Here is a 46,942-nt window from a genome sequence, read left to right on the forward strand (position 1 = left end):
TGCACAGCAGCGAGAATGAACACGGCTGAGGTAATTAGCATGATATTTTCGAGTGTCGACCATAGGTCGAGCACGGCATCAGCGTAAGGCATCTTGGTCTCCTCGTCGGTTTTCGTTGTAGCAACATTAGCGTGCCAGTGGCTTTGAAACCGCGAGCTAAATCGCAAAAATTCTTTATTTTCATATATATCAACATGTGACAGATTATGATCAACAGCCGCCTCATCGCTCTACTTCCTGACCTTGCCACCTTTATCCTGATCGTTAATCAAGGCAGTTTTACCGCTGCTGCGAAACAGCTTGATGTTACGCCCTCGGCGCTAAGCAAATTAATCACCCGCTTGGAAAAAGCGCTGTCAATAAAGCTATTTGAGCGCACTACCCGTAAATTGGTGATCACGCCTGCTGGGCAAAAGGTATATGACCAAGCATTGTTGATGGTTAATGCTGCGCAACAAGCGATTGAGCTATCAAGTAGTGATCATACTGAAGTTAGCGGTGCGATTACTGTGGCGGCGCCAGAGGCGTTTCTTAACTCAGTTCTGCAGCCGCTTGTATTGCCATTTCTTGAACAATACCCAGAAACTGAGCTTAAACTGCGCGTTGCCGATGGTGAAATGGATCTATTGCGCGATCGAATTGATATTGCTTTTAAGTTAACCGACAAACCCGACGAAAATCTGGTGCTTAAAGAAATTGGACAAACCCATCTTCGTTTGTGCGCCAGTCCTGAATACATCGCAAAGCACGGCATGCCCTCTCACCCTACCGAGTTAGTCGAACATCAATGCCTCTATTTGGCAGAAAGAGAGCGCGATAATGTGTGGGATTTCTTTAAAGATGATGAATACCACTCAGTTGCGGTGACGGGGCGATACGCGGTTAACCATTCGCAAATGCGCCTGACCGGAGTAAAAAATGGTTTAGGTATCGGTATTTTCCACGATTTCGTTATTGCCGATGCCCTGCAAGATGGCAGTGTCATTGAAGTGCTCAACGCTTGGACCATCAAGAGTAACTATCACGGCGCCATTGCGATGCAATATCCTCAAACCCAATATATGCCCGCACGTTTGCGAGCATTTATTGATTTTGCCGTCCATCATTTAGGTAAGAAGCTTAATAGCTAGCGCTACTCACTCTTGAGTGGCTGCTGTTTTGCCTTGGGCTGGGAGAGGTTAATCACGTTGCCACTGAGCATCAACATTGCGCCGACAAGTAGAGTCACATCGACTTGTTCGGCATAAAATAGCGCCCCTATCACAGCAATCGCAGGTAAGCGCAAAAAGTCCATCGTCACTACAACTGCAGCGTCAGCGTATTTCATCGCATTCGATAAACAGAAATGGGCACTCAATGCGGTGACGCCAATCACGGTAAGCCAAAGCCAATGGATTCCAACTGGCGTTTGCCAGTTTGGTAATGCAAACGCCATGGTGATGGGAAACTGAATAATGCACATATAAAACAGGATAGTAAGCGGCGCATCGGTGGCGGCAAGCGTGCGCGTACTGATATAGGCAAAGCTGTAACAGATTGCCGCAAGCAAAATGATCACCACGCCGATGTCGACCTGCTTAAAACCCGGCTGCACTATCAAAAGCACACCGATAAAACCCAGTACGATTGCACAAACTTTTTTAAACGTTAGTGATTCTTTAAGGAAAAGAAAAGCGAGTAAAGCGGTCCAAAATGGGACGGTAAACTCGAGAGCAAACACTTCAGCGAGAGGCAGCAAACCTATAGCAATAAACCAACCGTATTGACCAGCAAGGTGGCTTAAATTTCTTAAGCCATGCCAACCCAATCGCTTAGTTCGAAACAGCTGTTGTTTGCCAGTTGCAACAATCACAGCAATGATAATAGACAGGCTGATAGCACTACGAACAAACAGCACCTGAAAGGTATTTAACTCGCCACTTAACTCTTTGGCGCCGATTGCCATAAAACAAAAAGATGTTAGAGCGCCTAACATCCATACCGCTGACTTATAGATAACAAACTCCTTTTTGTTACTTATTGTGAGAGGTCTAGTAATAAGGGAAGCATTGCGCCTCCCTTCCCTTACTGAGAATTGAGATTAACCTTACTGCGCGAGAGCATACTCCACGGCAGCTTCTGCATGGATTTGAGTGGTGTCGTATAACTTAACATCGGTGTGCTGAGGTTCAACCAATAAAGCAATTTCCGTACAGCCCAAAATCACAGCTTCAGCACCTTGTGCAACAAGGTCATCAATGATTTGCAAATATTGCTCGCGAGAAGCTTGCTTGATTTCACCTTTGCACAGCTCTTGATAAATCACATCGTGCACTATCGTGCGCTGCGCTTCATTTGGCACAATGACATCTACAGCAAACAGATCAACCAATCGCTGCTTGTAGAAATCTTGTTCCATAGTAAAACGCGTGCCCAATAAGCCTACTTTTTTAACACCATCAGCCACGAGTCTTTGAGCCGTCGCGTCAGCGATATGCAAAATAGGCGTCGAGATGTGCGCTTCAATATCTGGCACCACTTTGTGCATCGTGTTGGTGCAAATTAAGATAAAATCAGCCCCACCAGCCTCGACTGAACATGCGGCGTTGGTCAAGATCTCCGCTGTTTCTGACCATTTTCCTTGATGCTGCAATTGTTCAATTTCGTGAAAATCAACACTGTATAAACAGATTTTTGCCGAGTGTAGCCCACCAAGCTGAGCTTTAACACCTTGGTTTAGCGCTTTGTAATAACTCGCTGTTGACTCCCAGCTCATGCCGCCAATTAATCCGATTGTTTTCATTTTTAGTTCTCTAATGGGTATAACTGACCACTAATTCGGTTGCCCGTAATTTCAACCATTCCCAATACAGGGTCGGTGGTTTCGGTAGCAAAACGAAGATTACCTTTGCCACTCCATACTGCGTTATTGCCTGCTGTTTGCCAACCACCAGTTTCACTGATATGGTTCGCAAGTAACACAGGAAAACGATGTTGCTTACCGATTCTCGCCAGTAGTTCTGCGTCTGCCTCGTAGCCGTTTGGCGACAATAGTGCACTAACCAAATAAACATCCGCTTCATCTTCAGCAGCTTCACTGCTATGAATCGGCTGAGTAAAATCCGCACAAATTGCTAGCGCTAGTTTGTAACCTTTTAATCGTATGGTGTAATTATGCTGGCCTTCAGAGCAATACTCATTTTCGCCGCTATGCAGATATTGCTTAGCATAGTAATCCAACTCTCCTGTCGGTTTACATATCACAGCACTAATTGATGGTTTCTTCTTCGCTTGTTTTAAAAAACAACCCGCAACAATTGTGATTTGCTGAGTCACCGCTAGTTCTGAAAGGTCACGTAAAATACTATGTTTTGAATCAAAACATAATTCTGCCGCCATTGGCAGTACATACCCCGTCAAAGAAAGCTCAGGGAATAAAATAAGATCCGCACCTTGTTCGGCTGCGGTTTTAGCCGCTTTAACATGTTGACGAAAGTTAGCTTCAGTATCACCATCAATAACGGGGATCTGAGCAAGTGCAACAACTAAACTGTTTTGATTCATAACAACACCTTCTACACGACACATTACAACTCTTGACCACGTCCAGTGGTAAGAAAATGGACCCAATCCAACCGCTCTCTTAAACGAGCTTGTTCAACTGCCTGCTCAACCGGGTAAGAAACTTTATGAAAAGAGACATTCCAGTCGCCTTGCTCTGACTGGTTTAAAACGGCATAACTTGCCTTGTTACTATAGTTTTCCATCGAATGAAGATGAGGCTCATCATCCGTATAAGCTGGCATACCTACACTTCCAGGATTCACCACCAATTGACCGTTTGATAACTCAACACAACGAGGTATATGAGTATGCCCGCACAGAATAACTGGTGCATCCTTACCAGCAAGCAGCTCAATGATTTCGCTATCACTGCGCATTTTGGGAAAACCTTGCTCGGTATTCTCTAAAAGATAAATCAAATCATTGCTTGGCGTGCCATGACAAGCATAGATATCAGCGGAAATATGTGTGTCAAATGGCAGGCTCTGCATCCAACTCAACGGCTCTTCGCCGAGATCTTGCAAGATAAATTGCATGGTTGGGTTGGCGCTTATCTCATCGCCAGATGCTTGAAAAATTTGTCGGTCTTGGTTGCCACAAATGGTTATGGCATCGAGGGATTGGAGGTAGTCATAGGTAGCACGAGGCGCAATAGGACCGTATAAGATATCGCCTAAATTAATAAACCGCTCAACACCCAGAGACTTGGCGTGGTTTACAACAGCATTGAGCGCATACACATTGCTGTGTATATCGGAAAGCACGGCATACTTTGACATTTCACTCATTCCTTGAGCAATAAACAACTTCGTCAATATAGCAGTGTTTTTATTTTTCAAACAACAAGTTATAGCAATCTAAATCAACATAATTTGATGCGCTGTGGAAAAGCTTGGCGGCGCACGAGGAATTGCAGGTTCAAACCGAGTGCTTAGAGCCAAAAAAGCATATTCAGTATCACCCGCAATGTTGCTTCGTTTGAAGTAAAGTGTGGGAGCAGTATTAAATTCAGGTAGAGCGGCAAAATAAGCAAAGGGACAGGGTTTACTGTGCTGGGTTGCGGGGCTGGCTTGTTCAACTTGAACGTATTCGAAACCATTGATAGTACATAATCGGCTCCAAACACCTGCACTCGCGCCATGAGCATTTATCACCGGCATTAACGCCACGAGCACCCAGCTCAGCGCACTGGCGATAAGCATCTGTTGGTGGAACGCGTTTCTGTGCGTTAGCGTTGGTGAATCCATCTTTGCCCTCTCGAGTCGAAGAACAAATATATAACCAACTAGAAACACATTCAGGAAAAGTGTTTAAAATTCACTCATAGATCATAAAATTATGACATGACAAAGTGATACGCATTAACTTGCCATTAGCTATGATGCCATTCCCCTGCCGCCAAACCTCTCGCCTATGCAGTAAATTGTCAAAAGCTCGCCACCACTCTCCATGCACGACTAACAATAGTTCGCGCTCTTCAGTGCACAGCTTGGTTATCAACTGCCGTGCCTTGTATAGCCGCTGCTCTAACTGCAATTCGCTCTCAGCTCCCTCAAGCAGCATTGGCTTACTATAGCGTTGATGATATTGCAGCCATTGCGGGCAAGTGGGCTCTAATTCGATCTTTTTCCCTTGCAGAACACCAAAGTGGCGCTCATTAAGCAATGACGATGTCAGCAATTGGCTATTGGGATGAGAGTCAGCGATTAGCTTGCCGCTTTGCACTGCCCGACCTAAAGTAGAGGTTAGAATGTTCAATGAGGTAACGTTGGGCAGTTTTAGCGCGGCAAGTTGCTGTTTTGCGCTGACGGTTAGCGCACTATCAAGCTGCCCCTGCAAACGCTGCTCTTGATTCCACAGCGTCTCACCGTGTCTCATCACCCAAATAGATTTCGTCATTTCTCACTATCACTCAACACGACACGTGACAGCGTCACTCAAGTTGTGCTTTTCAAGCTTATCGATGGCATATTGCAGAGCTTGTTGCATCTGAATCAGCGACTGCTTGTCGCCACACAGCCCCAAACGAATCGCATCCTTTTCATCGCAAAGACGCACTAGTAAAAGTTGTTCACAGCAATATTGGTACAAAGCCTCTGATTGAGGATGTTCAATACGAATAAACAAGCTCGCACTGCGCACCGAATCGGGCGAGAACAATTGCATCAAAATCGTTAACTGTTCATTCTTGAGTTCAGTCAGTCTGGTTGCCACTTGGTGCTGCCACTGTTGATCCAGCAATGCTTGGGTTGCCAAATAGCGGCTTGGACCTGAAAGCGTCCAAGGACCTAATTCTGCATTTAGCTTTGCTCGCCATGTTTCATTTGCGGCGACAAAGCCAACTCGAAGACCTGCCAGTCCAAAGAATTTTCCTAGCGAGCGAAGGACAAGCGTATTCGATCTTAGCTCTGACCTTAATCGCGAAGCGTCGTCGTCGCCATCCATAAATGCTTCATCGATGATCAGGATCTGCTTTGTAGTTAATTGCGACTCTAATTGCGCGATAGCTTGCCCGCTATGTTTCACCGTTGTGGGGTTGTTAGGATTAATCAGCACCACGACATCCGCACAGCTTAACTGAGCGTTAAGTGGTTTATGCTGATAAAATTCAATGCGCCAACCTGCTCGCTGCCAAGCGCCATGATGTTCTTGATAACCTATTTGTGGCAGCAAAACACAACCCTTATATCCAAGTTGCGTCTCAATCACACGAGGCAGCGCCATAATCGCAGCTTGTGAACCTGCAACTGGCAACAAATCAGGATAGCCATAATACTGCTGGGCCGCAGCTACCAAACCATCTTCCTCTTCAGGCAAACGATGCCAAGCTTGCTGAGGAATATCGATTGAAGGGTAGCTTATCGGGCTTATTCCCGTACTTAAATCTAACCACTCTTTAGGATCCGAATTGCGCTTTCGCGCTTCTTGGATCAGTTTTCCGCCATGATGAAGCACTTTAATATCCTACCCCGACCAACAACCAAACGATAACTAACCACATCACAACCACCCAAAGCAGCGTCGTTTTATTTAATAATGAGCAGGCTTTGGCGATATCTTTGCTGGTTGCGAAACAACCTACGCCCATAGGCGGCTTTTGCTGCCAGACACCGTGATAACACACTCGCCCACCTAATTGAATTTCTAGCGCGCCTGCCCCTGAGCACATAACAACGCCGCCATTTGGACTTGAGCAAAGCTTGGCTTGGCGAGAGATGCATTGAATAGCAAGATGGGCATTACCTAGCATCGCATAGCCAAAAGCCGTCATTCTGGCAGGCAAATAGCCGAGTAGATCATCCGCTTTTGCTGCGAAAAAGCCAAACTCTAGGTATTTTTCATTTTTGTAGCCCCACATCGCATCGAGGGTATTTACTAAGCGAAATAAAAGTGCACCAGGAGCGCCAAATAATAACGTCCAAAACAAAACACCTATCACCGCATCGTTGCCATTTTCCAACACCGATTCCACCGCAGCGATGGATATTTGCTCTTGATCCATTTCACTGGCATCACGGCTAACAATCATCTGCACCGCATTGCGCGCACCAGCAAGATCACCTTGATGAAGAGGATAATAGATTGCCATAGCATGCTGAACTAGACTTTTGCCTCCAAGGCATAAATAGACTAACAAAACATCGGCAGCCCATTTTAGTGGCGAGAATGAGATGGATATACTTATGAGCCAATAACCAAAAACCAAAGGCAAAACCGCGCAACACCAGGTGAAAAAACCTTTCATTTTAGTACTACTGCGACACTTCTCGCGATAAACGTTTTCTAAGTATTTTGCTAATCGTCCAAAGCCGACAAGAGGATGAAACACTCGAGGTTCCCCTAATACTTTGTCCAAAACTAACGCCGCGCTGAATAGCATGACAACGTAGAGTAAACTCTCACCTAACAGCACAGATTTCCCTCAATTCTGGCGTAAAAAAGCTAGCTTAGCGGGCAACCGTTAAAGAGCAAGCGCTTTAGGCAAAGAAACAATGATTAATAATCAATTAACTGGGCAAGCATACCGATGAGGGATCGTGGGGTTATTTTGGCCTTGAGAACACCACCGTAAATTAACAATACATTTACCCTTAGGTAAAAATAATTTTATTTACGGAACTATACACATATACTTACAACAAACTCATTAGTCTTATAAATCATTCAAGGAATCGATATGCGTAACTTGATTACCTTGCTGTTGTGCTGTTTTAGCACTTTGGTTTTAGCCTCGCCTCTTAAGATCCATCTTGCTGACGGTCGAACTGTTGATACCGATATGGCGAGCTTGTTGCAGGAATTTCCCACCACCAGCTTTGAAACGCGCTTACCTTGGTTTCCGGATCAGCGCTCGTTTTCCGGTATACCAGTGACAAAACTTATCGAGCGATACGGCGACAGCAACACGTTTGCCGTCACGTTCCTTGCGCTTAACGACTATGCGGCTACCAGCACTGTCGAAGATATCCGAAATTTTTCGCCAATTGTTGCGGTCAAGATGAATGGAGAGCCAATGAAAGTAAGGCACAAAGGACCTTATTGGCTTATTTTCAATCTAAACAAACACCCAGAAATTGATAACGTCGCCTACCATTCACAGATGGTATGGCAAATCGATGAGATTATTTTACACAACAAAGACAATGATTAATAAAAACAAAAATGCTTCATTTTCCAGTTTGTTATCTCGTGCAAAAGCGTTGCTGATTGTATTGTCGGTGGTGCTTATTTTAGCCAATTTTTACGTGCTATCTGAAACTCGCCAACTTGCACGCTCTTTTTCTGAGCAGCAGAACCAAGCTACTTGGTCTTTGTTTCAACTCACCAAAGAGTTTTCCGCTTTGATGGTACTCGCTCCACTGTCTGCCAGTAATAAAATACAACGCCAAAAAACTCAACTCGCTTACGAATTGACGTGGAGCCGCTTTGATATTTTGCTCACTGCAAAAGAAGCCGATAGTTTTATGAGTATTGAAGGCGCACGTCCCTTCTTCAGCCAACTCTTTGAACGATATAGCACATTAGAAGAACTGGTTTTCGCATTGCATAGCGAACAACAAGCCGTTGAACTCACTAAGCAGCTCGACGCCATTTATAAAGAGTTGCTCGGTTACATGAATCATAACTTTCGTATCAAGAATCCTTTCTATCAAGAGCAAACAGAGCAAGTAAAACTACTCGACCAAACCCAAATAGGTCTGATGTTGCTGCTGTTTTCTTGCGCTGCGCTTGTCGGTTACATTTTGCACTTGGAATCAGAAGCGAATAAACAGTTGGCGATGACTGACTCTCTCACCCAAATTCCAAATCGTTTGGCGATGGCGCAAGACCTAAATCAGCATATTGAGCAGCATCAGCCATTTACACTATGTTTGCTCGATCTCAACGGTTTTAAACAAATTAACGATCGTTATGGTCACCAGGCGGGGGATCGTGCTTTGCAGACTCTTGCGGCGAGATTTATGAGCAGTAACAACAGCCAATACTTTTCCTCGTACCGGATCGGCGGGGATGAATTTGCCCTTGTGCTGCGCCAACAAGACAGCAATCAAATGGAACACGCGCTTAATTGCGCCTTAGATTGTTTTAATCAAGAAATCGAAATTGCTGAGGGAACGTTTTACGGTCTTTCTGCTAGTGTCGGGCTCGCTACTTATCCGAATCAAGCTAACTGCTACAGCGATCTGATTAAGATTGCTGATAAAAACATGTATCAAATGAAGTTTGCCACCCGTACTCACAGCCGCCAAACCTAATTTGAGCCTGTTTAGGTACAAAAAAGCCCCTCACATGGAGGGGCAAAAGTTACCATCGCTTATAGTTATAGTGTAGTGCCAGTAAATTGTTATCAACCAAAGTCACCATTCACGTAACCTTGAGTGCGGTCATCACGTGGAGCGCTGAAGATCACGTCGGTTGCATCATGCTCAACCAGTTCACCCATTAGGAAGAATGCGGTGCGATCTGAGATACGACGTGCTTGTTGCATTGAGTGTGTCACGATAACAATCGTAAACTTCTTCTTCAGCTCTTCCATCAACTCTTCGATTTTGTGTGTTGCAATCGGGTCTAGAGCTGACGTTGGTTCATCCATTAGAATTACATCAGGTTCCATGGCAATTGTGCGCGCAATACATAGACGCTGTTGCTGACCACCAGAAAGACCAAATGCATGTGATTTAAGACGATCTTTTACTTCATCCCATAGAGCGGCGCCACGTAGTGAACGCTCAACCACTTCATCAATGTACTTTTTGTCTTTGATACCTTGAGCACGCAGACCGTAAGCGACGTTCTCATAGATGCTCATTGGGAACGGGTTTGGCTTTTGGAAAACCATACCAACTTTGATACGCAGGTCAGCGACATCGATGTTGCCATAGATATCTTCATCATCCATGGTCAACTTACCGGTAATTTTTACGCCTTCAATCAGGTCATTCATGCGGTTTAAACAGCGCAGCAGTGTTGATTTGCCACAGCCTGAAGGACCAATCAATGCCGTTACTTGACGCTCAGGGATTGGTAAGTTGATTGACTTAAGCGCTTGGTTTTCGCCGTAAAATAGATCTAGGTTTTCAATACTAAATTTGTTCATTTTGTTTATCTCTTAATTCTTAAATTCGTCTGTAATGTGCTTTAGCTTAGTAAGTAGCAGTATTAAAACGGCTTGCAATCAATTTGGTTACCATGTTGATAACCAGCACTACTACAATCAGCACTGTCGCTGTACCGTACGCTTGGTTCCATTCTTCAATGGTGAATAGCTCGGTAGTTAATTTGTAAAGGTGTACTGTCAGGGTTCGACCCGAATCCAGCAGCGAGTCTGGAATACGCGCTACCATACCTGCGGTTAAGAACACAGGCGCAGATTCACCAATTACACGACCAATACTCAGAATGACCGAAGTTAAGATACCTGGCATTGCACTTGGCAAAATTAGACGCCAGATGGTGTAGATTCTTGAAGAGCCTAGGGCATATGAGCCTTCGCGGTACGTTTGTGGTACTGCCATTAGCGCTTCTTCAGTGGTACGAATAATCACAGGTAGGATTAAGATACTCAGTGTTAGTGCGCCCGATAGAATCGAGAAGCCCAAACCAAGAATGCCTACAAAGAAAGTCATACCAAATAGACCAAAGATGATTGACGGGATACCGGCAAGAGATTCAGTACAGAAACGAATCACTTTAACTAGGCGGCTACCCACTTTCGCATACTCAGTCAGATAAATTGCAGTCATGATGCCCAGTGGCGCTGCAACTGCGATTGACGCAAATACCATGTAGATAGTTGAGACAATCATTGGGAAGATGCCGTGCTCATCCCCTGTTCTTGTGTAGTTGTCGGTAATAAAGTTCCAATCAACATGTTGTAAACCGTTAGATAGGATGTACCAAATAATCCAGAATAAAAACCCAACGGTCAACGCGGCTGCTGCCCAAATAAAACCATTTAGCACTTGGTCTTTCACTTGGCGAGCTTGTTTAAGTTTTGCAAAATCCATCGTCATCACCCGTCTTATTTCGCTTTTTGGCGGTTTAGGTATAGTAGCGCGGCGTTCAGTCCCATGATAAACACCAGTAGAACCACACCCGTTGCGTATAGTGCATTGGCGTGTACGCCACTTGCGTAAGACATTTCAATCGCAATGTTCGCGGTTAGTGTACGTGCTGAGTCTAAAATGCCCTGTGGCATCGCTGGCGCGTTACCCATTACCATGATGATTGCCATGGTTTCGCCCAAAGCACGACCGATACCCAAGATCACGCCAGTCATAATGCCTGAACGAGCAGCTGGAACAAGAAGCTTAAAGATGGTGTAGATTTTTGATGCGCCTAATGCCAACGAACCTTCTTTGTACGTACGTGGAACTGCGCGAATTGACGTTTCTGATACAGTAATAACTGTTGGCAGAATCATCACACCCAACACGATGATACCCGCTAAGATGGTGTTACCCGCTGGTACATTAAAAATGTCTTGGATAAGTGGAACGATGATTACCAAGCCAAAGAAGCCGTAAACCACAGAAGGAATACCCGCAAGCAGCTCAACTGCCGGGCGAATAATGTCTGCAACGCGTTTAGGCGCGATTTCAGCAATAAAGATGGCTGTCAGTACACCCACTGGTACACCCACGACGACAGCGCCAAAAGTTGACACCATAGAGGCGACAATCATGGTCGCAACACCGTATAAAGCTGGCGGTAACCAGTCTTGTCCAAATACGATGCCTGTTACACCTGCTTCTTGGAATGCAGGGATAGATTCTTTAACAATGAAATAGGCAATTACTGATAGAGATACAATCCCGATAACAGCACTGGTCAGAAATAAGCCATGGAAAATGCGCTCTTTCCAATCTACTCGCTTCTTGGCGCGTAGACCCGACTTAGCAATTTGAGTCGCTTCAGTGTTCATAAGCTTTTCACTATTTGTTGCGATGGTCATAAATAAATCTCACTAGACTGGCGTGATTAAGACAACCAGCTGTGAAAGAAAGAGCTCAGCCCAATGCGGGCTGAGCAAGGGTAATTCTATTAATTCAAATCTATCGCTAGATTAGTTAACTGAGATGTAGCCTTTTTGGTCTACTAGTGCTTGTGCGTCGTCAGATACCATCCAATCTAGGAATTTCTGAGCTTCTGCTGAAGGCTTGCCTTCTTTGTATAGCACTAGGAAAGGACGCGCGACTTCGTAAGATTTGTTCTTAACGTTGTCTACTGTTGGCTCTGTACCGTTGATTGCTAGCGCATTAACTGAGTTATCCACTGTACCTAGTGAGATGTAGCCAATTGCGTATGGGTTAGATGCAACCATAGTCTTAAGTGCACCGTTGCCGTTTGCTACTTGAGCGCGTTGAGAGATTGCCGATACTTTTACATCACCAATCTTTTTCTTAAGCTTCATGATGTCTTCAAATGCACCGCGCGTACCAGAAGCGGTATCACGAGTAATTGCGACGATAGGCTTATCCGCACCACCAACCTGTTTCCAGTTTGTTACTTCACCTTTGTAGATTGCTGTTACTTGCTCAGCAGTTAGACCTTGAAGGTCGTTTTTAGGGTTAACAACAACTGCGATACCGTCTAGAGCCACTGTTAGTTCTTTCAGTGCTGGCTCTTTTTCAGAATCTTTTAGGTTACGTGAAGACATACCTAAGTCTGCACTACCATTTTTTGCTGCTTTAACGCCTGCCGATGAGCCCGGTCCTTGGACTTCAATGAATACGCTTGGATTTGTCTTCATGTATGTTTCAGAGAAAACTTCCATCAGCGGAGTCACACTGCTAGAACCTACTGCTGAGATAGTTTCTTTCGCTAGAGCTGGAGTTACTGTCAGAGTACCTAGTAGTGCGATTGCACCGATAACTGTCTTTTTCATCACAATTTCCTTTAATGGCTTTATTGCCGTTGTGTTTCATTCAACGGTTGTCACTTTAGAATCCGAATATGACAGTTGTGTTTCACTTAATTGAAGCCTATATGACATTTCATCGCGTATTGAATCAATTCGTACAAATAGCATTCAGCTTGGTTATTTTTCATTCTTAGCCAAGATTGCGGAGTAGATTATCTTGTTACTTCACTGGGATTTAGATGCTAAAAAGCCAGCCGACAATGCCGACTGGCTCAAGCCCAACAACGTTGGTTTGCAGGAGCATAATTGTCTGGGTGAAAGACAAATATACTTGGGGGAACTGTAATATAGCGTTCACGCTATCTTCGCGTAGATTGTAATAATCCTGCTGCGTTGATCATTGCATCTTTGGTGCACACATCGATGATCTTGATATTGCTAAACCGCTCAGGGTCCTTAATTGCCACATCATGAGCGAAGATCACGCAACGCGCATTTCTAATGTCGGTACTGGTTATGCGGTTATTTATACCGTTGGCACCTTGGGTTTCCACCTTTATCTTAATACCCATGGTATGCGCCGCTTTCTCAAGCGACTTTGCCGCCAAGAAAGTATGTGCCACGCCTGATGGACAAGATGTTACTGCCAGCACATCAGCCACACCTTCACCTTCCACCGATGAGTAAGCTTGTCTTGTTGTCAGACTTTCCTCATCTTCAGCGACGGTTTTCTTTAGTAGTATCGCTATCGTTGCTGTCGTTAATGCGCCCGCTAACGTACCAACAATGTAGCCCAGCTTGCCATCAACCACTGGCAGTACTATCCAACCGCCCCACGGCGCGTGGTTAAGCACATGGAACATAAAGCCGACCACGTTACCGACAATACCGCCAGCAACAATCGCTGGCAGAACTCGAGCTGGGTCCGCCGCGGCAAACGGAATCGCACCTTCACTGATGCCAATCATACCCATGATACCCGCCGCCTTACCGGCTTCGCGTTCATCACGTTTAAATTTCTTTGGCGCTAATACTGTCGCTAACGCCATACCCAATGGCGGGGTACAAATTGCGATACCCACACCGCCCATCAGCCAGGGCTGGGTATTGACTTGGGTTTGCGCAAACAAAGTCGCCACTTTATTGATAGGTCCGCCCATATCAAAAGCCGTCATCGCGCCAAGCACTGTACCTAATAGCATCTTGCCTGAACCGGCTAGCCCAGCGAGCCAATCATTGAGCGATGCCATCGCACTGGCGATCGGCGCTCCAATAAGCCACATCACCGCGCCGCAAGTCACAAACGTGCCGATTAGCGGGTAAATGAAAATCGAACTCAGCGATGCCATGCTGTCAGGCAATTGAATTTTCTTTAACGCAGCAACGGTATAGCCCGCAATAAAACCGACAATAATAGCGCCTAAAAAACCTGTATTGTAATGACTCACTGCTATCCAAGAGCCAATCATGCCCGGCGCTAAACCCGGCTTATCCGCAATCGAGTAAGCAATGTAACCACCCAGCACAACGGTAAACAGGGTTAAGCCCGCGATACCCATCTGCGCCACATCCGCAAGGATGCCTTGCTCTGGCAATGCGCCGTGTCCTGACATCATCACCGACAAAGAGAGCAAGACCCCACCCGCGACGATAAACGGGATCATATGGGAAGTACCAAACAGCAAGTGTTCTTTTCCACGCGCTAACTGTTGCTTCCAAACACTTTGCGGCTCACTAATGGTTTCAAAACAGGTCGCATCATTGCTCTCTGACTGATTCGCTTCAATATCCGTGAGCAGCTCTAACGCTTGCTGCGATGATTCAGCAGCCTTTAACTTTGCGACAAAATCATCTTCAATTAACTTGGATGAAATCTGTGCCAGCACTTCAATATGGTGGTGATCATCACCATTAGGTGATGCCAACATAAAGAACACATCGGATAGCTCGCCATCTTCTGCGCCGTAATCAATCCCAGCTCGACTGATGCCGATCACCACACCGGGCTTAAGCACCGCATCACTTTTGGCATGCGGGATGGCAATGCCATCTTCAAATCCTGTATTGCCAATTTGCTCACGCTTCCAAATATCACGTAAAAATTGGTCTTTATCAGAGAGCCTACCGGTGCAATCGAGAATATCGACCAACTCAGCCAATACTTCCTCTTTAGTTTGCGCCTGAAGATCGAGGCAAATGGTGTTTGTATCTAATAGCGTGGTGATATCCATTTTGTCTTACCTAACCATTCATGCGCACCGATAGATTAACCAGAGCGATAGCGACACGATATAGTACGAATCAATCATTAACTGGAGTAATGTAACACAGCTTTTAAACTGTGATAGAGGTCTAACCTTTACTTAGCTTATATCAATGCTTTCCGTTACTGATGTGCTAGTATCCTGCAAAAATAAAAAGCCGAGAATTACCATGAAAATTGTAGCGGTGACAGCGTGCCCTACCGGCATTGCACATACATATATGGCTGCTGATGCGCTAGTGAAAGCAGCACCAAAATTTAATGTTCAAATCAAAGTTGAAACTCAAGGTGCGATGGGTATTGAAAACCAACTCACCCCCCATGATATCGCCCATGCTGATAAAGTATTAATTGTCTCTGATATTGATATCGAGCAAGCTGCGCGCTTTGAAGGCACCAATAAGGTACATATCTCTATTGAGGAAGTCCTGCTCAATGTCGACAAGGTTTTTCAAGTGCATTGCCGCTAAACTAGCCTAATGAACGAATATCAAATCACCTTTCTGGTCGATAATCCAAGTGGCAGCGCCTACGTCGCGCAGCCACTCAATCGCTTAGCGAAAAAATTCAAATCGTCACTGCATATCATCAATATCACTCAAGATCGCTGCGCTGACCTGTGTAAGCCTTCTGCGATGTTGCGTGCCGGTTTGCAGCAAGGCGATTTATGCCAAATTACCGCAATCGGTATTGATGCCGAGCTTGCCTGCTTTGTACTAAAAGATATTATCGCCGAACACTTTAGCTTGGTCGGCGCGCATATTAACTATCAGTTCTCAAGCCAACTTGCTGAGCGATTACCGCAAATCAGCCCACCATGTGAGATAAAATGGCACTACGCCAAAGCGCAAACTGAGCTCACCAAATTCGAGTGTCTCAAAGGTTTAGCGCAGTTGATTTATCCGAAACACCCTGATGAACTGATCTTAGCGTTTGTTAAACGCGAAGAGCGCTCATCGACGTGTGTCACGCCCGGTATTGCCCTTCCCCACGTGATGTTTGCGAATGTCAGCGAAATCTCGATTGCCGTCATCAGTAATGATCAGGCGATAGATTGGGCATCACAAATGGGCGAAGTACATATTGCAATTGCTCTGGTAATGCCACAAGCCCCTTCTCGTGAGCAAATTGTTGCTGCCACCAACCTCACGCGCAATCTGCTTTCCGGTCAAATGGCAGAACGCTTGCTACTGACTCGCTCAAGTGTCGACTTACAAGCACTGCTAATGTACGCCATGTCACGCCTACTGGCTTGACGCTATTGGTGGCATAACCCTCGAAACTTTAGAGCATGGATTAAATCGAGCCACGGTATTCTGAAGGGGTACGCCCGGTTTTGTTTTTAAATACACGACAAAAGTAGTTCACATCTTTAAATCCACAGCGCACAGCTACTTCATTGAGTTTGAAATTGTATTTCTTAAGCATAAATTTAGCGCGATCGACCCGTACCCACGTAATGTAATCCGCTAACGTCATATGTCCTTGTTGGCGGAACAAACGTGACAAATGGTTCGCTGAAATACTAAAACGGTCAGCGATACTGTCACGCGTAATTTGGCGATGAAAGTTCTCTTGGATATAAATGCAGATCCCTTGATAAAGATCTTGCACACGATTGTGTGATTGCTCGACCGGTTGCTCAAGCATGATTTTGCTGTACTGCAGCAATGCTTGCAGCAACAGCTCATCCATTGGCTTTTTATTGCTTTCTCGCGCAAGAGAACTCAATGCTTCAAGAATGTTGTCGATAGCAAAACCAGAGCGAGTTTGAATACTGTGCTTTTGAATATCATAAAAGCCGGCTTCACCTTTGCGTTTACTGACAAAGCTCAGACCCAGCTGCCTGCGACCAAATAGCATACTCAGCACGGAACAATCGCTATCCCAATTCGGCTTATTCCAACAGTTTGGCGGGATAAAAATTGCATCACCTGGCTTAGCGACGATTCTTTGCACTTTTCTTTCGTGATCTTCCATCTCATTGATGTATTCACCATCCAGCACCAACTCTAAACGCGGAAAGTTAACCTGATAACTGCACTCTGGCGGTGTGTGAAAATCTCCAGCAAACCAAATGTTATGGAAAGGTTCGCGTTCACTTAAAACGGTTGAAATCAGGTCATGGAAAATCATCTTGGCACTCTCAAAATGCACCTATGGTGCTATAAATCTAGGTATAAACCCTAAGTTTAAAAATCGCTATAGCGTCAAATCACAACTCCAGTTAGTGGTTACAATATTACAGAAAAAGCCTCTATTTTCCAGCACAACACCCACCAACCCAGTTCATAACCTTGAATTTACTGAACCAACATCGACATTACTTATTTCCCCCCAGCCTCAACCAGTTACATATTTCCAGATCACAGTTTGATTAGCGATCTAGTTCACACTCTGTTTTTAGTGATACAAAAATCCAGTCAATGCACTTTTTCTTCACTACCTAACTTTTATAAAACCTCACAAAATAGCCTCAATAGATAACGATAAAAAATAGGGGTGTGAGATGATCACAAAACTTATTAATCAAGATTTGATTTCGCTTGATCTTAAAGCGACAACTAAAGAAGAGGTTTTCCTAGAGCTGATTGACGTATTACATGCTCAAGGTCGAATTTCAGACAAAGCACAATTTCTAGCTGACATTAAAGCACGTGAAGAACTGGGTAACACTGGTTTTGAAGAAGGCGTTGCATTGCCGCACGCAAAAAGCGCTGCGGTTATTGAGCCAGCGGTTGTGATTGGTGTGAGCCGCACGGGTATTGAATACGGTGCAGAAGACGGCTTGCCATCAAAACTATTTTTCATGATTGCCTCTCCAGATGGCGGCGATAATCACCACATCGAAGTGCTTGCTGAACTCTCTTCAAAACTGATTGAAGATGGTTTCATTGAGCGTTTCTTTGCAGCTCAGAACAATCAAGAAGCACTTGCACTACTACTTGAAAAGCCTGAAGAACAAGCGGCTGTGCAAACTGACGTAAGCAAAGGCTTTGTTATCGGTGTAACCGGTTGTCCTGCTGGTGTAGCGCACACTTACCTTGCCGCAGAAGCGCTAGAAAAAGGTGCAGCCGAGCTAGGTTACGAAATCAAAGTAGAAACTAACGGCTCTATCGGCGTTAAAAACAGCCCGACTGACGAAGAAATTGCTCGTGCAGACGCAATCATCGTGGCTTGTGACAAACAAGTCGACATGGCGCGCTTTGCTGGTAAACGCTTAGTTGAAACCAACGTTAAAGCGCCAATCCGCGATGCAAAAGGTCTGATTAACCAAGCGCTGAGTGCGCCTGCTTACCAAGCATCGGCTTCAGCAAGCAAAGCGACAACCGCAGAGAAAGCGTCACAAACTCGCTCTGACCTATACCGCTACCTAATGAATGGCGTATCACACATGATCCCATTCGTAGTAACCGGTGGTCTATTGATCGCACTTGCATTGGCTATTGGTGGTAAACCAACCGAAGCGGGTATGGCAATTCCAGATGGCAGCATGTGGAACCAAATCCTCAACGTAGGTGTGGTTGCCTTTACGCTGATGATCCCAATTCTAGCGGGTTACATTGCTTACGCGATCGCTGACCGCCCTGCTCTAGCACCTGGTCTAATCGGTGGTTGGATTGCAAACAACGGTTCATTCTACGGTGCAGAAGCAGGTACTGGTTTTATCGGAGCTATCATTGCTGGTCTACTTGTTGGTTACTTTGTGAAGTTCATTACTTCAATCAACTACCACAAGTTCATCCAACCGCTTGTACCTATCATGATCGCGCCAATTACAGGTTCGCTATTTATCGCTGGTCTATTCATCTTTGTTATTGGCGCGCCAATCGCAAGCTTGATGGATGGTCTAACCGCAATGCTAACTAGCATGAGCACAGGTAACGTTGTTCTGCTAGGTATTGTTCTAGGTGGTATGGCTGGTTTTGACATGGGTGGTCCATTCAACAAAGTAGCGTTCCTATTCTCTGTAGGTATGATTGCAAGTGGTCAAACACAGTTCATGGGCGCAATGGCGTGTGCTATCCCTGTAGCACCACTTGGTATGGCGCTAGCGACAGTGCTTGGTCGTAAACTTGATCTATTCGAAGCTTCTGAAATCGAAGCAGGTAAAGCATCAGGTGCAATGGGTCTAGTGGGTATCTCAGAAGGTGCTATCCCATTTGCGGCGCAAGACCCAATGTCAGTAATTCCTGCTAACGTGCTTGGTTCAATGGTTGCAGCAGTAATGGCATTCTCATTTGGCATCACCAACAGCGTAGCGCACGGTGGTCCAGTGGTTGCTCTTCTAGGTGCAATGAACCTGCCAATCCTTGCTCTAGTATGTATGGCATCAGGCGCGGTAGTAACAGCACTGACCTGTGTAACACTTAAGAAAATCCGTAAGGCGAAACAAATTGCAGCTACTGCATAACTCGCTATAAACTCTCTAGGCCTAGGCAATTTTGCTTAGGCCTTGTTGCATTTCAAGCTTGCATATTTATGGTGACAATGATGTCTGATTTCCGTACTGATAATAACGCTAACCTACACCCTGTTTTCTTCCCGATGACTAACGTCATCCAAAACTACGCATGGGGTAGCACTACCTCGGTAAACCAACTGTTTGGTATTGAAAACCCATCAGCTGAACCACAAGCTGAAGTTTGGATGGGCGCGCACCCTAACGGCTGTTCTATGGTTGAAAGCCTAGGTACAACAACCAAACTTTCTGAGCTGATTGGCAGTGATATGAACGCTTTTCTAAGCGAAAAAGTTGCTAAGCGTTTTGGTGAACTGCCTTACCTGTTTAAGATCCTAGCGGCTGAAAAAGCACTTTCAATTCAAGTGCACCCAAATAAACAGCAAGCAGAAGCTGGTTTTGCTCGCGAAGAGCAACAAGGTATTGAGCTTTCTGCGGCTAACCGTAATTACAAAGATCCAAACCACAAACCTGAATTGGTTTACGCCCTGACCTCTTACCAAGCGATGAACGGCTTCCGCGCGACTGAAGAGATCATTGCGAACTTCACTCGTTTAGATATTCCAGAGCTCGCTACTCTGCTTGCAAGTCTTGTAGCAAACCAAACAGTGCAAGGTCTGAGTGACTTCTTCTCTGGCTTGCTTTCTCTGCAAGGTGAAGAGAAAGATAAAGCGCTGGCAGCATTACTTACTTATGCCAACAACTCTCAAGACCCATTAATGGCACTGATTGTTGAACTTGAGACACAATACCCTGGTGATATTGGTCTGTTTGTACCGCTAACACTGAACATCATCACGCTTGAGCCGGGTCAAGCGATGTTCCTAGATGCAGAAACGCCACACGCATACATTAAAGGCACTGGTCTTGAAATCATGGCAAACTCAGACAACGTACTACGTGCTGGTCTAACGCCGAAATACATGGACATTGAAGAGCTCGTTGCTTGTACAATTTTCAAAGAGAAGCCTTTCGATACACTGCTACTAGAGCCTAACGTAAATGACGAAGTGCTGGAGTACCCTATCCCAGTTGAAGACTTTAAGTTCGCGATTATCCCAAGCTCTACAGCGCGTACAATCGAGATCGACAGCGCCGAAATCCTTCTACCTCTAGATGGAACAATGACCCTAACTCACAGCAATGGTCAACGTTGCGTGATTGAGAAAGGTCAATCTGTGTTTATTCCTGCTTACGCCGAGCACTACACCCTAGAGTGTCAAGGTCGCGTAGCGCGCGCTTATAGTTAGTCTAAGTTCGCTTTCGATAAATAGACTAAGCCCTGCAATGCAGGGCTTTTGTTTTGGCAGGATAATAGCTGGGTCATGCTGAAACACGTTATTCTTATAGCTCTTACAAACACTTTAATTGTAAAAACACATCAAAAATCGCTTAGAAAGCCATTAGCTCTTATTCAAGATTTATCTCGTCATTTAATGGTTCTAAGCCGTCTCTGATTGCCCTTCTTTCTATTGAGCCAAGAATGTAGCTTTATTTTGATCCGAGTTAGCTACGTACAGAAAATAATGACCCTTATCACACTCAGATTCGCTTGATACAAAAGTATAGTGATTGGATTTTTTTTGCTATTTCGCCAAATAAGCAATTGATTTAATTTTAACTCAGAACAGGAATACTCAGAGTTAAAAAATGATTACTACACTAACCAACGTCAATTTAATCAAGCACCAACTTCAAGCTAACAATAAAAAAGAAGTCTTTGAAGAGTTGGCTCAAGCATTATTTGAAAACAACCGTATTAATAGCAAAGAAGCTTTTCTTTCTGATATCGAAGCACGTGAAGCGGTAAGTGTTACTTCAACTGAAGGCATCGCTTACCCACACGCGAAAAGCAAAGCGGTTATCGAGCCTGCTATCGCAGTAGGTGTAAAGCGTGAAGGTATCGAGTACGGCGACGAAGATGGCATCAAACCGACCGTGTTTTTTATGATTGCATCACCAGATAACGGTGCTGATCATCATATTTATGTACTACAAGAACTATTCGGAAAATTCAGCGATGAATTTATCGAAGAAATAAACAATGCACAAAACCAAGAACAAATTCTAAATATTTTAATCAATTCATAGGTGGAATAATTATGAGTACCCTAACAGCTCAAGCTACCAATAATAATAGTGATCTCAAAAAGACACTTAGCACTTTAAAGGGGCACCTACTTTTTGGTACCTCTCATATGTTACCTTTTATCGTTGCTGGTGGTGTTTTACTTGCTCTTGCGGTAATGGCGTCAGGTAAAGGTGCCGTTCCTGCAGACGGTCTACTAGCAGATATATCTAACATCGGTATTAAAGGTCTAGTTCTATTCCCAATCATCCTAGGTGGTTTCATCGGTTACTCAATCGCCGACAAACCTGCACTTGCTCCAGCAATGATCTCTTCAGGCATCATGGCTGATATGGGCGGCGGTTTCCTAGGCTGTATCGTAGCGGGTTTCATCGCGGGTGGCGTGGTTTTCCAACTTAAGAAAATCCCTCTATCACCAAACATGACGGCATTAGGCGCATACTTCATTTATCCTCTAATCGGTACACTAGTTTCTGCGGGTATCGTTCTATGGGGTATCGGTGAGCCAATCAAACTGTTCATGACTTCTATGAACGAGTTCCTAGCTTCGATGGCTGGCGCATCTAAAGTAGTTCTAGGTACTATCCTAGGTGGTATGACAGCATTCGACATGGGTGGTCCAATCAACAAAGTTGCAACGCTATTCGCTCAAACTCAAGTTGATACTCAACCTTGGCTAATGGGTGGTGTTGGTATCGCTATCTGTACACCGCCTCTAGGTATGGCTCTAGCGACTTTCCTATTCAAGAAGAAATTCACTAAAGAAGAGCAAGAAGCAGGTAAAGCAGCAGCAATCATGGGTTCAATTGGTATCTCTGAAGGTGCAATCCCATTCGCAGCAAACGACCCAATGCGAGTTCTTCCTTCAATCGTAGCGGGTGGTATCGTAGGTTGTGTATTCGGTTTCCTAACTGACATCCTATTGCACGCACCATGGGGCGGTCTAATCACGGCACCTGTTTCAAGCAACATCCCAATGTACGTAGTCGGTATCGCACTAGGCTCTCTAACTACCGCTCTTATCGTTGGTTTTTGGAAGCCAGTAGCAGAAGAGCAAGCTGAAGAAGAAACTGAGGTAGCAGCACCAGTTCAAGCAGCGGCAGCAGCGCCTGTAGCAGGCGAAGGCGAGTACGATGTAGTAGCAGTTACATGTTGCCCATCAGGCGTAGCACACACTTTCATGGCAGCGAAAGCGCTAGAAAAAGCAGGTGCAGCAGCAGGCATCAAGATTAAAGTTGAGACTCAAGGTCAAAACGGCATCCAAAACCGCATTACTGACCTAGACGTAGCAAACGCTAAACTAGTTATCCTTGCTCACGATATTCAAGTTAAAGATGCACACCGCTTCGCTAACGCTAAAGTGATTGAGTGTTCAACCAAAGAAGCAATGAAGCAAGCAGCAACCTTGATTCAATCATAAATTTTCATCTCTAGCTCCTAACGGTTAGATTGAAAAACAGAGCCGATACCTAGGTATCGGCTTTTTCTATTTCACTCCCCTATTCACATTACAAATTGTTGTAAACCATAGACGTGGCTTTCGACGCTAATCAATTATCCATACCCGTCGCAAAAAAACGGTAAATTCTGCAACTCTGTTTTACATACAAAAAGTAAAATCATAGATTCTTAAGATGTATTCACCACCTTAAGCTATCAATGAATCAATCACTTACGTTAAATATCATTGATTTAATCGAAGATAGCTTACCCAATCTGGTTGCTCTAGATGACCTCGCAGAGCAATGTGGTTACAGTCGGTCATATATTCAACATCAATTCAAAGCAGAGACTGGCTTTTCAATTTCCTATTATCAACGCGCAAGAAATCTTAGCTTAGCGGCTTTGCGTCTGGCAGAAGGGCAACAACGCGTTTTAGATGTCGCTATCGAATTCGGCTTTGAATCACAAGAAGCATTTGCTCGCGCCTTTCGTCAATTTGGCGCCACTCAACCATCTCGATTATTAGGTCAAGGAACATGGGCACAGCGGTTGCATTTAGAACGTCTTGATGCAGAAATGTTGGCACAACTCAAACACTGTCAGACACTACCAATTCGCGTTTCCGAGCAACAGGCTAGTCGTTGGGGATGTTATGTTTTTACTGTTGATACGTGTAAACGCGACGTTTCTGTTGTCATTCAATCTATCACTGATGCATTTAAGCGTTTACAGCGCGAAGCTTGCGGCAAAACATTAAATTATGCACAAGCACAACTGTTTGAGTTTCGTGAGCACAACCAAAATGCCACCAGCACTTATCCAATGTCGATTGCGTTCCCATTCACCAGTGACGAAACTATCCCAGACGCGCTGCTTGAAGTCCAACTATCAGCTTGCCAACTTGCCGAGATCTCTTTGCCAAGCCCAAACTATATACCGATTATTTTCCATCACTTTTATCAGCGAATTTTCGATGAGCAGCAAAGCTATTTCGGCGGATTACCCGCCTTTTGGCGCTTTGATGAAACAACAGGTCAACTGCACCATCGATGCCAAATTGAACCTTGCCACTTGGTAGAGGCAGACCCAATGTGGGGGCTATTTGATGAAAACCATTTTATTGAGCTAAAAGGTACTTATACTGCGCAAAGCCGCTACGCGATCCCGCATTCTAAACGCGCAGGCACACGCAGACTGTCTACGTTAATAGGTGTTCTTAAGGATAAAATCCACGACTCACTCGTTTGTGATATCGCTTTCCAAATGCCAGTTGAAAATACTGATCAGCAATATCACTACACCATTGGCAATTTCTGTTCACAGCAAGAGAGCTCAGAAATAGGCAAGTCTTCGTACCTAATCGAGGGTTACTACCTCATCACCCAATGGCAAGGTGACAATGTATATCAACTGGAGAATGAGCTGGAAAGGTTTTATATTCGCTTATCCCAATACTCTAAATATCAATATCGAGCGGCGCCCGAATTGTTTAAGCAATTAACCATCAACCAGGATTCAATATCATTTGAGCTGCTAACTCCGGTTGAAAAGCGGTCTGCTTCTAGACAAAAATCCGTTTGGACGGTCGACTTGTAACGCCATACTTGGAATAAACTACCCTCTGCCGCATAAAGAGCAGCAGAGAGCGAGTACTCATTCAAACCACATCAAAAATTCCAAAATTGAATCACTTGATGTGCTTTCTCTGGATGAGAGAATTTAATTTGATCCATGCTAGGAACACCTTGCAACGCTGGGTTGTTCGAATAGCCAAAGCCTTCACTTGGCATCCCACCCGGTCCCATGGTTAACTGTTGATTTCCATCATTATCTTGATAAGCAAAAATCGCATATTTGCCAACCGGAATATTGTCTAGCTGCACCCCGGCTGTAACCTGCGCGACTGAATACCCTTGTGCGTGAATACTTGGCATACCCATCAGATTATCCTTTTCACCATACACCAACACAATCACAGGACCATCGCCTTTAATGTTGGCCACTTTAACAGTGATCGGCGCAAGCCCTTTCTCATTCACGACAATCTCTGGCGCGGGCTCTGCTTGAAACCACACAGATAGCAATAGCCCAGCAGCTATAGCTCCACCGCCACCCAAGCTCCAACGTTTAATTTGTGAGAGAGTTGCTTTGGATTCTCGCATCCAAGCAGGTATCCAAATTGAGGCTAAACAGATAAGTATTAACCACTCATAGTGACTACTGAATCGCTGCGCAAAAAGCATCGGAGCCATTAAATAGATCATTACTGTATGCCAAGCGAAAACTTGCAAAGAGTGACGACCAATATAAGCAAGCGGTCTTGCCTCTAACCAAGTCGGTCTAAACTTAATAACCACGGCAATTAAATACGCCCATAAAGTTATATTGAGCAAGCGCAACCAGCCTAATTCGGGTTTATCAGCTAATCCATACAGTACGCCTTGATGAATACCTAAACTTAAGAAAGCGCCATGATGCGCCGCCAGTATCAGCAGTGCCAAAGACCCAACCAAAATCGTAGCCGGTTTAGAATACCAATTGAACGCAGGTTGATGACTAGCAAAACCGACAGCTGATGCACCGACAAATAACAGTTGCCATGCAAACGGGTCAAAATACCCTGTTTGTAATGCCACATCGGGTAGCAAACTTATAAGAATCGCTTCAGAGACATAAGCACTAGCCGCCCATATCAAAACGCTAACGAGCAACACCCAAACTACCCAACCTCGTCGATAAGCAGCGATAACAAAAGGCAGTAACGCCATATACATGATGTAAAGAGGAAGAATTTCTAAATAGCTGGGTTTGTTGATCAGAAATACACTTAACAGAATCGAAGACCAAGGCGATTCGGCAAAGCTACCCAAGTTCGGTTCGATCACCGAGGCAAAATCAGGAAGATAAGCCAAACAGTAGGCAAACCAAGCAAACACAATCACAAGGCATAACAAGTGATAGCGATAAATGCTTGCCACTCGACTCCAAGCTTTTTCACGTATTTCGAGATTTGAAAGTTTGGGTCGGCTATAAATTGCACCCGCCAAAAAACCAGAGACGAGTATAAAACCTTCGGCTGCACCAAACTGCCCAAGAGGCTGTAAACTAAATAATTGAATGACTGAGTTACCACCACTTATCCAGATTAAGTGATTAACCGTCATAATGACAAGTAATAGACCTCGGATCGAGTCCAAAGCGGGAATACGCTTCATAAATACAAAATCCTTTGCAAATTGACAAATGAGTTCCAACAGCGCGTGCTGTCATAAAGGTCATCATTGTGTCGGATTTTGTAATGGCTCTTCTGACCAATTGTGCTTTGAAGGTGATCTTGCTCGCTATGATAGAAATTTACTCAGAACAACAGCCAATATAATTAAAACTGCTACCCCGTCGGCAAATCAGAAGTTACTAATATGTAAAAAATTGCTCATAAATCAAATATCCCTTACCTTAATCACAAAGAACTTAAATCAATAACAACCAAATAGTTAGTTTGTGCAACATTTTGGCGGCCAGGGAAGAAATTTAATGCTTATTGAAGGATTCTCAAGTTTAGAACTTATCAATCAAGGGACTCAAACTTCTGTTTTCAAAGCAAAGAGAAACACAGATAAAAAAACCGTCGCACTCAAAGTGCCAAGCGATCCGTTTCCGACCTCAAGGCAAATCGCAGCGCTTAAACGGGAATACCAAGTACTATCTTCACTCAAAGGTAGAGACTTTCCGGTTGCGGTAGATTTTTTTGAGTTTAAAAACTCAGCTTGTACGGTAAGAGAGTGGGTAGATGGAATTACATTAGCTGAGTATCAAGCCAGCCATCAGATTTCGGTAGCAGAAACGCTAAATATCGGTATCGCGATAGCAAAATTACTCGGTCAATTGCATCAACAAAATTTTTGTCATCGTGACCTCTCACCAGCTAACGTATTAATCAATCCCATCACCCAACGCATTTCGTTAATTGATTATTGCTCGGCACTTGAGCTACCCAACCGTGCCCGCAATATAATAAAGCCAAAGTTCGTTGAAGGTTGCCGAGCTTATATGTCGCCAGAGCAAACTGGTCGTATGAATCGAGGGTTAGATTTTCGGACGGACTTCTACTCGTTTGGTGCGGTTATGTACCACCTTGTCTGTGGACAACGACCATTTGAAACGCAAGATATAAACGAAATCATTTTTAGCCACATAGCGCTAGAGCCCAAAACTCCGCACCTTGTAAATCCCGAGCTTCCCCACACCTTGTCGCGAATTATTCTAAAACTGATGAGTAAATCGCCTGATCACCGTTATCAGAGCGCACAAGGTATCGAAGCCGATCTAAGACGATGTTTACATGAACTGCAAGAATCCAAATCTATTAGTGACTTCTCGCTAGCTCAAAACGACTTGCACGACTGCTTTATCATTCCAGACAAAATATATGGGCGTGAACGAGAGAAAGCCTGGCTACTTGAAGCATTTAATCAAACCAGCAACAACAATGGTCAACTAGTTTTTATTGCCGGGCACTCGGGGATCGGCAAAACCTCGCTAATTAAAGAGCTATATCGCCCTTTAATTGAACGAGACGGCTATATTGCCAGTGGTAAATATGATCAAATACTGCGCCATCAACCTTATTCAGCTTTCTTGCAAGCTCTGAGTAGTTTTATTAAGCAAATCATTGCGGAAGAGCAATCAATAAAGGATATCTGGCGAAACGCGATTCTTGAAGCGATTGGTAATAATGGACGCGTGATCATCGATGTTTTGCCTGAGTTAGAAGCCTTGATTGGTCCCCAACCAGAAGTCAATGAGCTCGCATCAGAAGCAGCATCGACTCGCTTTAGCACCACTCTGTACAACTTTATTTATGCACTTAGCCATGCGCATACACCTCTGGTTTTGTTTATCGATGATCTGCAATGGATTGATACGCCAAGCTTAACGCTACTCGAAACATTAGCACCTTCAATTAGCGACTCTAAAATGCTAATCATTGGCGCCTATCGTGATAACGAAGTCGATCGTAACCACCCCCTAAAGTTAACTATGCCGAGTTTGCGACAGTCTTGCCACAACACATCGTCTGTAACCCTGTCCCCACTTGAAGAAACAGACCTATTAACAATGCTGGAGGAGACGATTGACCTTCCGCAAGCAGAACTAGAAAAATTAAACCAATTACTGATATCGCGCACCAACGGTATTCCTTTGATTTACCGCACCATGCTCACTACTTTCCACAATCAAGGGCATGTTTTTTTCGACTATGAGCACAAACAATGGCAGTGGGATGCATCTGCCGTTAGCGCGATGCCTGCGGCTGAAAACTCGGTCGAAATGCTCAAATCTAGTTTCAATGAACTCCCTGATAAAACTCTAGAGTTGCTTAAAATCGCTGCTTGTATTGGCAACTCTTTTAGATTGTCACTTCTTTCCTATCTCGCGCAATCATGCAAAGTAGACGTGGCGAAAGCTTTAATACCAGCGGTCTCAAAAGGGTATATCCAGCCTTTGGATGATGATTTTGAGCTTCACTCAACCTTCGAGCAAGATTCTGATGTGGTGATTAAATTCTCTCACGACCGAGTTCATCAAGCGCTCTATGATCTTGTCTGCGAAGCTGAGCAGAAACAGTACCACTGGCAAATCGGTCAGCAGTTATTGCTTGAGATGGAGAAAAATAAAAGCGACACCCTGCTTTTTGACTGTGTCGAGCATCTAAATCAAAGTGATGGCAAAGCCAATCTCGAAGAAATAGTGACGCTTGTTGAACTGAACTTACGAGCAGGTGTCAAAGCCAAACAATCCGCAGCCTACAGTATCGCTTACTCTTGCTTAAATGTTGCTAATCGACACATCACTCAGCACCAATTGCAACGCTATCGTGTTGAAGTATTGATCGAGTTTGCCCAAGCCTGCTATTTAGTCGGTAAGTTTGAGCAAGCCGAGGCAATCTATAGACAGGTGGGTGAATACGTCGAACATGACCGACAAAGGATCAGACTCGCTTGCATTCGAGCAAATCACTACCACCATCAAGGACGATATCAAGAATCCGTCGAACAAACTCTGCAAGTACTTGAACTACTTGGCATCGTCTTACCCGATAGTGACGAAGCGTTACTTGAGTTATTTGCTAAAGAGCAAGCAAGAATAAACGATTATCTTGAACACAACGATGTACACAGCCTCTATGCTCAACGTGAGATAGAAGACCTAGACCTTCACCTAGGTCAAGAGTTGCTCTTTGAGTTATTTGGTGATGCCTACTTGCTCGGACGCGCACCTCTACTCGCGGCAGCGGCGGCAACAAGTGTTCGCATCTCCATCGAAAACGGCAGTTGTCCTGCCGCCTCTGTAGGCTTAATTAACTACGCTACTGTACTTTGCTCGAGCGGAGACTATGTTAACGGCTACAAACTTGGCTCTGTTGCCATTCGATTGGCAGATAAATATCAAAACCCTACATTTAAGAACTATACCTATCACGTATATTCTCTTGGTATAAACCATTGGCAGCAGCCATTAAGCTCGAGCTATCACTACTGGCACGAAGCCTCAAAAATTTCCAAAGAATCAGGCTCTCCATATGCGGGTTGGGTTTTCTTACAACTCCCCCACCTATTGCTTGCCTCTGGAGCCAAGCTACAAGAAGTAGAAAAACAGATGTTGGATAGTGAAAATTACCTCAATACCAATCATCTGGGTGATATTTCTAAATTGCTTAACATCATTGTTGAGCAGCCATGGCGTCATTTAACCGGAAAAACTGACAGCTTTGCTAGTTTGGATGATGCCCAGTTCTCAACTCAAGCATTAATGGATGAATATCAAGACTCGCCATTTTTCTTGGGTCATACCATTTACGCTATGTTGCGAGCCACACTATTAGCGCGCAATATCCAACCTGTTGACCTAATCGAGCAATGGCTTCCAGTAATTGAAAACACAGTACAAGCTCAAATTATTTTGGTCGATAGCTTTTTTTATGCAGGTTTACACCTTACTGCGAATTGCAAACAGTTAATGGGCGATAAACAAGAACATCAGCTCAAACTGATTGATGACATAATTGCTAGGTTTGCGCAGTGGGCAGCGCTTTGCCCAATCAATTACCAACATAAATATGACCTGTTGCTAGCCGAGCGTTATCGCTTACAAGGCGAACCAATGCTAGCTCTTGATCACTATGAACGATCCCGCGAGTATGCGTTAGAGTCTCAGCAGTTAATGGATGCCGCTTTAAGCGATGAGCTCTGCACTTATTTTTGGCTCAACGAAAACAAAAACTATCAAGCAAAGATTTACTTTGAGCGAGCGATTAAAGGTTATGAGCAATGGGGCGCAACTGGCAAAGTAACTTGGCTTGAAAAGCAATTACCTCAGCTTAGCCAAGCAAAAGCAAGCCTTGAGCGCGACAAGCTAAATACCTCTCTTAACGCGACAGTGAATACCGAAAGTTTTTCAGCCAGCATTGACATGACATCTGTGGTTAAAGCTTCACAAGCCATATCGCAACACATTCAGCTAGACAGTTTGGTGGAGGAGCTGCTCAATCTCGCGGTGGAAAATGCAGGAGCAACACGAGGGATACTTCTACTCGAGAAGGATGGGACATTCTGCGTCTCGCACCATTTCCAAAAGAACTCACACCACATTGAACCACAACGGGTTAAATTTAGTGATTCAGCCGCGCTATCGCATGCCATTGTTCGTGCGGTAATCAATATCGGCAAGCCGGTTGTTTATTCAACGACAGATAACTTCGAGCAATTTAGTCGTTGTAACTACCTCTCTGACAAAAAGAACATTTCGGTACTGTGCCTACCGATCATTCGCCAAGAAAAAATGTCCGGGATCTTGTATCTTGAAAATACGCATGTTTCAGATGCATTCCAACCAGAGCGCATTCAAACCCTTGAAATCATTGCCTCTCAAGCCGCTATTTCGCTGGAAAATGCGCAAATGTATCGCGATTTGCAAGCGCTTAACAAAAACTTGGAAGAGAAGGTTCAAGAGCGAACGGAAAGCCTATCCAAACTTAACCACCAGCTAAGACAGACTAACAGTGATCTCTATACGCTTTCCACCACAGATCGACTCTCTGGCTTGTATAACCGTGGCTATATTGAAGAGAAGCTGGTTCAAACGCTCAATAATTGTATTCAATCGAACCAGTCATTCTCACTGTTGATGTTAGACATAGACCACTTTAAATCGATCAATGATAGATATGGTCACAACAAAGGTGACCGCGTTATCGTGAACGTTTCCCAAAAGATCCTCAAAGCGATAGAGCAAGAAGACTTAGCTGGTCGCTGGGGCGGAGAGGAGTTTCTCGTCCTTTGCACCACCGATATTGAAGGCGCTTGTGCTCGAGCAAACAGCATACGCACGGCGATCACTTCAATTGAATTGCCCGACTCAAGCCATGTAACCGCCAGTATTGGCGTTACTCAGTATGCGATCGGAGACACTGAAGACTCGATTTTAAATCGGGTTGACCTTGCTCTGTATGAAGCGAAAAACAGCGGGCGAAATCAAGTCATCATCAAACTCAAACAGTAGATACAGGACGTTTACTTTATGCAGTCAAACCTCGACAAAAATAATAGCCGAGATGTAAAACGTGCGCTTTTAGTTGTCACAAGTCACACAGAAATGGAAGGAACCGGGAAAAAAACAGGTTTTTGGTTCGATGAACTAGCCACACCCTATTGGCATTTTTACGATGCCGGATACGAAGTCACCATTGCTTCAATAAAAGGCGGCAAAGCGCTTCCAGATCCGCTAAGTATTGATGGTGAGTTTGCCACTCCTGAAGTACACCGATTTAAAAGTGACAAAAAAGCGTTAGAAAAACTTGCCCATACGCCTTGTGTCGATGATCTTGATGCCTCGGGCTTTACCTTTATATTTCTCTGCGGCGGTCATGGCACGCTATGGGATTTCAAACAAAGTAAAGGGCTTGCGCGCTTGGTAAGTCAGTTTTACGCCGCAGAAAAACTGATTGGTTCAGTATGCCACGGACCAACTGGCTTGTTATCAGCCAAAAAACCAGACGGTTCTCCGCTAGTAGAAGGCTTAAAACTGACTAGTTTCTCTGATGAAGAAGAAACCTTAACCCCAATCCAATACATCGAAGCGCTGCCGTATCACATCCAAGATGCACTTGTTGAGCAAGGGGCTCTCTATCAATGCGAGCAACCGAATGCACAGTTTACTGTCTGGGGACAAGGATTGATCACTGGGCAAAACCCTGCGTCTGTCGCGCTAGTCTCGAAGACAATTCTAGACACACTAGAGAAAAAACAAGTCTGGGTCGATACTGATATTTCGATTGGCGCAGCAAGTGAGTCAGGCTCACCTTGTGATGTTGATGACGCCTACGCCATGCTGCATTTATTTAACGCCACCAATATCAAAGTTCGTGGTATCAGTGCCGTTGCAGGAAATACCGATGTAAATACCGCGACCAATTTAGCCCGCATCCTAACTAACAAGTATGGACCGATTGGCTTGCCTGTCGTAAAGGGGGCGGCAACACCTTTAGACATAGAAAATGTGCAAGACAATGACGCAACAATCGCCTTAGCCAAGGAGTTACGCCAACGTTCCCTTACCATCGCAGCGCTTGGTCCGGCGACCAATATTGCGACACTGATTTTGCTTTACCCTGAACTGGCTAGCAACATCGAACAAATTGTTCTGGTAGCAGGTAGAAGTAGTACTCAGCAAAGCTTTATCGCAGGTCCCAAACAAGCGACGCCGTTCCATGATCTCAATTTCGACCTCGACCCAGATGCATTTCGCATCATTTTAGAGAGCGGCATTCCGGTGGTACTCGCACCTTTTGAACTTGCGCATAAAGTCTGGCTCACCGCTGAAGATATTGCAGAGCTAGGTGAGCACGCAGGGGTTGGTCAGTATCTCGCTCAGCATACGCAGCCATGGCTAGATATGTGGCAAACAGAATTTGGCACCGAAGGCTTCAATCCTTTTGATGCACTTGCGGCAGGGTTTATTGTTAATCCTAACCAATTTAAGTTCGAACAATTAAATGTAGAGTTTCGCATCGCCGCTGATGATGTACAAAGTGGCAAATATGCCAAAGCGACCCAGTTCAAACCCTATTTAGTCGCTAACAGCGAGTGTAAAAGTCCATATCGCGTATTGTACTGCTATGACGTGGAAAAAGAGTTTAGTAAGCAACTGCTTACCAACATTGCTACACCGAATGATCCATCTAAATACATCACATCGGTATCCCATCTCAATATAATCGTCGATGACGTAGAAAAAGCGACCGCCTTTTACAAACGTACGCTCGGCTTTGAGAATGCGTTTGATGCTCAAGGTAACCCAATGGATTACCCTCATCTTACGCTCGCTTCTTTCGCCAAAGATGCTGGATTTGAAGATGGCAAAGTTGATGTCGATATCCGTTTTCTGCACCATCCAACCGCCGGACTTTATCTCGAGTTGATGTGTTATCACACGCCAAAAGGTGAACAAAAGATCACCATCAAAAACACCAACGATATGGGCGGTATTCGCCATGCAGCCTTAGAAGTTAGCGACATTATGGTCGCGTTTAACTACCTAAAAGATCAACCAGGAGTTGAAATCGTCCGCTATCCTGACGGGCGCAACAATGATGATGGTTTGAGCCCTCCAATGGTGCTTTCCCCTTTCCCAATGTCGTTTTTCTATTGGCGTGATCAATATGGTGTCCAATGGGAAATGGAGTGTGGTCGCGAACGCGGTTATTTGAGAGGTATCTAACCTATCCCCCGAAGCAGCTGAGAGTGAGCTATTCGCCAGCTTGCTTCGGGTTAACTCAAGGAAGATTATGAAAAAACTAGGTCACAAATTGGTGCTCTTGCTGGTTATATTGCTCAGCCCTGCGCTCCTTGCCAGCGAGTTTGACTATCGTGCAGAGCTGTTCTTTGGTTTATCTATTCCAAGTGGTGGTGACGTGACAAACCAGCAATGGCAAGACTTTGTCGATCAGCAAATCGTGCCTAAATTCCAAGGTTTCAACATTCTTGATTCAATGGGTTATTGGCAAGGTGAGCAAGAGAACGCCAAAATCGTCACGATTCTTTTAACCGAGACACAAATTCCTTTAGCGCGGGAAATTGCTCAAATCTATGCTAAACAATTTGAGCAAGACTCAGTGATGTTGGTGCTTAGCTCTGTTACTAAGACCGAATTTATTCAAGCGAAGTAGCTCTGTCATGAGCTACTGAATAATGCCTAGTTGACGTAACTTACGATAAACCGTATTGCGGCTGATACCGAGCAGCTTAGAAGTGCGGCTGACATTTTGATTCTGCGCTTGATAAGTGGCGAGTAGCTGCTCCTCTAACGTTTGCTTTAAGCCTCTTTGTGATTCGTCGCCTATTGCAGGTTGCGCTACCATGCTGTTTCGTAGATGTGATGGAATATGCTCTAACTGCGTAAACCTCTCGCCTTGGCTTATTAAGGCAGCAACTTTCAACACATTATCCAACTCGCGAACATTGCCAGGCCATGTGTAATTCATAAGTAGTTCTAGCAACTTAGCATCCAGAGTTTGCTCAGGCTGAGCATACTTACGGTAAATGCTCTCAATCAAAGCGGGTTTATCCTCTCTTTGACGCAAAGCAGGCAGCGAAATCTCAAGACCATTTAAACGATAATAGAGATCTTGCCTAAACTTGCCTTGCTCAACTAAATCAAGCAAGTTTTGATGGGTAGCGGCAATGACTTGAATATCCACTTTGTGTTGCTGAGTCGAGCCAAGTGGCGTGACTTCTTTGTCTTGTAATACACCAAGCAGACGGCACTGCGCTTCAAGCGGCATCTCACCAATTTCATCCAAGAACAAAATCCCCTTATCTGCTTGACGGATCTTACCAAGATAACCTTTACTACTCGCCCCGGTAAACGCTCCTGCTACGTGTCCAAATAACTCGGATTCAATCAGGTTGCTGGGTAACGCCCCGCAGTTTACGTTGACCAGCGGTTGCTTTGCTCTATCACTGTATTTATGAAGCGCTTTCACAAACTCGCCCTTACCTGCCCCGGTTTCTCCGCTGATCAGCAGCGAAATATCATTGCCAAGGATCTTCGTTGCTTGCTGCCAAGCACTCTCAATTTGCGCATCGCCAGCGTGTAAACAGTGAGCGGCATTTTTCACTGCACTTGGTGATTTTTTGCTATCAAGTCGCTGACTATAAGTAATGATGGCTTGATGCTGTGAAGCTTGCTGTAATAGTTCATCCACGTTACTGCCAAGCAGTTGTTGGACATCCAGCAGTTGTGTCGCAACCCGATTATGCGCCACGATGTTACCATCGCCATCAGCAACCAACACCCCTTCCCAACTTGATTGCAGCACTGATTCTTTGATCGCCATACTGACGCGCAGTGACGCATTAGGGACTTGGCTCAATAAGTGATTTTCCACCAGCTGTGCCATGTTGTAGACCACCAGCTTTGTTGCTTCATCATGTTTTTGCTGCTCACTGGTAACATCCAGCACACCTATGATGTCGCCTCGCGGTCCATAAATTGGGCTCGCAGTACAACTTATAAAACGATGGGAACGAATGAAGTGCTGATCACCCACCACCGAAACAGGCTTTTTCTCAATTAACGCCGTACCAATCGCATTGGTGCCTTTTAGGCGTTCTAGCCAACAAGCACCTGTATTCAACGCGATAGCAGTCAGTTTGTCGCGAAATCGCTCCTGCCCCCAACTACCGACTAACACACCATCAACATCTGAGAGAATTAATCGGCTGTCGGTACGCGCCATCATTTGGTTAAACAAAGGTAAAGCGCACAATTCCACTGCCGAGATCAGAGCCTTTGCTTGGAATTTTCTCTCTTGCAGAGAGGAGCGTGGGATCTGGGTATCGTGTGGTTTTTTCTTCTCATTTAACCCTGCAGCACTGCTGCGATTCCACGAAGACATCAACCAATCATGTGCTTTAAGTGCTTGTAATTCCATAACTGTTCCAAAGTTGAGCAACATAAGTGTTCCAAATTGGAACACTGAACACCTAAATCAGTGACAACCATCGGAGTACAAGCTCCGCCACCTGATATGTTATTAATTATCAATCATAGTGTTACATAAATTTAACATCAAATCGCACTAGGTTGGTCTGTGACTTGCGTAACCCTCTACGACAAACATCACTGTTGATTGCAGTGCTCACAACACATTTCTGATCACAAAGGAAGGAAGTCACATGATTTACGCTCAACCAGGTACGGAAAACGCAGTTGTTAACTTCAAATCACACTATGACAACTACATTGGCGGCGAGTGGGTAAAACCGGTTGCGGGAAACTATTTTGACAACAGTTCTCCGGTTAATGGTGAAAATTTCTGTAAAGTAGCGCGTTCAAGTGCTGCAGATATCGAGCTTGCGCTTGACGCAGCACATGCGGCTAAATCAAGCTGGGCGAAAACGAGTGTTACAGAGCGCGCTAACATTTTGCTCAAAATTGCCGATCGTATAGAAGAGAACATTGAAGAGTTGGCAGTGGCTGAAACGTGGGAAAACGGCAAACCAGTACGTGAAACTTTAGCGGCGGATCTACCATTAGTCGTTGATCACTTCCGCTATTTTGCAGGTTGTATTCGCGCCCAAGAAGGCAGCGCAGCGGAACTTGACCAAAACACTGCCAGCTACCACTTCCCTGAGCCTATTGGTGTTGTTGGTCAAATCATCCCTTGGAACTTCCCTATGCTGATGGCGGCGTGGAAGCTCGCACCTGCGCTCGCTGCTGGTTGTTGTGTGGTGTTAAAGCCAGCAGAGCAAACGCCAACCTCAATTTTAACGCTAATGGAAAAAATCGGTGACTTAATTCCTGCAGGTGTCGTTAACGTGGTAAATGGCTTTGGCGCAGAAGCTGGTCAAGCGCTAGCAACCAGCACCCGCATCGCCAAACTTGCCTTTACCGGTTCAACAGAAGTGGGTAACCACATTCTAAAATGCGCCGCTGACAACCTCATTCCTTCAACCGTCGAGCTGGGGGGTAAATCACCAAACATCTACTTCCCTGATATCTTTGACCACGAAGATGCATACCTTAATAAGTGCGTAGAGGGCTTGCTACTGGCTTTCTTTAACCAAGGTGAGGTGTGTACCTGCCCATCGCGTGTGCTGGTGCATGAGTCGGTTTATGACAAGTTTGTCGCCAAAGTGGTTGAGCGCGCACAATCAATTCAACAAGGCAATCCACTAGATACTGATACCCAAGTTGGCGCACAAGCTTCACAAGAGCAGTTTGACAAGATCTTGAGTTACCTAGAAATTGGGCGTCAAGAAGGTGCACAAGTGCTGTTTGGTGGCGATATCGCTCAGCAAGATGGTGATCTGCAAAATGGTTACTACATCAAGCCAACGCTACTGAAAGGTCACAATAAGATGCGCGTTTTCCAAGAGGAAATTTTTGGTCCGGTAATCGCCATCACCACCTTTAAAGACGAAGAAGAGGCGCTCGCGATTGCTAACGATACCGAGTATGGACTTGGCGCCGGCGTTTGGACCCGTGACGCAAACCTTGCTTATCGTATGGGACGTAACATAGAAGCAGGTCGAATTTGGATTAACTGCTACCATGCCTATCCTGCACACGCTGCTTTCGGTGGTTACAAGAAATCTGGTATTGGACGTGAGACACACAAGATGATGCTCGATCACTACCAAAATACCAAGAACCTGTTAATTAGCTACGATGTGAACCCATTAGGGTTCTTCTAAACCCTTTCCCTAGTAGTTTTGAGCGCCATTTGGCGCTCTTTTTTCGTCACAGCCTGCGCGTTTCCCTTATCAATGAAAGCACATGAAAGCTAATCTCAAGCACAAAAAAGCACCGTGAGAATCACTTCCCACGATGCTCATACACTCAACAATGCAGACGCGCTTTTATATCACTATTGATTGTTACGACTATTCATCAATATAAATCGACACTTTACCTGTATGCGCTCGAACTAATGCATGGGCATGAGTATAGCCAACGACCTTATCTTTAATATAAATGTAGGCTGCGCAGATAAGCGCTAGCACTGTAAAAGTAAATAAGGCGTGCATACTCAAGAACCAAGCGAATATGGCGGTAAGAAACGCGATAAAGGTGACCATGCGACTGCTTGTCATCACCTGACCTAACTTTTTATTCATAACTCCTCCTATTGCGAGAAAAGCACGAACAAAACCTTGATGAGTTTGGTTAGTGGCAAACTCGATATTGTGACGAGTTTGCCAAGACATTATCGCGAGGTTTGTAACCGAAAAACCGACCAAAGATCCCAATTAGCACAAAATACGATAACAAGATATTAATCTGCGACTCTCTGCACAAACCAAAACCTATTCCTGTCAATTAAACATAATTAGCCGTTAGACATGATAGGCGTCGATAAAGAAATAGACCGTCATAAACACGCTAGATAGGGTGACAAAATGGCGAATGTATTGAGGGTTGACCTTGCGCGAGACTCGCGCAGCCAAATAACCGCCAATGACACTACCGACAAGAACCGCGATTCCGGGTAACCAGGCAATAGCATCTTGCCAAATGAAGATAATGATCGCGCTGAGTGAAACACAACTTGATACCAGCAGTTTAAGCCCGTTCATTTGATTGATATCTGTGTATTTAGCTACAACCAAATAACTCAAAACAATAATACCAAGACCGGCATTAAAGAAGCCGCCATAAGTGCAAACTAGAACCAGCATCAGCGCCAATAGTAGTTGCGCGCCTTGTAAGTTTGCCAATCGCTCGCTTAATCGCTCACCAGCCACAAATAGCACTGTGGCAAAAAGTAATAGCCATGGAATAACTTGGGTGAATAACTGCTCCGGTATATTGATCAGCAAATACGCACCCAAAGCACCTCCAATTAAACTGAGCAATACAATTGGCAGTACTACCTGTGGTTGGCGTGCAATATCGCGTCGGAAACCATAAGCTCCGCTCACATAGCCCGCACTAACGGCGAATGTGTTGGTAGCGTTTGCTCCTATTGGTGGTACACCAACAAACATTAACGCCGGAAACGTAATAAAACTGCCCCCACCTGCGACGCTATTTAAAATGCCGCCAACAACGCCTGCGGTAACTAATAACCACCAATCCATCCAAACCTCCATGTTAATGACAACATTCTAAATACTTACGGTCATTAATAACATTCAACTTTAGGCAAAGCTACTCGGCTAGCTCTAACGCAATCTCGCGCCAGTCTTGCAGTTCTTCTCTGAGCAATTGCGTCTGTTTTGGGGTCATTTGCTGGATTATTTCGAGAGTGTAACGCTGCGCAAGGTCAGTATTAAATTCGATTCGCTGGGCAAGCTCTGCGGAATAAAATTGTTCGGGTTGGTAAACCAACGCTTCGAGTGCATCTTGCAACGCACCTTTATCACCGCGGGTGGCAAACATCTTAGTCAATTCAACTCGAATCTGAGTTTGATATTGACTCCAAAGTGGCGTCGTCACCTTCCATTGTTGAGCCCACAGCTCGGTAGATTGCAGTTGGGATGGCGTTAAGTCCCCAAGCCATTCATTTAAACCTTCTTCTAGCCGCTGGCGATATACCTCTCTTAGCTCTGCCTCACTCTTTTGGGCATATTTTCTTTTGAACTTGATGTGACGAACCCGTATTTCGTTCATCAACTGCTCTACCTGAGCATCACTCATGTTACTGACAAACTCGACAATGCTGGGAGTAAAATGGCGAAAAAGTCGCAATGAGTGTTGGCGAAATTTATTCTGCTGGGTAACTAACTGTTCTTGAGTGAACTCTCGCGGTTCTATGCTCATCAACTCGTCTAAGTGGGTTATATACTGGGGTATTTCGCTCTGCTTGTGCCAAGGGGTTGCTGCTTGTATCGAGTCGCTTAACAAGCTCTGCTGTGTTCGGTTAAGGTCAACAAATTCTTCAATGTATTGCTTGGCAAACCAGTCTAGATTGTCATAGACCAACTTAGTCCCACAACCAACTAAAGTAAGCGACGCCAACAATATAAACCACAAGCGTTTCATAAATATCCCGTCTATAAATCACACCTTTAGTACGAAGTAATTTGCGCATAAGCACAATCGTACTCATTACAAAATTTACCTTAGCTTGACGTTTTGAGCCAAATTAACTTTGACAATAGCAGCAACTGCAATCACATTGATAACAAAAATAGTAAGACACATTAAGTGTCAACCAAGTAAGGAGAAAGTATGAGTCGTACCTTGATTATTGGCACGCTTGCTCTTGTCGCGTTGAGCGGATGCAGCTACCACACTGAGCCACAAAAACCTGTTCCTGCCATGTGTCAAAGCGGTGAGAACCTAGCTGGAGGCTGGCAAGATGCCGAGCTAACTCCAGATGCGCAGCAAGCTGTTAACACGTTACTTGATCGAATGAACAACGCCTCACCGCTTGAGTCGGTAACTCAGATCCGAACTCAGGTTGTCAACGGCATCAACTACGCCATCGAAGTGCAGCTTGAAAATGGTCAATATTGGCACGGTAAAGTTTATCGAAATATCCGTGGAGACTACCTAATTGACAGCGTTGCTCAGCAAGGCAAACTTTGCCCTTAGTTTGAGCTGCGTTCACTCGCTTGGCTTAAACCGTTGATCACTTTCTGATGGACAGCGCAGACCAAGCGAGCTTCTCTTTTCTTGCCGTATCAAGCATCATTTATCTATAACTTCCCCGCTAATTTTTTGACAACTCTCACATTAGCGACAACGCTAAATTAAGCGCTAAAAGAAAAATCATACGAATTGAACACAATCGAAGGGGAGCGATTATGAACAAATTCTTATTAACTGTTGGCTTGTGTACCATGTCTACATTGGGTTTTGCATCGGAGGCAGAAACCACTGACGCAAGCACTGCCACAGTAATGAAAAGCGACTGTAGTACTAATAAAAAATATTCAACTTGGCAGCCAACGAAACTGACTGCCGATGTCCATCAAGCCTTCAATCGTTTTACGCAAAACATTGATTCAGATTCATCGGTCAAACAAGTCTTACAAATACTCGCCCTAAATATGGATGGTCGCTACTTTGCCTTTGAAGTCGAGCTAAAAAACGGCGAAGTCTGGCATGGTAAAATTCACCACAATCCGAGAGGTGACTATTTAGTCAGCGGTATTCCCCACGAAGGAAAACTCTGTCCATAATGCCATGCAGGAACTTCAAACAACCGATACACAAAGGTCTTTGGTCAAATAATGATTCTGGCTACTGACAGATACAAAAAAGCGCAGTGACAGCACTGCGCTTACTATGCAACCAACTGGTTTAGTGGATTGGGGTTTCGTTTTTCGCGTAGAATTTACCGAAATACTCTTCAAGAACTTCTGGCGTTAACTCGCCTGCTTCCTCAAGACGTTTTAACTCAGCAGCAATCGCTTTTTGTTCATCAATTGATGGTAAAGCAACTTCTGGCTCGTCTGCTACTTGCTGAGACATCTCTTCTAGCTCTTTCTCAAAATCGCTCATGATTTCCACTTACCTTATAAATAACAACTTGCGCCAGTTTACTCATTTCATCACTGTTATTCTAGCGCTACTTAGTGCAAATCGTAGTGGCTAGGAATGCGTTGTGGCACATCATTTTTGCAATCTATTAATGAAAACACAGCTATATCCCTGCTTCTCATTCAGGACTAGAGTAAACCGTAGCAATGATAAAAATGTTCTTAAAACAAACTGATGGGTGCATTTTCAACCAAATACAATTTCTTTCAGTCAACATCGCGTAAATTTATGGCGAAGCAGATCAGTTTTTGCACTTTTATAGTTGCTTAACTACCTGATTATGATATCAAATCAACCTTGATTTAGGTTTTACAAAATATCATTATGATATTTCGACTGTAAGCCAAGTTTGCCATAACTACCGATGACGACGACGTAAGATTAGGGTCGAAATCGTAACCCGTTTAGGAGACCACATTCTGCCATGACCACAACAGCATTTAGTCAGCTCCAGCAATACCTCGAAAGCCAAGTGATTGGGCAGCAAGAATTAGTCAAACAACTATTGGTTGCGCTGCTCGCGGATGGTCACATTTTGGTCGAAGGACCTCCTGGTTTAGCAAAAACGCGTGCCGTGAAATCGCTGGCTGAATGTATCGAAGGTGAGTTTCATCGTATTCAGTTTACCCCTGACCTTCTGCCAGCAGACTTAACTGGTACTGATATCTTCCGCCCAGAAACCGGCGAATTTCAGTTCCAAGCTGGTCCAATTTTTAACTCATTGATCTTGGCAGACGAAATCAACCGTGCTCCGGCAAAAGTTCAAGCCGCGATGCTCGAAGCAATGGCAGAAAAACAAATCACCGCGGGACGTAAAACCTACCCGCTGCCAGATTTGTTTTTAGTCATGGCGACACAAAACCCAATTGAACAGGAAGGTACCTACCCTCTGCCAGAAGCGCAACTCGATCGCTTTTTACTTCACCTCAATGTTGACTATCCTGACGCTGAATATGAGTTACAAATTCTGCGTCTAAATCGTGGTGAAGCACGTGGTGATTCTGCACCCACACCGCCGGAACTTTCACAGCAGCAAATTTTCCAAGCACGCCAAGAAGTGCTTAACATTCATATGGCAGAGTCGATCGAGCAATACATTATTCGTCTCGTGATGGCAACACGTCAGCCAGAACAGTATGACCAAACGCTCGCCAATTGGGTCGAGATGGGCGTTAGTCCGCGAGCAACCATTGCATTGGATCGCTGTGCACGAGCCCATGCTTGGCTAGCAGGTAGAGACTTTGTGTCACCAGAAGATGTTCAAGAGATGGCTTACCCAGTGCTTCGTCATCGCTTGTTACTAAGCTACCACGCTCAAGCGGAAGGCATTTCTGCTAACCAAGTCATTGATAAGCTACTTTCACTCGTTGGCAGTGCTTAGAGGTTGTCATGGAGAATCTTTTCTCGCCGCACTCTAATGGTGTGGACTTGAATCTCGAAGAGTTGCTCTATTTTCGCAATCAAAGCGTTAAATGGTTGCCGCCTGCGCGTAGTTTGTGGTCGCAATTACTTGGGCATCACCAAAGCCGCCAGTTAGGTCGTGGGATGGACTTTAGTGAATCACGCCAGTATCAAGCAGGTGATGATATCCGGGCGATAGATTGGCGAGTCACAGCCCGCACGGGTAAGCCGCACACCAAGTTGTTCAGTGAGGAAAGAGAAAAGCCGTTAGTGCTTTATCTCGATCTTAGCCCTAGCATGTTGTTTGGTTCTCAATTAATGCTCAAATCTGTGCTTATGGCGCAGATGGCTAGCCTAATTGCTTGGTTAACGGTCGCTCAGCAGGATCGTGTTGGTGCCGTGATTGATACCGGTGATGAACTGGTTGAATTAAAGCCTATGGGGCGACAGCGTGGTCCGCTCACTATTTTGCAAACACTGGTCGAAATGCACAGCAAATTACTCAGCCAACCTAGGGCTCAGACAACCCATGGTTTTCAGCCTGCATTGCAAGCACTTCGTCGCCTCGCCCCTAAAGGGGGAGAGATCGTTTTCATAAGCGATTTTGTTCGGTTAACCGAGCAAGACACTCAAGCATTATCTCAGCTTAGACAGCACAATAGCGTTCGGTTTGTCCATATCTCCGATCCGCTTGAATATGGCTCGACCCACTACCGCGGGAACGAGAAAGTTTCTGATGGGAAGCGCACGCAATGGCTCAATTTCTCATCAAAAAAAGCACGCCAACAAATTGAATTGGCTTTTAATAATAAACAACAAGGCTTAAAGACGCTCGCACATAAAACAGGGATTAGTTTTTGCGCCTTGAATAGTGATAAACCACTATTGAATCAGATTTCTGGATGAATGTATGACCAGCACTAACAACGACTCGCTTCTACCGCTGCAAGACATGGCTTTACCTGCTGTACCTGATTGGCTTCCACTGGCTTGGGGATGGTGGGCATCTTTCGCTGCCGGGGCAATGACACTGATACTGATAGCCGTTTACTTTAGATGGAAAAAGAAACGTCTAGCTGCGAAGAAGACCGCCCTGATGTTGATCCAAAAAGAAAAACCCGCCGCAGCACTTGAGCTGGTGCGCCAAGCGGCACTTTGCTATTTCCCTCGCGAGCAAATTGCACAATTGACGGGCAAAGAGTGGTACGCATTTTTAGACTCTCAAGTCGATAACCCACTGTTCGAGGCCAATTTCGAACAGTGGCAAACGGTGCTGTATAGCAAACAGCCAATAACAAACAGTGAAGAGCTGGTTCAACATTGTTATCAGTGGGTTGAACAAGCACTTCCACCGAAAAAGAGGAAAGCATAGTTGGCAAATCTAGAATTTGTTTGGTGGCCACTTTTCTTACTACTGCCATTACCTTTGGCGGTCTATTTCCTGCTGCCATCAGCAAAATCTGACGCCCCTCTCTACCTGCCTTATCTGCCAGATAGTAGCGCCAGTAAAGCAACCCAGAGTGTAATGCCAAAGCTGTTGATGTCAGCGCTTTGGCTTTGCCTTGTTACCGCTGCGGCTCGCCCGGTTTGGTACGGTGAGCCTATAATTCAGCAAGCTGAGCATCGTGATTTAATGTTGGTCGTTGACCTGTCAGGTTCAATGGAACAAAAGGACATGCTTTATCAAGGCGACTACATTGACAGGCTCAGTGCGGTTAAACAGGTCCTCAACGACTTTATTGCCAAGCGAGACGGTGATCGCTTAGGTCTGGTCTTTTTTGCCGATCACGCCTATCTGCAAACACCACTTACGTTTGACAGAAATGCGGTGAATCAACAACTGCAACAAGTGGTTCTCAACCTTATCGGCAGCCGAACTGCGATTGGTGAAGGGATTGGTCTCGCGACCAAAACGTTTGTCGATAGTGAGGCTCCGCAACGCGTAATTGTGCTACTCAGTGATGGAAGCAACACTGCCGGCGTACTCGACCCGATTGAAGCCGCCGAAATCGCAAAAAAATATAAGGCAACGATCTATACGGTCGGTGTCGGTGCAGGAGAGATGGAAATGAAGCAGTTCTTTTTCTCTCGCACAGTTAACACAGCGCGCGATTTGGATGAGACAAGTTTACGCAAAATCGCTGAAATCACCGGCGGGCAATACTTCCGTGCGCGCAATAGCCAAGATCTCGCCAATATCTATCAGACGATCAACCAATTGGAACCAATAAATCAAGCTACCCAGACATGGCGCCCACAGCAAGAATGGTTCCGCTATCCGTTGGCAATCGCACTAGGGCTACTATTTGTATTGATTATTGTGAGAAGAAATCATGTCTGAATTTGTCTTCCTTTACCCAACATGGTTATGGCTTCTCGTCCCTTTGGTAGTGATTACCCTATGGTTGTGCAAACGTACCCGTTCTAAAAGCTTAATTGCCACCCACTTAAGTAAAGCGGTGCAGCAAGTGAGTCGCCATACAACTAAACAAATTGCACTTAGTCTTTGTTTGGGCGCATCTCTTGCCATCATAGCCCTAGCAGGACCGAGCTTTTCACAGGCAGAAAGACCAAGCTACACTAATACCAGTGCGCGAGTGTTGGTGATGGATATGTCTCGTTCTATGTACGCCAATGACATCAAACCAAATCGCCTGACGCAAGCACGTTACAAAGCGATGGATTTATTAAAGCTTTGGTCTGAAGGTCAAACAGGCTTAGTGGTTTATGCCGGCGATGCCTATTTAGCAAGCCCTTTAACCAAAGATAGCCATACCTTAATCAACCTCATTCCAAACTTGTCGCCTGATATCATGCCCTACCAAGGTGCTGATCTTATCGCCGCAATTAAACTTGCCATTCAAACCATGCAAAGTTCTGGCTATGCACAAGGCGATATTGTTCTTATCAGTGATGATGCGGAAGCCTCCGAGAGTGTAGAGATTCAATCCTTACTAGACAGCGGCGACTGGCGCTTGAGTATCCTAGCGGTTGGCACACAAGCAGGCGCCCCGATTCAACTACCCGACGGTGAGCTATTGAAAAATAGCAATGGTGCAACAGTTGTGGCTAAAACGCCGATTAACACGATGAGCCAGTTAGCCCTAGCAAGCCATGGACTTTTTGTACCGATACAAGCAGATAATAGTGATATCGATGCGATTAAGCGTTTTACTGAGCAAGTAGCAACGACCAGCAGCAACCAACAAAGCGACAAAATTCGTGATAGAGTCAACAGCGGTTATTGGTTGGTCGCGCTTCTATTAGTGCCAACATTATTGCTGTTTCGCCGTGGGGTTGTACTGATGGCGACACTCACCATCAGTAGTACATTTTTCCCCAACCCTGTGGCTGCCAACCCTTTCCTTAACAGCGATCAGCAAGGTTATCAGCTCTATCAACAACAAGCGTATCAATCCGCTGCTGAGCGCTTCTCAGACAAACGCTGGCAAGCCGTTGCGCAATATAAAGCTGGAGATTTCCAAGCTGCAGCGAATTCACTGCAGGGTCTAAACGATATCGATAGCCAATACAACCGAGCAAATGCATTGGCGCAGTTGGGCGACTATACACAAGCTAAACAACTGTATAAACAAGTGCTGGCACAAGACCCTCAGCATGAGGATGCACGAAGCAACCTCGCGATAATTGAGCAAGCAGAACAGCAACAGCAACAGCAACAGCAACAGCAACAGCAACAGCAACAGCAACAGCAACAGCAACAGCAACAGCAACAGCAACAGCAACAGTCTTCTGCCGATCAAAACAGTAGTCAACAAAATTCTCAGCAGGGTCAGCAGGGTCAGCAGGGTCAGCAGGGTC

The 46,942-nt window shown here is 45.0% G+C and carries 41 protein-coding genes; 21 read left to right on the forward strand and 20 right to left on the reverse strand.

The annotated features are described in order from the left end of the window. Window positions 1-206: 206 nt before the first annotated feature. A complete protein-coding gene (locus DPF93_RS19030; RefSeq protein WP_114767626.1) occupies window positions 207-1,130 on the forward strand; it encodes a LysR family transcriptional regulator in 924 nt (307 codons plus the stop codon). Window positions 1,131-1,132: 2 nt separating this feature from the next. Here the strand turns inward: DPF93_RS19030 and DPF93_RS19035 are convergent, their stop codons facing one another. From DPF93_RS19035 to cbiB, 8 genes are all read right to left on the reverse strand, one after another. Then, complete coding sequence (locus DPF93_RS19035) at window positions 1,133-1,975, reverse strand: DMT family transporter (RefSeq protein WP_114767627.1); 843 nt, start codon at window positions 1,973-1,975, stop codon at window positions 1,133-1,135. 111 nt (window positions 1,976-2,086) lie between these two features. After that, window positions 2,087-2,782, reverse strand: a complete 696-nt coding sequence (locus DPF93_RS19040) for an aspartate/glutamate racemase family protein (protein ID WP_114767628.1) — start codon at window positions 2,780-2,782, stop codon at window positions 2,087-2,089. A 2-nt stretch (window positions 2,783-2,784) separates the two neighbouring features. Further along, window positions 2,785-3,543 carry a carbon-nitrogen hydrolase family protein gene (locus tag DPF93_RS19045; protein WP_164675400.1) on the reverse strand — a complete coding sequence of 253 codons (759 nt, stop codon included), beginning with the start codon at window positions 3,541-3,543 and terminating at the stop codon, window positions 2,785-2,787. Between the two features lie 23 nt (window positions 3,544-3,566). Then, the gene (locus DPF93_RS19050) at window positions 3,567-4,322 is read right to left on the reverse strand and encodes a metallophosphoesterase family protein (RefSeq protein WP_114767630.1); all 756 of its coding nucleotides are present in this window, start codon (window positions 4,320-4,322) and stop codon (window positions 3,567-3,569) included. Window positions 4,323-4,400: 78 nt separating this feature from the next. Beyond that, window positions 4,401-4,790 (reverse strand): hypothetical protein, encoded by a 390-nt coding sequence (locus DPF93_RS19055; protein WP_114767631.1) that lies wholly within the window; start codon window positions 4,788-4,790, stop codon window positions 4,401-4,403. A gap of 70 nt (window positions 4,791-4,860) precedes the next feature. After that, window positions 4,861-5,442, reverse strand: coding sequence for a histidine phosphatase family protein (locus DPF93_RS19060; protein ID WP_114767632.1), 582 nt, complete (start codon window positions 5,440-5,442; stop codon window positions 4,861-4,863). 9 nt (window positions 5,443-5,451) lie between these two features. Next, entirely contained in the window at window positions 5,452-6,498 is a 1,047-nt protein-coding gene (locus DPF93_RS19065) for a threonine-phosphate decarboxylase (protein WP_114767633.1), read from the reverse strand. Between the two features lies 1 nt (window position 6,499). Next, a complete protein-coding gene (gene cbiB, locus DPF93_RS19070; RefSeq protein ID WP_114767662.1) occupies window positions 6,500-7,423 on the reverse strand; it encodes an adenosylcobinamide-phosphate synthase CbiB in 924 nt (307 codons plus the stop codon). A 297-nt stretch (window positions 7,424-7,720) separates the two neighbouring features. Here cbiB and DPF93_RS19075 point away from each other — a divergent pair, with 297 nt between their 5' ends. Together DPF93_RS19075 and DPF93_RS19080 are read left to right on the forward strand one after the other, a co-directional pair. Then, window positions 7,721-8,194 (forward strand): putative pterin-binding protein, encoded by a 474-nt coding sequence (locus DPF93_RS19075; RefSeq protein WP_114767634.1) that lies wholly within the window; start codon window positions 7,721-7,723, stop codon window positions 8,192-8,194. Continuing rightward, entirely contained in the window at window positions 8,187-9,299 is a 1,113-nt protein-coding gene (locus DPF93_RS19080; protein ID WP_114767635.1) for a GGDEF domain-containing protein, read from the forward strand. Before DPF93_RS19075 ends, DPF93_RS19080 begins: the two co-directional genes overlap by 8 nt. Window positions 9,300-9,391: 92 nt before the next feature. Here the strand turns inward: DPF93_RS19080 and pstB are convergent, their stop codons facing one another. From pstB to DPF93_RS19105, 5 genes are all read right to left on the reverse strand, one after another. Next, entirely contained in the window at window positions 9,392-10,141 is a 750-nt protein-coding gene (gene pstB / locus DPF93_RS19085) for a phosphate ABC transporter ATP-binding protein PstB (RefSeq protein WP_075649992.1), read from the reverse strand. A gap of 46 nt (window positions 10,142-10,187) precedes the next feature. Further along, entirely contained in the window at window positions 10,188-11,051 is an 864-nt protein-coding gene (gene pstA / locus DPF93_RS19090) for a phosphate ABC transporter permease PstA (protein WP_075649991.1), read from the reverse strand. Between the two features lie 14 nt (window positions 11,052-11,065). Beyond that, on the reverse strand, window positions 11,066-11,998 hold the full coding sequence (gene pstC / locus DPF93_RS19095) for a phosphate ABC transporter permease subunit PstC (protein WP_075649990.1): 933 nt from the start codon (window positions 11,996-11,998) through the stop codon (window positions 11,066-11,068). A 111-nt stretch (window positions 11,999-12,109) separates the two neighbouring features. Continuing rightward, window positions 12,110-12,931, reverse strand: coding sequence for a phosphate ABC transporter substrate-binding protein (locus tag DPF93_RS19100; protein ID WP_114767636.1), 822 nt, complete (start codon window positions 12,929-12,931; stop codon window positions 12,110-12,112). A 335-nt stretch (window positions 12,932-13,266) separates the two neighbouring features. Beyond that, the gene (locus DPF93_RS19105) at window positions 13,267-15,138 is read right to left on the reverse strand and encodes a fructose-specific PTS transporter subunit EIIC (protein ID WP_114767637.1); all 1,872 of its coding nucleotides are present in this window, start codon (window positions 15,136-15,138) and stop codon (window positions 13,267-13,269) included. A gap of 202 nt (window positions 15,139-15,340) precedes the next feature. On the opposite strand from DPF93_RS19105, the gene DPF93_RS19110 reads away from it, so the two are divergent. Then, entirely contained in the window at window positions 15,341-15,640 is a 300-nt protein-coding gene (locus DPF93_RS19110) for a PTS fructose transporter subunit IIB (protein WP_075649987.1), read from the forward strand. Between the two features lie 9 nt (window positions 15,641-15,649). Continuing rightward, window positions 15,650-16,426, forward strand: coding sequence for a PTS sugar transporter subunit IIA (locus DPF93_RS19115; protein ID WP_114767638.1), 777 nt, complete (start codon window positions 15,650-15,652; stop codon window positions 16,424-16,426). A 40-nt stretch (window positions 16,427-16,466) separates the two neighbouring features. Here DPF93_RS19115 and DPF93_RS19120 read toward each other — a convergent pair whose 3' ends face one another. Next, window positions 16,467-17,306, reverse strand: coding sequence for an AraC family transcriptional regulator (locus DPF93_RS19120; RefSeq protein WP_075649985.1), 840 nt, complete (start codon window positions 17,304-17,306; stop codon window positions 16,467-16,469). A gap of 373 nt (window positions 17,307-17,679) precedes the next feature. Between DPF93_RS19120 and DPF93_RS19125 the strand changes: the two genes are divergently transcribed. The 5 genes from DPF93_RS19125 to DPF93_RS19145 all read left to right on the forward strand — a co-directional run bounded on the left by DPF93_RS19125 (window position 17,680) and on the right by DPF93_RS19145 (window position 24,760). Continuing rightward, window positions 17,680-19,584, forward strand: a complete 1,905-nt coding sequence (locus DPF93_RS19125) for a PTS fructose transporter subunit IIABC (protein ID WP_114767639.1) — start codon at window positions 17,680-17,682, stop codon at window positions 19,582-19,584. 80 nt (window positions 19,585-19,664) lie between these two features. Next, on the forward strand, window positions 19,665-20,882 hold the full coding sequence (manA, locus tag DPF93_RS19130; protein ID WP_114767640.1) for a mannose-6-phosphate isomerase, class I: 1,218 nt from the start codon (window positions 19,665-19,667) through the stop codon (window positions 20,880-20,882). Between the two features lie 400 nt (window positions 20,883-21,282). Then, window positions 21,283-21,723, forward strand: coding sequence for a PTS sugar transporter subunit IIA (locus tag DPF93_RS19135; protein ID WP_114767641.1), 441 nt, complete (start codon window positions 21,283-21,285; stop codon window positions 21,721-21,723). A gap of 11 nt (window positions 21,724-21,734) precedes the next feature. Beyond that, on the forward strand, window positions 21,735-23,141 hold the full coding sequence (locus DPF93_RS19140; RefSeq protein ID WP_114767642.1) for a PTS fructose transporter subunit IIBC: 1,407 nt from the start codon (window positions 21,735-21,737) through the stop codon (window positions 23,139-23,141). Window positions 23,142-23,380: 239 nt separating this feature from the next. Further along, entirely contained in the window at window positions 23,381-24,760 is a 1,380-nt protein-coding gene (locus tag DPF93_RS19145; protein ID WP_114767643.1) for a helix-turn-helix transcriptional regulator, read from the forward strand. 71 nt (window positions 24,761-24,831) lie between these two features. Here the strand turns inward: DPF93_RS19145 and opgC are convergent, their stop codons facing one another. Then, entirely contained in the window at window positions 24,832-26,379 is a 1,548-nt protein-coding gene (gene opgC, locus DPF93_RS19150; protein WP_114767644.1) for an OpgC domain-containing protein, read from the reverse strand. A gap of 319 nt (window positions 26,380-26,698) precedes the next feature. Between opgC and DPF93_RS19155 the strand changes: the two genes are divergently transcribed. The 3 genes from DPF93_RS19155 to DPF93_RS19165 all read left to right on the forward strand — a co-directional run bounded on the left by DPF93_RS19155 (window position 26,699) and on the right by DPF93_RS19165 (window position 34,391). Beyond that, window positions 26,699-31,726, forward strand: coding sequence for a diguanylate cyclase (locus DPF93_RS19155; protein WP_114767645.1), 5,028 nt, complete (start codon window positions 26,699-26,701; stop codon window positions 31,724-31,726). Window positions 31,727-31,744: 18 nt separating this feature from the next. Further along, window positions 31,745-33,943, forward strand: coding sequence for a nucleoside hydrolase (locus DPF93_RS19160; RefSeq protein ID WP_114767646.1), 2,199 nt, complete (start codon window positions 31,745-31,747; stop codon window positions 33,941-33,943). A gap of 67 nt (window positions 33,944-34,010) precedes the next feature. Beyond that, window positions 34,011-34,391: a DUF3574 domain-containing protein gene (locus DPF93_RS19165; RefSeq protein ID WP_114767647.1), complete on the forward strand. Its 381-nt coding sequence runs from the start codon at window positions 34,011-34,013 to the stop codon at window positions 34,389-34,391. A 12-nt stretch (window positions 34,392-34,403) separates the two neighbouring features. Here DPF93_RS19165 and DPF93_RS19170 read toward each other — a convergent pair whose 3' ends face one another. Then, window positions 34,404-36,158, reverse strand: a complete 1,755-nt coding sequence (locus DPF93_RS19170; RefSeq protein ID WP_114767663.1) for a sigma-54-dependent Fis family transcriptional regulator — start codon at window positions 36,156-36,158, stop codon at window positions 34,404-34,406. Window positions 36,159-36,402: 244 nt separating this feature from the next. On the opposite strand from DPF93_RS19170, the gene exaC reads away from it, so the two are divergent. Further along, window positions 36,403-37,923, forward strand: a complete 1,521-nt coding sequence (gene exaC / locus DPF93_RS19175) for an acetaldehyde dehydrogenase ExaC (protein WP_114767648.1) — start codon at window positions 36,403-36,405, stop codon at window positions 37,921-37,923. A 189-nt stretch (window positions 37,924-38,112) separates the two neighbouring features. On the opposite strand, the gene DPF93_RS19180 is transcribed toward exaC, so the two are convergent. The 3 genes from DPF93_RS19180 to DPF93_RS19190 all read right to left on the reverse strand — a co-directional run bounded on the left by DPF93_RS19180 (window position 38,113) and on the right by DPF93_RS19190 (window position 40,213). Next, window positions 38,113-38,346 (reverse strand): hypothetical protein, encoded by a 234-nt coding sequence (locus tag DPF93_RS19180; RefSeq protein ID WP_114767649.1) that lies wholly within the window; start codon window positions 38,344-38,346, stop codon window positions 38,113-38,115. 219 nt (window positions 38,347-38,565) lie between these two features. Beyond that, the gene (locus DPF93_RS19185) at window positions 38,566-39,309 is read right to left on the reverse strand and encodes a sulfite exporter TauE/SafE family protein (RefSeq protein ID WP_114767650.1); all 744 of its coding nucleotides are present in this window, start codon (window positions 39,307-39,309) and stop codon (window positions 38,566-38,568) included. A 70-nt stretch (window positions 39,310-39,379) separates the two neighbouring features. Beyond that, window positions 39,380-40,213, reverse strand: coding sequence for a DUF6279 family lipoprotein (locus tag DPF93_RS19190; RefSeq protein WP_114767651.1), 834 nt, complete (start codon window positions 40,211-40,213; stop codon window positions 39,380-39,382). A gap of 189 nt (window positions 40,214-40,402) precedes the next feature. Here DPF93_RS19190 and DPF93_RS19195 point away from each other — a divergent pair, with 189 nt between their 5' ends. After that, window positions 40,403-40,768: a cystatin domain-containing protein gene (locus DPF93_RS19195; protein ID WP_114767652.1), complete on the forward strand. Its 366-nt coding sequence runs from the start codon at window positions 40,403-40,405 to the stop codon at window positions 40,766-40,768. 212 nt (window positions 40,769-40,980) lie between these two features. After that, window positions 40,981-41,358, forward strand: a complete 378-nt coding sequence (locus tag DPF93_RS19200) for a hypothetical protein (protein WP_114767653.1) — start codon at window positions 40,981-40,983, stop codon at window positions 41,356-41,358. Window positions 41,359-41,479: 121 nt separating this feature from the next. On the opposite strand, the gene DPF93_RS19205 is transcribed toward DPF93_RS19200, so the two are convergent. Then, window positions 41,480-41,680 (reverse strand): restriction endonuclease subunit S, encoded by a 201-nt coding sequence (locus DPF93_RS19205; protein ID WP_114767654.1) that lies wholly within the window; start codon window positions 41,678-41,680, stop codon window positions 41,480-41,482. Window positions 41,681-42,143: 463 nt separating this feature from the next. Between DPF93_RS19205 and DPF93_RS19210 the strand changes: the two genes are divergently transcribed. The 5 genes from DPF93_RS19210 to DPF93_RS19230 all read left to right on the forward strand — a co-directional run. Continuing rightward, window positions 42,144-43,100 carry an AAA family ATPase gene (locus tag DPF93_RS19210; RefSeq protein ID WP_114767655.1) on the forward strand — a complete coding sequence of 319 codons (957 nt, stop codon included), beginning with the start codon at window positions 42,144-42,146 and terminating at the stop codon, window positions 43,098-43,100. An 8-nt stretch (window positions 43,101-43,108) separates the two neighbouring features. After that, window positions 43,109-44,026: a DUF58 domain-containing protein gene (locus tag DPF93_RS19215; RefSeq protein WP_114767656.1), complete on the forward strand. Its 918-nt coding sequence runs from the start codon at window positions 43,109-43,111 to the stop codon at window positions 44,024-44,026. Between the two features lie 4 nt (window positions 44,027-44,030). Next, window positions 44,031-44,492, forward strand: a complete 462-nt coding sequence (locus DPF93_RS19220) for a DUF4381 domain-containing protein (RefSeq protein WP_114767657.1) — start codon at window positions 44,031-44,033, stop codon at window positions 44,490-44,492. Beyond that, window positions 44,493-45,461: a vWA domain-containing protein gene (locus DPF93_RS19225; protein WP_114767658.1), complete on the forward strand. Its 969-nt coding sequence runs from the start codon at window positions 44,493-44,495 to the stop codon at window positions 45,459-45,461. Then, a partial coding sequence (locus tag DPF93_RS19230) for a VWA domain-containing protein (RefSeq protein ID WP_114767659.1) occupies window positions 45,454-46,942 on the forward strand: 1,489 nt, incomplete at its 3' end. The genes DPF93_RS19225 and DPF93_RS19230, both read left to right, overlap by 8 nt.

Origin of the sequence: Vibrio rhodolitus, from assembly GCF_003350325.1 — a bacterium.
GTDB classification, from domain to species: domain Bacteria; phylum Pseudomonadota; class Gammaproteobacteria; order Enterobacterales; family Vibrionaceae; genus Vibrio; species Vibrio rhodolitus.

Bases quoted from the DNA above. Each gene is read 5' to 3' on its own strand.
- DPF93_RS19170 (WP_114767663.1), bottom strand. From the start codon at position 36,158: ATGGAATTACAAGCACTTAAAGCACATGATTGGTTGATGTCTTCGTGG.
- DPF93_RS19145 (WP_114767643.1), top strand. From the start codon at position 23,381: ATGAATCAATCACTTACGTTAAATATCATTGATTTAATCGAAGATAGC.
- DPF93_RS19100 (WP_114767636.1), bottom strand. From the start codon at position 12,931: ATGAAAAAGACAGTTATCGGTGCAATCGCACTACTAGGTACTCTGACA.
- manA (WP_114767640.1), top strand. From the start codon at position 19,665: ATGTCTGATTTCCGTACTGATAATAACGCTAACCTACACCCTGTTTTC.
- DPF93_RS19210 (WP_114767655.1), top strand. From the start codon at position 42,144: ATGACCACAACAGCATTTAGTCAGCTCCAGCAATACCTCGAAAGCCAA.
- cbiB (WP_114767662.1), bottom strand. From the start codon at position 7,423: ATGCTATTCAGCGCGGCGTTAGTTTTGGACAAAGTATTAGGGGAACCT.
- DPF93_RS19035 (WP_114767627.1), bottom strand. From the start codon at position 1,975: ATGTTAGGCGCTCTAACATCTTTTTGTTTTATGGCAATCGGCGCCAAA.
- DPF93_RS19055 (WP_114767631.1), bottom strand. From the start codon at position 4,790: ATGGATTCACCAACGCTAACGCACAGAAACGCGTTCCACCAACAGATG.
- DPF93_RS19140 (WP_114767642.1), top strand. From the start codon at position 21,735: ATGAGTACCCTAACAGCTCAAGCTACCAATAATAATAGTGATCTCAAA.
- pstC (WP_075649990.1), bottom strand. From the start codon at position 11,998: ATGACCATCGCAACAAATAGTGAAAAGCTTATGAACACTGAAGCGACT.
- DPF93_RS19110 (WP_075649987.1), top strand. From the start codon at position 15,341: ATGAAAATTGTAGCGGTGACAGCGTGCCCTACCGGCATTGCACATACA.
- DPF93_RS19105 (WP_114767637.1), bottom strand. From the start codon at position 15,138: ATGGATATCACCACGCTATTAGATACAAACACCATTTGCCTCGATCTT.
- pstB (WP_075649992.1), bottom strand. From the start codon at position 10,141: ATGAACAAATTTAGTATTGAAAACCTAGATCTATTTTACGGCGAAAAC.
- DPF93_RS19185 (WP_114767650.1), bottom strand. From the start codon at position 39,309: ATGGATTGGTGGTTATTAGTTACCGCAGGCGTTGTTGGCGGCATTTTA.
- DPF93_RS19200 (WP_114767653.1), top strand. From the start codon at position 40,981: ATGAACAAATTCTTATTAACTGTTGGCTTGTGTACCATGTCTACATTG.
- DPF93_RS19060 (WP_114767632.1), bottom strand. From the start codon at position 5,442: ATGACGAAATCTATTTGGGTGATGAGACACGGTGAGACGCTGTGGAAT.
- DPF93_RS19040 (WP_114767628.1), bottom strand. From the start codon at position 2,782: ATGAAAACAATCGGATTAATTGGCGGCATGAGCTGGGAGTCAACAGCG.
- DPF93_RS19125 (WP_114767639.1), top strand. From the start codon at position 17,680: ATGATCACAAAACTTATTAATCAAGATTTGATTTCGCTTGATCTTAAA.
- DPF93_RS19075 (WP_114767634.1), top strand. From the start codon at position 7,721: ATGCGTAACTTGATTACCTTGCTGTTGTGCTGTTTTAGCACTTTGGTT.
- DPF93_RS19120 (WP_075649985.1), bottom strand. From the start codon at position 17,306: ATGATTTTCCATGACCTGATTTCAACCGTTTTAAGTGAACGCGAACCT.
- DPF93_RS19135 (WP_114767641.1), top strand. From the start codon at position 21,283: ATGATTACTACACTAACCAACGTCAATTTAATCAAGCACCAACTTCAA.
- exaC (WP_114767648.1), top strand. From the start codon at position 36,403: ATGATTTACGCTCAACCAGGTACGGAAAACGCAGTTGTTAACTTCAAA.
- DPF93_RS19155 (WP_114767645.1), top strand. From the start codon at position 26,699: ATGCTTATTGAAGGATTCTCAAGTTTAGAACTTATCAATCAAGGGACT.
- DPF93_RS19165 (WP_114767647.1), top strand. From the start codon at position 34,011: ATGAAAAAACTAGGTCACAAATTGGTGCTCTTGCTGGTTATATTGCTC.
- DPF93_RS19205 (WP_114767654.1), bottom strand. From the start codon at position 41,680: ATGAGCGATTTTGAGAAAGAGCTAGAAGAGATGTCTCAGCAAGTAGCA.
- DPF93_RS19195 (WP_114767652.1), top strand. From the start codon at position 40,403: ATGAGTCGTACCTTGATTATTGGCACGCTTGCTCTTGTCGCGTTGAGC.
- DPF93_RS19220 (WP_114767657.1), top strand. From the start codon at position 44,031: ATGACCAGCACTAACAACGACTCGCTTCTACCGCTGCAAGACATGGCT.
- DPF93_RS19115 (WP_114767638.1), top strand. From the start codon at position 15,650: ATGAACGAATATCAAATCACCTTTCTGGTCGATAATCCAAGTGGCAGC.
- DPF93_RS19160 (WP_114767646.1), top strand. From the start codon at position 31,745: ATGCAGTCAAACCTCGACAAAAATAATAGCCGAGATGTAAAACGTGCG.
- DPF93_RS19180 (WP_114767649.1), bottom strand. From the start codon at position 38,346: ATGAATAAAAAGTTAGGTCAGGTGATGACAAGCAGTCGCATGGTCACC.
- DPF93_RS19030 (WP_114767626.1), top strand. From the start codon at position 207: ATGATCAACAGCCGCCTCATCGCTCTACTTCCTGACCTTGCCACCTTT.
- DPF93_RS19215 (WP_114767656.1), top strand. From the start codon at position 43,109: ATGGAGAATCTTTTCTCGCCGCACTCTAATGGTGTGGACTTGAATCTC.
- opgC (WP_114767644.1), bottom strand. From the start codon at position 26,379: ATGAAGCGTATTCCCGCTTTGGACTCGATCCGAGGTCTATTACTTGTC.
- DPF93_RS19045 (WP_164675400.1), bottom strand. From the start codon at position 3,543: ATGAATCAAAACAGTTTAGTTGTTGCACTTGCTCAGATCCCCGTTATT.
- DPF93_RS19190 (WP_114767651.1), bottom strand. From the start codon at position 40,213: ATGAAACGCTTGTGGTTTATATTGTTGGCGTCGCTTACTTTAGTTGGT.
- DPF93_RS19050 (WP_114767630.1), bottom strand. From the start codon at position 4,322: ATGTCAAAGTATGCCGTGCTTTCCGATATACACAGCAATGTGTATGCG.
- DPF93_RS19080 (WP_114767635.1), top strand. From the start codon at position 8,187: ATGATTAATAAAAACAAAAATGCTTCATTTTCCAGTTTGTTATCTCGT.
- pstA (WP_075649991.1), bottom strand. From the start codon at position 11,051: ATGGATTTTGCAAAACTTAAACAAGCTCGCCAAGTGAAAGACCAAGTG.